Genomic DNA, 45,875 nt, shown 5'->3' with positions numbered 1-45,875 from the left:
TCGCTGCCGCACTGCTTGCCCGCCTTGAACGGTGCCCGTGCTGCGGTCGGAAAACCGAGTAGTTGTTAACACAGTAGTACTAGGGCTGGCTGCTTGCTCCCTGGGTCATTCAGTAGCCCAGCCATCGGCCGCGCCCTCGAAGGAGTTCTCGATGAAGATTCGTTTGACCGTCGATGGCCAAAGCGCCACCGCCACGCTGTACGACAACGCCACGGCGCGCGATTTCGCGGCGCTACTTCCGCTGTCTCTCACGATGGAGGACTACGCCACCATCGAGCGCGGGTCCAACCTGCCGCGCAAGCTGTCTACGCAGGGTGCGCCGGACGGCATGGCGCCTGTGGCCGGTGAACTGGCCCACTACGCGCCCTGGGGAAACCTGGCGATTTTTATCCAAGGCCGCACCTACTCGCGAAGCCTTCTGCCGCTGGGCAAAGTGAACGAGGGCTTATCCGTTCTGGCCAAGCCCGGGCCGTACAAGGTGCGGATCGAGCGCGTCGAGGACTGAACCTCAGATCGCACACCGGCAAATACAGCAGCAACTGGAGACCTTGGCGTCTCTCGGTCTCCTTCGGCGACTGACACCCCATCGCCATACCGCGTCCGCTCTGACTGCCAGGCACAGCATTGCTCGTCCATATCAAGACATAACCGAATATTCCATGACCGCCCAAGTATCCGCCGACTCCATAGGCAACACTGACACTCCGCGTGAAACCAGGGAGCCATCCGCCTCCTGGAGCGGCGTTTTCGCTATGTCGATCTGCGCGTTCGCGCTGGTCGCTTCGGAGTTCATGCCCGTCAGCTTACTCACGCCGATGGCCGCCGACTTGCATATCACCGAAGGCATGGCGGGGCAAGGCATCGCCATCTCAGGCGCGTTTGCCGTGGTGACGAGCCTGTTCATCGCGGCGCTGGCCGGCAGCCTGAATCGCAAGACGCTCCTGCTGGCGCTGACAGCGGCGATGGGCCTGTCCGGCGCCATCGTCGCGCTGGCGCCGAACTACTTCACCTATCTGCTGGGCCGGGCGCTGATTGGCGTGGTCATCGGCGGCTTCTGGTCCATGTCGGCGGCCACGGCCATCCGGCTGGTGCCGACGCCTCAGGTGCCACGCGCCCTGGCTATCCTAAATGGTGGTAATGCGCTGGCCACGGTGGTGGCTGCGCCGCTGGGCGCCTACCTCGGTGCCGTCATCGGCTGGCGCGGCGCCTTCCTGTGCCTGGTGCCGGTGGCACTGATCACGCTGGTCTGGCAGTGGCGCACGCTGCCTTCCATGCAGGCCCCGGCACGCACGACAGGCGCTGGCAATGCCCTCCGGATCTTCGCGCTGTTCAAGCGTCGCGGTGTCGCCTTGGGCATGGCGGCCAGCAGCCTGTTCTTCATGGGGCAGTTCGCACTGTTCACCTACGTGCGGCCGTTCCTGGAGACGGTGACGCGGGTGCAGGTGCCCACGCTCTCGCTCATCCTGCTGGCGATTGGCGCCGCGGGCTTCATTGGCACCATGCTCATTGGCAAGGCGCTTGAGCGGGGCTTCTACCAGACGCTGATTGCCATCCCGCTGGTGATGGCCGTCATCGCCACAGCCTTGATCGCCTTCGGCGGCTGGATGGCAGTAGTCGTCGCCCTGCTGGCGCTGTGGGGCCTGACGGGTACCGCCGCGCCTGTGGGCTGGTGGGCATGGGTGGCCCGGACTTTCCCGCATGACGCCGAGGCCGGCGGCGGCCTGCTGGTGGCGGTCGTGCAAATGGCCATCGCGCTGGGCGCCACTGTGGGGGGGCTGCTGTTCGACCACAGCGGCTACCAAAGCACGTTCGTGGCGAGCGCGGCACTGCTATTGGTGGCAGCCACCCTGACCGTTCTGACGGCGCGCATGGGAGAGACGCAAGCCTAAAACAATCGCTCACCACGTCACCAAAGAAGTGATATGGCCGGAGAAGACGTTCTGTCTTGCATCTATCGGAGCGACGGAGCGGATGCCATTGTGAACAGGAGCCAGCACACGAGCTGAGGCGCTCCCATCGTTTGCGCACGATGCGGAGCAGTCAATCGAATTGCTGAGTCGTCGCGACGTTGGAGGCCGCTCCGTCCGTCTTCGCATGTGAAGCGGTCGCTTCCGGTTCGGCGCGCAATGTCGCAAGCTGGCCAATCTCAGCCGTCCGCTCGCGTTGAGATCCACCTTGCGCCCGTCCTTCGGACCGCCATGTAAGGCCCATTCTTTTGCCAGCCGGGCATACATAAAAATGGAGCCTCGCGGGCTCCATTCGTTCACCAGGTCGGTACGCCTTACACCGCGGCGTCCTTCAGTTTCTTCAGCGGGCGGACCTTCACCTTGACGGTGGCGGGCTTTGCTGCGAACCACTGATCTTCGCCGGTGAAAGGGTTCTTGCCGAAGCGCTTCTTGGTCGCCGCTACTTGCAGGGCAGTGACCTTGAGCAGGCCAGGGAGCGTGAACTCGCCCGCACCCTTCTTGTGCACCGCGCTCAGGACCGTGTTTTCCAGATGTGCCAGCACGGTCTTGACGGTCTTGGCGTCCAGCTCGGTCTGGGCGACCAGGTGGGCCAGCAAGCTCGCCTTGGTGAAGGTTTCCTTCAGCGGCTTCGCCACCGGTGCAGCCGCAGCGGCCTTCTTTGCCGGTGCTACTGCCTTCTTGGCCGGCGCTGCCTTCGTGGCGGCAGGCTTGGCCGCGGACTTTACGACAGCTTTTGCTTTGGTTGCCATGGATTCTTCTGTGGTCTGGTTAATTGGTGATATGTCGCCGTAGAGGCGTCCGCGAGAATAGCAAACTCTATGCGGTATGTGGGACTTGGGGACACCAACACTTACAACTGAGCATCAATGGTGGCTCTGATCCGGTCGCAGGTTCGCGTGCTGGCCAGCCCAAGCAGCTTGCTGACTTCATCGCGGTTGCGCCCGGCAAGTAGCAGCCGGCGGCAGTAGGTGTTGCGCAGCACCCGCGGGCTCATGTCTTGCGCTTCGAAGTCGATCGCGAGGAGCGCCGCTCGCACGATCTTGCCAAGGCTCATATCCGTGATCGGCTCGCCGCTGGCCTGGAGTGAGAACACGAGGTCGCCAATGACCGGAGGGGTCCGCCGGCGAACGCACCACTCGGTCAGGATTGGCACCGCGAACGCGGCGAGGGGGATCGTGCGTGTATCACGCGCGCCGTGGGCTGGCACGCGCAGGTAGGGCGGGGCAGCATCGGGCTGCAGGTCCTCCCGGCGGGCCGTGCGGCCTTCCAATGCCGTGACGCCGGTGCCGAGGAAGAGCGCCACGATGGCGCGGTTGCGCAAGGCCGCCTGATCATCCCCAGCGTGCGGCTGCACCCAAGCCTGCAGGCGGGCGTCCGCGTCCTCTGGCAGGTAGATGGGATCCGGCTCGGCCTTCGGCCACTGACCGTCGCGGACCAATTGACCGGCTGGATTGCTCTTGCGCACGCCGATGGCAACCAAGTGGCGACACAACCGGTCCAGCAGTTTCAGATAGCGCATGCGCGTGGCGGTACTGTAGCCGCGCGCGTCGGGCGCCTGCCAGAAGGTATCGATATGGTCTGGACCGAAGGTGGCCACGGTGGTGTCGGCGTCGAGCAGATGACGCCGAAAGTGCTCGAACATGGCCTGATGCTGGATGATCGAGCGGGCCGCGAAAGGGCGCCGGTCCGCGCCGGCTGCCTCGCGGCGCTGCCAATCGGCGTAGGCGAGGGTGGGATTGGTGAGCCAGAGACTGTCGACGGGTGTCATGACTGCATTTATATACTGAATTCCGCTCTCCCCGCACCCCTACCGCCTCTTCGAGGCGGACATAGCCTTCAGGTTAGCGGGGTGAAACCAGGCGGACAGATGCTCGCCGCCGTGTGGCTCTGGAGAGAAGGTCGTCACCACGCTCATGCGCGATGCGGATTGCGCTTGAGGCGGGCATAGCGCGGATAGCGGGCGTCGAGCATCTCTTCTATCACCTGCTGGCGGTCGCCGTCCTCAGGGTCGGGGGGGCACTCCAGCAGGTTTGTGTCTGCACAGAAACGCATGATTTCCAACAGCAACGCTTCGCGCCGCGGCGGTGGGAAATGCAGGCGTCTGGCTTTGGTCCAGTAGCGGTAGCCGGCATGGGTGAGGGCAAGCAGGGCGTCGGGCGTGCCATCGAGGTTGGCAGCGAGGGCCTTGGCTTCCAACTGCAGGGTGATGGTGATAGTCATTGGTTCGGCTGGAGATTCGTCAGAGCGATCCAACGGGAAACGATGTGCGCGCGGTTTCCCGTTCCCTCCTCGACGTCGGCTTCGGCGGTCATGCCGCTGGGTCCTTGGAAAATGCTCCGGATGGTTGCCCAACGGGGCGCAATCCCGGGCAGGTGTCGGTAGGCGTGCATGACGCGCTCGCCCACCGTGAATGGCCCAGCGCGGCGGAAGTAGGACACGCCGTTGGGAAAGCGCCCGATCTCTTCGGAGGGGTCATTGCTTAGGCCGTCCAGATACTGGCCGAGCTGGGAGCGCTGCATCCCGATGCCGCCGCTGGTCTCCACGATCGCCGGGGTAGCACCAGCACCAACCTTGCGGGCCCACCGCTCCACGGCCGCGCATCACCCGACGGTAGTGCATGCCGCCGGCGAGGAAGACCGGGCCGACCTGGTCGGGCCACGCCGCACCGGCCATCGCCGTCGACAGGCCCGAGAGCATGGTCTCCGCGCGATCCGCGGTCATACGGGCATCGTAGGGGGCAATCTCCGCGTCCGGCTGGATAAAGCCATGCTGCGCCGAGAGGATGATGACCTGGGGCTGCGCATCGGCTCGCACGTGCGCGCGAAACGTTTCATACATGACGCCGCGATACAGATCCATGGCGGGGGCAGGGCGGTTGAGCTTCGTGGCCGAGCAGGCCATCAGCACCAATGGGCGAGCCGGCGATCGTGCGACGGTTGCGCGAGCGATTTCATCAAAGAGGCTGAGTTGCGTGGGGTGGGCCTGCATCGGAAGCACGGGGGTGATGGGTCATACTTCCAATCTACAGGGCCAGGCATGAAGTCAAGGCCGGACAGCAGGGCGGGCCGTCAAATGTCCCGTCCGGCGCGCTTGGCGTTGCGCGCCCCGACAAGCGAGGCCTCGCTGCGCGTTGCCAACTCGGGGATTGGCACCTGCATCATGTTTCGTGCGGCCTCGCGTATCGCGCTGGTGAGGCACTCACGTCTGCCAGCCAGGTCAACATTCCCATGGTTCCGGATCAAGCGGGTCGCGTTGAAACGCCAAGCGGGAAGCCGTGCGGTGGCTCCGGCCTCGGGTGCCCGCGCTGATGCCGACGGTGGCGTGGCACACGCGGTCCATTCCCAGCTGTACCGTATCGTAGTGAATCACCAGGACCGTCCCGGCGGCACTGAAGAAGCGCTCGAACTCCGTCGAGATCAAATCCTGCACGATGGCGCCGGGGTCACCCACCGGCTCGTCCCCGTAGGCGAGGACGCCGAGAGCCGACGCGGGCGAGGCGGAAAAGGTGAGGGCGGCGCCGATCGCGGCGATGGTGCTACGCATGTCTTTCTCCTGACAGATGACGGTCCTTCGGCTTCCAAGCCGGAACCTTGAGTGTTTCTGTCAGGATGCCCTCCCGCCATCGAAGTCAAGAGGCGGCGGCAGGCGCTAGACGGGGATCAACTCCCCTGCACCGGTTTGCGGCTGCGGGCGGGTCTCTGCGCGGCACTACCGGCGCCGTGGGCGTCCAGTTCCGTATGGCCCTGGGTCTCGGCCTGCCTTGCGGCCTCGGCCTGTTTTTCCCGCCATGCTTTCAGTTCTGCCTGAGCGCCGGCTGCAACGCCGACGGCCTCGGTCAGCCTCTCTCGCGTGGATTGATGCGCGGCCTGCGCTTCCGCCAATTCCACGCGGACCCGACCTTCCCGTTGCTCCGCGTTGGCCAGCCGTGCCTCGGCTTGTGCCTGGGCCGCTTCGGCGGCGCCCCGCCGTGCCTCGGCGACGGCTGCCATCTTGTCGGCTTCCGTGCGTGCCGTTTGCTCGGCGGCCAGCTGAGCCCGAAGCTGTACCAACTCTTCTTCGAGGCGCGGCACCGCTTCCAACCTGAGTTCGGCCTGAGCCAACATACGCCGTACCACAGCGGCATCGTCGCGCTCGCGCTCGGCATCTTGGGTCAGTCGTTCGATCTCGGCGGATTGACCAGCGGATTTGCCAGCAAGCGTGTCCCGCTCGGTGGTGATCTGGAGCAATTGCTCTGCGAGCGCGTCTCGTTCTGCCTCCAGCGCTTCGCCGTTGGCGCTGTACACGGAAAGCTCGTGCATCGCCTGCGCCAACGCCGCATCCGCTTCGGAGGCAGCCTCCTCGGCGACTTTGGAAAGCTCTGAGCCCAGCGCAGAAAGCAGCCGCGTATTTGGCTCGGATAGCTTGCGGGGCACGGGTTTCTGGCGGCCTTGCCAGATCGTCCAGTGCCGGTGAATCGTATTCATACTGCCGCTGCCGATACGCTCCCGGACGGCCGCCAACGTGGCTTTGCGTCCCTCCGCAAGCAGCGCATCGGCTGCAGCTGCGACAACTTCATAGGCAATGCCAATCCGCGCCATATCGTATCCTCCGGCTTCTGTATCATATCGTATGCTATATCAATACGATATGAAAGCCGTTTGTCGCTACGGCCGAACGGAGAAGAACACGCGTTGTTTGCGCTCCCATCGACGAAGACGCTTTGGGGCCAATGAGCTGGCGCGCATTTCCGACCAGGAACTATCGGCTGTCATCCACGCCTTGGATAAGGCCCCAAGGCGCCGCACGGAGTCGAGGTTCCCTGCCGCGGTGTACCTTGCTATTTCCCCACGCCATAGATCCGGAAGCCCGCGCTCTACCATCATTGCATCGACATAGGCGCAGGCGAGGCGGATTTTCTCGGCACACGCATCACTCCGACGACGCCGTCTCAGCCAGAACGCGACCGCATGCCGCCTGCTCCTAAAATCATCGGCCTGGACGATGCCGCCCGTCCCGTAGTTGGCTTCGTTGACGAGGCCTCTTAGCAGCGTAAATCGGACCGATATTGGGGTGCTATCGAGCCACTCAAGAAGAACGCTGGCTGGCGTCTTGGGATAAATGTATCGCATCGACTCGGGGGCTCTATGAAACATTGGGCCCATATACAACGGCACATCGTTGGTGACCTTTAAGGGATCGACAGTTGCGAGAGAAGAAGTCCTCGCCGGGGATTGGACGCCCGATCTGGAATAGGTGGTCCTGGGGGACCGACCAGTGCGACCGCCATCATCCGGCTTCTTAGCACATACCTATGAGATTGCCGCCCTGCGGAGCCAATGCCAAGGACCGCGCGCGGCGAGCGCATCGGCGCGCGCTCGGTGCCCCGCCCCTCCCACACGTGCTGCGCGGTGCTGGTGGGCTGGACTGCCCTGACGAGAAGCGCGAATTTGCTGGACTGCTCCTCATCGGGTGCAAACTGGCTCTTCCCGACCCATCTCGGCCATTGGCAAATGGATAGGTGAAGGGCAGAGTCTGACTGCGACGGATACGGCCACCGTCGGCAGCTCCCGACCCCTTGCAGGCCACGTTTGTCGTCGGTGAACGAACTCGGCGCCTGGCTTGGCCTGACGCCGCTCCCAGCAAGCTCAGGATGGCGAGACCGGGCTCGGGCGTACCAGCCTGCGGGGCCAGGTCTACCTGCGCCCGCTGCTTGTTCAAGGTGCCCGAAGTACGCTCCAGTCTGCGCTACGCACGGAACTGCACATTCCTGTACGCGAACCCGGCCGCGCAGTCGGCTATTCTCACGCCTTCGGTCTCCCAAGACTCGTAAGCGTTGCTTTGCAGCCCGAAGCACCAGTTCGTCCGCCGCATTCTTAGATGGCCGCGGGCGGTCTCCCGTTGGGGATTTGAGTGCCGGGCAAATGAGCAGCGACTGGCAACGCTTGACACCGTTTCATGCTGGCTATAATGGATCATCGCCCTCCGCAAGGAGGGCCTGTGAGCCGAGGCAGGAGAAGTACCATGGCTTATGACTTGGAAGGCCAGCTCTTGGAAGTCTGCACATGCAAGATTCTGTGCCCGTGCTGGGTCGGCGAGCCACCTGACGGGAACGGAACCTGCCAGTCGATCAACTCGTGGCACGTCGACAAGGGAAGCATCGACGGGGTCGACGTCAGCAACTTGACGATCGCTGGTGTCAATCACATACCGGGGCCCGTCCTCGAAGGCGGCTGGAAGGTCATCTACTTCGTGGATGAGCGGGCGACTCCAGACCAGCACGACGCGATGGTCAGCGTGTGGACGGGGAAACTCGGCGGCCCCGTGAAGGACCTTGTCAGCCTGTACGCTGCCATTCTCGCGGTCGAGAAAGCCCCGATCCTGTTTCAGGTTACGCAAGGGAAGGGCACGCTTCGCATCGGCAACGACTTTTCGGCGGAGATGGTGCCTTTCCTGGGTGCGACAGGTGGGTTAACAACGCTTCACGATACGGCGTTCTCGACCATCCCGGGCGCGCCCGCGTACGTCAGCAAGGCCTTGTACTACAAGGCCACCGAACCGCGCCTGGGCATCGCCGTCGATCTTCAGGGTCACAACGCAATCCAAGGTAAATTTCACTTCAAGGGCTAGCGCCTGAACGCTCACATGTGGCCTGCTCAACGCGATCGGCTGCTCGCGTTTGTCCTGCTGTCTACTAGCGCACTTGCTTGGTTCGCCCTTTGGTACTGGGGACAGTCGCCCTACGTTCACTACGTCCATCACGCCCACCTGCGAGTCTCTTGTGGCGAGAGTAGTGCCCTGTATTACGGGATGATTTTTGTTGCCGGCTGGACGGTGATGACCGTCGCGATGATGCTGCCCACCAGCGTCCCGCTGATCAGCCTCTTCTCCACAGTCGCTCGCTCGCAGCCGGACTGGCCAAGACTTGTGGCGCTCGTAGTTGCAGGTTACCTGCTTACATGGGTCGCAGTCGGCATAGTCGCCTACGGCGGAGCCTTGCTGTTGCGCGAGGTGCTTGCAAGAAGCGCTTGGCTAATAGCCAACGCTTGGGTGCTAGGCGCGGTCACCTTGCTCGTGGCTGGCGCCTATCAATTTAGCTTGCTGAAGTACCGTTGCCTGGACAAATGCCGCTCTCCGTTTGCGTTTGTAGTGGCGCATTGGACAGGTGAGGATCGCCCGCGTCAGGCACTCTGGCTCGGAGTGCACCATGGCTTCTATTGCATTGGCTGTTGCTGGGCATTCATGATGCTGATGTTTTCGTTGGGCGCCGGCAATCTCGGCTGGATGCTCTTCCTCGGCGTACTAATGGCTATTGAGAAGAATTTTTCCTGGGGTCGGCATCTCGCCAAACCATTCGGCACAGCGCTCCTGTCAGCCGGGCTGATCGTGGTAGTCGAGTCGGTGATGTCGCGTCTCTGACGGCCGTTTGAAAGACCCAAGCGCAGACTCCCTACGGCCTTTATTTGCCTTCGCCGTCAACGACTGGCAGCTATAGGGGTTAGCCCGCGAGCGTCTGTAACTGGCCGAGGCGAGACCTCGGCCCGGTCGGCTCTTGCCGACCCTTCCCTGCCGTTCGACCTCGCGCGACCCCGGGGTCAGCTTCCAGGTGATAACTGCCACTCGGCAGGCCTTGCTGGCTGGCCCCCATCGGTCGAAGCAGACGTATATCCGGCTTCTATTTTTAGATTGGTCTCTTTACGATGGAGAATCTACTGATGCAGTCCTTTCCATATCCTAAAACCTCAGACCTCATGTGGGGCGTTTCAATGGAGAAGCGAACCATCGAAACTGGTGGAATATCGAAGATCATCGGAATGTCTACGTAGTGAGGCTTGATTCCGGTGATGTTTGACAGCCTCTCAACATTTGTGCAGCCCTGCCAACTGCTGCTGAGTTGCTGTGCACCGCGGTTGAACTCCGCTCCCAGAAACCTGATTTCAAGAATGAACGGCTTTTCAGGAGCATCGACAAGCCGGTTGTAACTCCAATTCAACATTGGTGGGTACTGATTCTTCGGAACAAGGATCTTGTGGTCGATCGGCAGATTCCGCGCTATGTCCTCAAGCGTGAGATAGCGGTCAGTTTGCCCAAGACGAAGGAAGCCCAGTCCAACCTTGTCGGCGGCGCTCAGATCCGGCTCCTCCGCACGATTTTCCTGGGGGCTCGTGCAGCCCCCAGCCAGCCAGACCGAAAACAGCAAAAGCAAGGTGACAACGGGGGCTTGCATGCTAGCAATGACTTGGAGGCGCTCACTCGCGCGTGAGTAAATTGAGGCGTTGGCTGGACAGATAGAGATAGGCCGATGCTGGATAGGGAATCCAGTTCACGAGCCGGATCAGCAGATCCCAGATCGATGGCGGATGTGCCAATGAGGCAATCGCGGGAGGAAGAAGTAGTGTTGCAGCAATCGATCCCCCATAGAGCAGAAGAAATCGCCGCCGTTCGTTAGACGTCATCAGGCGTCGGTGTCTCCTGGCAAACCAGAGGCTCACAATGCTGCTAACGAGGAATGCTACCGCAACGGAGAGCTCCACACCGCCGATATTGAGAGCCTTTCGGGCGATGCCATTAAACAGGAGAACGCCCAGAAAGGCTATGGCCGCATACTGCCATGTCGGGACGACTTTGATCTCGTTCTGCAAGGGTACGCTCCTGGAGATGCTTTTGCACGGCAGTTCGTCCAGCGCCTGCAAATTACCATTGGCAGAACTCAGCGTGTTGTCCACGAAGAGGGGTATGTTGTGGTGGACCAACGGCGCATTGATATACGATTCTCTCCACTGATTGCGATTTGCGGCGCGCGAATGACCGCTGTCTGGTGTGTAAGCGACGCTACATCGTCTGCACTGACATGCGGGCCGAAGACCGCTCATGGCCGGCAAGCGACTTCGGGATAGGGCGGTTGAGCGTTCGCTCTTGGCAATGCTTCCTGACTGCTTTAGTATTTTTCGTTGCGTTGCAACATTTATCTGCCGGTCACAGTATGGCCGCCCGCTGCCACGGGGTCCATCACGAGCGACAGCAGGGGAATACCTACGATGGCGAAGCCCCCGCCAAAGGTGCCCTTCATGAAGCAGATCAGTAAGACACCCGCGAATGTAGCGAGGATGGTGGTGGCGTTCAATTCAATGTTGCCAACCTCCTTTCGCCCCAATTGCGGCTAGAGCGACCTTGCAGAAGAGCGACGCCACCCATGGTCCTTGCGGTGGCTTGTGTGAGGTACGTATGAATTGCTGCAGACCCAACCAGGTTTCCAACTTCGCTCAGCGCCCCGGGCGCTGAGTGCTCAGGCCGGCCAGGAGCTCAGCGGTCTGCTGGTAGCACCTACGCCCATGATGTCCGGATCGACATCAACCACAGAGATATGGCATCCGGCTACCCCACCGAAGGAGGGGTACATCTTCCGCCGATTTGGGTCGTCAACTAGAGGACGATATTTGGAGAAAAGTGCGTCGGTACTCTTTCGATGTGCGGCACTAGCCAGACTTGATGCGCGTGCCGGGGAAAGCCACGTACTCGTTGCATGACTAAACTCCTGGGAGTCCCCAGGCGTTGCCTGACCTCGTATTGAGCTGATCCTTTGGCATGAAACCCTTCTTATCCCCGCTGCATGCCCCCCCTGTCGCCGCGTATCTAAAGCGCCTAACCCTCCTCACTGGCTTCCTGTTCGTTCTCTACGGGATACTGTGGTTTAAGGACATCAGAGTAGATATTGGGCTCGCCAATTACGTGCCATTGCACCTTGCGATGGAAACCGCAGCCATTGTTGCGGCGACGCTAGTCTTCGGTATTGCCTGGAATGCCCACGCGGAGTCCCGTCCGGGTAGCGTCATATTTCTTGGCGTGGTGCTGCTAGGTTCGGCGCTATTAGACTTCGCGCATATGCTGGGGTCCGGCGGCATGCCGGATTTCGTGACCCCTGAAAGCCCACAGAAAGCCATCACATTCTGGTTCGCCGCACGATTTCTGGTAGCAATCGGATTGCTCATCGTTGCTTTCCGCCCTTGGCAGCCGGTTCTGAGTCGGCGCGGGCGCTATCTCGCTCTCGCGCTGGTTCTGGCTTACGTTGCGGCGATCTACATCAGTGAGCTTTTCTTCCCGGAGGCTGTGCCGCATTTCTTCATCCGGGGGAGCGGCATGACTCCGCTTAAGATCTGGATAGAATATTCGCTGGTTCTGATGTACAGCATTGCTGCTGTTGCCCTCTATCGCAAGGCTCGCCTGGAAGCCGGTTTCAATCGGGCTGACTTGTTCGCCGCTGCTTCCATCACGTGCCTGTCAGAATTGTGCGCCACGCTTTACGGATCAGTCGGCGATACATTCAATATTGCCGCCCATGTGTTCAAGATCCTTTCTTTTTCGCTGATCTTTCGTGCCGTATTCATCGATAGCGTGCGCCAGCCGTTCCGCGACCTCAATGCGGCGCTGCTGAAGGAAAGACAATATGCGGCCGAACAGCATTCACTGGTGCGGACTCTGGACATGCTGGAGGAGGGCGTGGTGGAGCTTAGTCCGGGTGGAGTCCTTACCCATGCCAACACGGGGTGGTGGAGGCTGGCCGATACGCTTTCTGCCAACGACTCTCTGGATGAATCGATCCAGCCCCAGGACCGTCCTGCGTTTCTGAAATGCCTTGAGCATCTGCAATCCGGGCAAAAGGATGAATTCCACGGACGCTTCCGCTTCATCGCAGACGCCGGCCACGAACGCTGGATGGACTGCCGTTTTCTTGCGGAGCGAAACGACTGGGGGCAGATCCTCGGTATCCGAGGCGTTTTGCGCGACATCACCAAGACGTATCTTCAGGAGCGCCACATTGCCCATATGGCGCACCACGATGCACTTACCGGGCTACCCAACCGGATATTGCTGGAAGACCGCATCAGCAAGGCCATCCAATCCGCCAAGCGTCACAACGAGATCGTCGCAGTTTGCTTTGTCGATCTGGATCATTTCAAGAATATCAATGATGCTTATGGGCATAAGACGGGCGATGGCCTACTACGCGAAGTTTCCAGCGCGCTGGCGAGTTGTCTGGCGGAAGGAGACACGGTGGCGCGCTGGGGCGGTGATGAATTTGTCGTCCTGTTCCCGTGCGTTGCTGACCTCTACGCCGCGCGGGAGGCGGCACGCCGGCTGGTCAGCGTCATGGGTCAGTCCTTCAAGTCGAACGGGCAATGTGTCAATGCGACATTCAGTGTGGGGGTTTCCCTTTACCCCATCGACGCAGACAACGTTGATGCGTTGCTGACTCATGCCGATCGGGCGATGTTTTACGCTAAGTCTCAGGGGTGCAACAACTTCCAGCTCTTTTCTGACATGACCGAAAGAGGGCTTGGGAAGAAGGAGCTTTACATCCAGGCTCGTCTGGCCCAGGCCATCCGAGACGAACGCATTATGGTCTGGTTCCAGCCTCAAGTGAACACTCGCAGCGTGGCCTCCGGCGAACACCATCATCTGAAAGGAGTGGAAGCCCTGGCACGCTGGAAAGACGACGACTTCGGCTGGATCCCTCCTAGCAGCTTCGTTCCGATGGCTGAGAACCTTGGCCTGATCGGTGAACTTGGCCGCCTGGTGCGAAGGAAAGCGCTCGCCCAGTTCCGGCAATGGATGGCAGACCGTCCCGGCCTGCATCTGTCCCTGAATATTTCCAAACGTCAGTTGGTTGGGCCGGATTTCTGCAGCTCAATGCTCGAAGACTGCGTGACGTTCGGGGTTCCGACCAACAGGCTGGTCCTAGAAGTCACTGAATCGATCGCATTGATGGAAGTGGAGGGCGCCGACGACCAACTACACCGACTCGTCGGCGCCGGCTTCACGCTTTCCATCGACGATTTCGGAACTGGCTACGCCTCCCTATCGCAATTGCATGCACTGCCCGTCGGAGAACTGAAGATCGACATATCTTTCGTGCGGCGCGCTCATACGCCGGATGGGTTGCGGATACTGCAGGCCATTGTGCAACTGGCCAAGGCCTTGTCTTTCCGCACGGTAGCGGAAGGCGTCGAGGATGAAGCGACAAGCGTCTTGCTTAACGAGTTGAATGTCGACATTCAGCAAGGCTACTACTTTGGCCGCCCCTGCGCGGGCGAGGAGTTTGCGGAGCGCTTTTTCTTTGTGGCAAGCTCCGACCCTGTCCTAAATCGACCGCCTGTCAAGGACGAACGCTAGAAACTCCCCGCCGCCTCGATATTCGTCGCCTGAGCGAAATCCGTAACTCAGGCTAACGGGTTTTTTTGGGGTTCATCGCCGATCTGCAAAGTGACTGAGGGTCGCAGAACGACCTGTTTGGGCCATTCGCTTGATTGCGGCGAATGCCCGGTTCGGCTGGGATTGCAGTCTTTCGCTATCCCGGCTCATCTGCATGCATGTGCGCGATGGCGCGATACCGCCGAAGGTGATGGCCGACCGCCGAGGGGCCGACCAGCTTTTAGCTGGCCAACCCGTACTTAGAAGACTCAAGAGCATGCGTGATAAAGTGCCTGATGGACTACAAGTACGAGGCTAAGAGATGGCGGAGAAATCTACCGAAAAACTGCCAAAGGTGATACGCCTGCGCGATCTGGCATGGCTGTTGAATGACATCAATTCTGATCTGGTCGCAGCCGTAGCAGTTTATCAAACTATCTTTCGCGATATAGACGACCATCAAGCCAGACGCATGTATGGTGAGACCAGGCTGTGTCTTAATGCGATAATAATTAATTTATGTCGACTGATTGACGCGACGCGAGTGTACGGGCGGGAAATTAAAGAAAATATTACAGAAGATGTGCGCGGCCGCCTGAATGCTATCACGAGGCGTCTGGATGATGGAAACTATTATCGATATAGAAGCGCCTATTTAGCCCATCCTATTTCAAGAGATACAGGACGTCCTCTCCTGCTAGTAGAGGCGAAATCGGCCTTAAAGATTATCTTGGGAAACGAATCTGAGTCGCCGCGAAAGATGATGGATTTGTATTGCGACTGGATTCATAAACCTGGAACAGACTGCGTCGCCGATACGCTCTATCGGTGCATTCGAGAGATTGAGAGCCAGACAGGCCCATTGGGGCACCGGGGCGAACATACGTAAATCGTAAATCTCCGGCGCCCCGCTGGTTGCACTAGCGACGATCGTGTCCGATTTTGCGGCGGCCGCTCAGGTTACCTGGCCTACTGGTTTGACCATTGAGCACGATCGCCCCGACTCAGCTCCGAACTTCCGTAGTCGACCCATATTTGCCCTTCAGTCGGAGAAAATCGACGTCAGCTTCGAGCGTATAGCGGCCGTTCTCCCATCACGTCGGTCTGCGCGGACAAGGTCTACGTCGGCGTGAGGAAAGGCTCTATCCTCGCTCACACAGCCATAAACCCGCCTTCACAGAACCAGTTGCTCTCGGCGAACGCTTCGAATGCAGAAACACGCCAACCATTGACACGCACGGCGCGCGCACTCTCCGCTCGGGCGAGCAACTCGCTGCGAACGGTCGCAGCACCGCCTGCGTCATCGATTATTTGAAGCTGATGTCTGATGTTCAGCAACTCGTCAGCACCTTGTGCAGCGTACAGCCCGCCGAGCCCAAGCGTTTCAAAATGGAGGAGCATCCGAGCTGCAAGCACTTCATCCCAATGATCTGGCGGCTCCACGAAGAACCTCAGGGAAGCTGGTGCGGTTGTCTGCACGGAAGCGAACAGCCAGCGATCGCCATCAATGTCGTCAAAGTAAGGATGCAGCGTCTCCTCGTTCGCGCTCGTAGGCAGGTTCGCCAGCTTGGCCTTATTGCAGTCCTTGCACGACGGCACCAGGTTCAGCGGGGTAACCGCTAACACAGGATAGTGCGCCTTGGGCAAATGGTGGTCGAGCGTGGATGCATCCCGCTGGGCGCATAATGGGCACTTTCCGGCGGGGGCTAGGCTCATTAGAGCGTCGTAGACGGGTCGTCCGGGCGCGGTCTTCGAAACCATTCGCTGGGTGTAAACAGTCTCCATTTCGGAAGTCGTGACCACGCCGCCGATGACGGCCTCGCGCACAAATTCGTGCAGCCGTATCTGGGCTGCAAGATCCTGGAATGTGTCGGATGCCTGGGTGACGTTCGTTGATATCAACGCCAATCTCGCCCTGAGCTCGGGATTACGCACGCGGCTGATGCACAGCGCGAAGACATCGCCAGCGGCCAGTTCCGGAGGTTCTAAACATGACGACATAAGTATTGCAGCATGTATGATTGCGTGGTTACTCTAATGGAGAGGCAGTTCAGGCACCTAACGGTTGCGCCGACAGCCGAAATCTAGTGCGGTGTCTCGTCGTCGAGCTATTATTATCGAGACCGCATTCCGAATCGCCTCGATGAAGCAGATCAGGGCTAAACTTGCCGATTGTTGGATTTGCTCAAGCAATTGAGTAGCGGGACTGGTCGAGAGCAGGAGTTGCAGGTTATCCGCCTGCCTCAGGCAGGGAGGAGTCTTGATTGACGGAAGGTGAGCGATGACGATTAAGAACACCGAAGGCCACTATGGAGTTATAGCGATCCTGTTCCACTGGTCGATGGCTCTTCTCGTTATTGGACTTGCGGCATTGGGCCTCTACATGGTCACGCTTCCGGATGTCGGCTTCAATACGAAAAAAATCGTGCTGATTCTCTACCATAAAGAGTTCGGACTGTCGGCATTTGTTTTACTCGTCGCTCGATTGGGCTGGCGTGTCACGCAAGTACTTCCGCAACTGGTGGCACATTTACCGGATTGGCAAAAAATAGCCGCACGATTTGTCCATCTTTGCTTCTATGCCATGCTGAGCGCCCTGCCGATCAGCGGCTGGATCATGTCATCCGCGGCTGGCATTCCGGTATCGTTCTTTGGCCTATTCACCCTGCCTGATCTCGTAGGTAGTGATGACTATCTGTTTCATCGATTCATCGACATACACAAATGGCTGGGCTACGTTCTCATCCTCTTCATATTCGTTCATGTGGGCGCAGCACTAAGGCACCATTTAGTATTCAAGGACGATACCTTACGCAGAATGTTGCCTTAGTGTGCCTTCTCGACCGTAAATTTGGCGAGTTCGCGCAAGACGTACACCATCGCCTCATTGGCCGCCACGACTCCTGCGTAGGGGCTCCGGTCCCGCAACGGTTCCTGCACCGACAGCTCCTTGGTCGCTATAACCTGGGCCGTTACCTCCCGACTCAGGTAGAAGCGCATAGTGAGCCGCAGTATCGCGGGGTTCGAGCTGAAGTCCTGCTTAAGTTCTAAGATCTCGGTGCGAAGGGCGTAAGTGTGACTTCCGAAATGTGGGGGCGCCAAAATCTCGCTGAAATAGTGAGTGCGTCGAAGTGTCTCGACGATCAAAGGTTGAATCATCTGTGAAGGTGTTTCCGCCCATTCATTCTGACTGAAATACGCGATCTGATAAGCCTGGCTTGTATAGGTCATCTGTGTTGTGGCATAGATCGGATCGGTCTCCGGGACCAGAACCAACAAGGTTGCGGAGTGTGCCTGCGCGATGGGGAGATCGAGCGGAATTCTGTCCAGCACATATTTTTTTGTATCAATCTTAACGGGCGAGAGCAAGGCGCAGCCCGCGCACAAGACCACGCATAGTGCGACAAAGCTCGCCCTGCCCATATAGGCTTTCATTTCTTTTCCCCCGGTCCCGATGGTGGCGGCGCAGTGCCGCGAATCAAGCTTGACGGGTCTCGATTGATTTTGGTAGATAGGTCCGTGAGAGAAGTGGACAAATTATCAAGGTTGGACAGAGCCTTGTACGCTTCTGGCAAAATTTGCGTCTGGAGCGCCCGCACGGTGTCATGACTCGATTGCAGGAGCGACTCAAGGCGTTGACTGGCGCGTTCGGTATTAGCAACAATAGCGTTCAGTTTCTCGGTATTTTTTGCCAGTGCATTGGTGGCTAGCTGCAAGCTGTCGGCAGATTGCTTCAGTGAGGCCACGGTCTTGGTGTCGAGTATTGTTACCATCAGGTCGGTAAGGACCTGAAAGTTGTCCTTAACCTGATTTAGCGTTGTGTCAAGCGTCATGACTTTCGACGGTGCCGTCGGGATGATCGGATAGGGCGCACCCGGCCGTGTGGTCAGTGGCCGTGAATCGCTTCCGACGTCTTCGAGAGCAATGTAGGCGTAGCCGGTGAATCCTCGTGTCGCGAGTCCTCGGGAGGTTATTGTCGCGACACTGGCCGAAGTAACCGGCGCACCCTTGTCGATCCTCACGACGATGCTCACTGAACGCGGATTGACCAACCTGATGCTTTTCACCTTTCCCACATCGACGCCGTGGAATTCGACCGGGGCATCGGCAATGAGACCGGATACGGACTCTTGGGTATCGATCTGGTAGGTTGCGTACTGACTTACGGAGAAGAAATACCACGCTGAGCCAGCGGAAATCGCAATAAGCAAGAACACCACAAACATGAACCTTGCCTTCGTGTTGATGCCGTTTTCCATCGCGCATCACCTCCAAGGGATGAGGGTCGGCAGAGGTTCGTGCGGAATCATCCTCCTAGGGTATCTATCTGAACGCATACGAGTCGGTTAGTTAGACCACACACGGTCCAACCAACGCGGGCTTCAAAGCTGGGACGAGACTTGCTTCGCGATGTGGCCAGCAGCAGAACATCAACCAGCATCCAGCACAGTACATCTAGCACCCCGGTACTGTCCGAATGATCGGGCCAACTTGCATGATTCTCATAGGTGCCGCTGGTCCCGCATGTTCTGATCCCGCACGTGGTCCGGGAGCTAGGCCCGGAGGCAACCCCGAAAGTAGCCACGGAGGTGGTCCCCGAGGTGAGCGCAGTGGAGGACACGGCGGTGGCGTTCCCGGTCAGTAGCGCTACCCCCTCATTGTTCCAATCTCACCACTGCGTCAGCCATCCCGCCTCCGACCATCACGGGCTCGCCGCCACGCCCTTAATGATATCTATTGCGCACATTAGGCGCTGCTATACCCTTCAGTGGTGATGCATACCGCCTCCGCCGTGGAAGCCGCCGTCGGAACCGCCATGCGGACCATCGTGAAAACCCCCGTGGGGCCTGTCATGGAAGTCATGAAATCCATCATGGTGCCCGTCATGGAAGTCGCGGTGGGGACCGCCATGGAAACCGCCGTGAAAGCCGTCTCCCATGCCCGATCGGCGGAAGAACATATGGTGCATGCGGTGGAAATGATGAAAGCGGTCGATAAAGATGAAATCCGCGCCCAAGCCAACCCCGACCGGCGCCCAGTACCAGGGGTCAACGTAGTAGGAGCCCGGCGCCGGGTAGGTCACCGGCCCGCGGTCTGCGCCCTCCACGATCTGCCAGGTGCCATCTGGCTGCAGGCAGGCCAGGCCCACCACCTGCTGCAGTACGCCCCTGATCTCGGCCTGCCCTACCACCTCCTGGCACGGTACACCGTCGGTATCCCAAGCGCCTGCCGCCGCCATCTGGGCGGCTGCGGGCACGCACAAGCCGAGGCCGGCGAGCAGCGCCGCCACGGCTCCAAGAGCCTTGCCCATGATTTCATCCGAAGTTCGAATGCCCGACGTCACGACGCGGCCTAGGTGACTGCCCGCCCGCATCCCGCAGCACATCGGTTTGCCTGCCTGCTCCGGCCGCGGCGCGTGCCGCATGCGCGGTCATGCATGATGTATACGGATGACGGCGCGGTTTTATTCCATGCCGGGGCGCGTATCATGCAAGGCGCGTCGCAAGGCCGCCTCGCCCTCGAACAGCCCCTGGAACGGCCGCTACCGCCAGGCCTCCGGATAGCCGCCGAGACTGTTGCGCAAATACGTATGCCGGCCCGCCTGCCGCAACGGGCCGACCGAGTCGAGATCGGGTGTGACCGAGGTGATGCGTACGGTGAGCCGCCCCGGCTGGGGTTCTGGCACATCAGTTGCGCCGCCGGCCCGCGCTCGCCCTGCAGCAGGCGCGCGCCCGTTAGGGTTTCCCGAGCACGCGACAGGCGCAGCATGACGATGCTGCCGACCGGCGCCCGCATTACCGCCGCGGCCTACTGGTAGCTCCGGTCTCAGGCCGACCAGCAGCTGCACCTCGCGCTGCTCGGCCGGCGGGGCTGCAGAGCGGGCGCTCCACATCGCGCGGCAGGCCATTCGATCTCACTGGCGAGCGCTTCCTGCAGCTCCCACAGCAGGTCGTCTTCGTCGACGGCAATCTCGCCGCGCCAACGCACCTGGTCGATATACCGGTGGCGCAGCACCATCAGTAACCAGGCACGCACATTGCCGCGCGCAGCCGGTTAGCCTGGCCGATGGCATGCTCCACAGTGTCAGCGCACGCGCGTAACGGCGCAGCTGCGGCAGCCTGACAGCGATGTCATCGCCGACGTTCACCTGTGTCATTTGCGACAGGCTCAATGCAATTGGCTTGTCACTGGCATCGCGGGCATTGCCGGCTAACTGCGCGCTCGCTTTGTCGCTCGCGCAGGCTGGTTGGCAACAGCGCCGACAATGTAATGTGGACCCAGCCTTACCCCGCGGTAGCGCAGGTTCGCCCCTGGCTTTTCGAGTCCCCAAATCCTTGTCGAGATGTGCTTTACGCGGGAATTCGTCTCTACTAAGGGTGCGCTAAGTTTCCACTGGCACGCTGCGCGCCGGTGTATCAGCGGAGCCGAATGGATGGAGCCAACAGCGGAGTGAATCGGTCACTCCTGTGGATGTTATCCGTTTCGATTTGCGGCCCGATTCTGGTCATCGGGCTGCTGGCAGCGGCGGCGTCGTTCTGGTTCGCTTTTGAGGAGGCGCGCGACCTACAGGACGGCGAACTTCGGGAAATTGCTTGGCTGATTTCTTCTGGTGATGCCAGATTCATGGCCGTCTCACAGCTATGAATTCAACACCGCACTATTCTACCGAACGGTTATTGCGACAGAACGGGGGATATGGGGAATCTGCTATCACAGTGCCGCTGGCCGGTGCGACGCCAGGTCGGAGAGCGCCGATGTAGCTTGCGGCTTTCCGACCTTCTCGTTTGTATCCGGACATATTTTGCCGGGCGCGCAACAGCGATGGGCGGCGTAGCACCGCCCCTGGCCTGCTGGGTGTTATGAGCTTGCTGCGGGACTGTCAGTGGCCCTGCGCCTCAGCCTTGGTCGGCGAGACCACGGCGAGCCTCGCATGGAGACAACGAGTCTCCGCCGGGGGACTTTCTTGTGATAGCGGATTCCCCGTATTTTGGCATACCCTCTATATCTCGGCATGCCCCTTCAAGTAGTGAGGAATGATGAGCAAAATTGAAGCTTTCAACCGTGCCCTCTTTTTGCAGATCAATGGTGGCGACGCCACACCAACCTGGCTGATCCATGTCGCCATCGACATCGCTGACGACCTGATCTATCTGATTCCGTTGCTCCTGCTCGGCATGTGGTTGTGGGGCGACAGCACGCGCCGCAGTCAGGCGATCAAGGCATCCCTGGTTACCCTGTTGGCGCTTGGCGCCAATCAAGTGATCGGCTTGGTCTGGATGCACCCACGTCCGTTTATGCTGGGTCTTGGCCACGCCTGGATGTATCATTCGGCCGAGTCATCTTTCCCCAGCGATCACATGACCGTGTTTGCGGGCATCGGCCTGACCTTGCTGTTCGGTGGTGCGTTCCGACTGGCCGCCACCGTCCTAACGACAGGCTTTGTCGTTGCCTGGGCGCGAGTGTTCCTCGGGGTCCATTTCCCGCTGGACATGGTGGGAGCCGTCGCAGTAGCCGGTGTAGCCTATGGCGTTATCGCGCCACTTTGGCGAATGGCTGGCAACACGCTTACCGACCTTGCTGAGCGGCTGTACCGCGCGGTCTTGGCGCGACCCATCGCTTCTGGATGGGTTCGGCGCTAGCCGCGCGATGTCACGCATTGCTGAAAATGGTTGGCATGAATAAACTGTTTGGCGAGAAGAACGTACACGTTGCCTTTGAGATCAGCCTTGTGCTCAAAGGCGCGTTTGCACTGGCGGAAATCGCCGCCGGCATGTTCGCCTACGTCGTTACCACGCAGTTCTTGATCGACCTGGTGCACGCGATCACCCGGACGGAATTGACGGAGGACCCGCGCGACCTCGTTGCCAGCTATCTGCTCCATGCCGCGCAAGATCTGTCCGTGAGCAGCCAACACTTCACCGCCTTCTATTTACTCAGCCACGGCCTCATCAAGCTCTGGCTCATCATTGGCCTGTGGCGGAGGAAGCTGGCGTACTATCCGGCTGCCATCGTGTTGTTCAGCTTGTTTATCCTCTATCAAGGGTATCGATATAGTTTTACGCATTCCCTGCCGTTGCTGCTCATCTCTGCATTGGATGTGGTCGTCATTGGGTTGACGTGGTTCGAGTACCAGCATTTGCGACGCTTCTTGTCCAATAGACGGACGTAGCTTGCGGCCGACCATGACCAAGGAAATCTTCGACGTGCGGCCAGCGTGTTGGCGGACATTGCCCCCAGCGGCGCCATGACGGTGCAGAAGGCGTCGACCACTGACTGCGGCATTCCTCCCCCATGCGTCAGGCCGACGCTCGGCAGAGTGAGGCCGGCATCCAGACGGCTGATGTTAGAATTCGCCCCATGCTGAAATTCTTCCGGACCACGACCTACCTGCTGCTATTGAGCCTGGTGCTCAATGTAGTGGAGTGGCCGTTCGTCGACGAGATTTTGGCTGAGCAGACCCAGGCAGTCCAGCAAACACAGCCCGCTGCCACCGCCCAGGCGTCCACCACGCCGGACGGCGATGCGGTGCGCAGCTCTGCGCCCCCTACCGTGAAGTATTCCGCCGCCAGCGTCTATCACACGCTGATGGATCTGCTCGATACCGCGCCGTCGCTATCGTTCGCCGCGGCGAAAACGTCCAACGCATTCCCCACTTCCATCAAACAGCGCTTCGCGTCGCGCAGCCCGCCGGCGATCGATCGCCCGCCCTCCTTCTCTCTGTCCTGATCGTATCCAGTACCCAAGCCAGCGCTTGGGATGGTTTCTATTGCTCTGACAGAGACTCAGTATGGTTTCCCTGTTGTTGCCTAGTATCGCCCGAACGCGGCGATACCGGCTCTCGTCGGCGTCCGGCACGCCGGCGCTGCTCGCACTCCTGATCACGGCCTTCGCCGGGCCAGCCCACGCCGATCCGCTTTCGTTGGGCGAGGCGCTCTCTCTCGCCGAACAGCGCGGCAGCGTGCTGCAGGCCAAGCAGGCCGCCTGGAAGTCGTGCAGACCGGGATTGGGGGAAAAACGGCGGACGTGGTGCTGGACGGCGGCAAGCGCTTTGACATATGTGTCTGGTTCCAGCCGCAGTATCGCAATAGCGTGGAAACCATTGGCAACCTCCCTCTCCTGGCGAAGCAAGGCGCACTCCTGCCGCTATCGCGGGTGGCCAAGGTCGAGACCAGCGAAGGCTACGCCTTCATCCGGCATGATGAGCTGCTGCGCAATGCCGTGATTCAGATGGACGTGCGCGGGCGCGACGTCAACGGCTTCGTGCAGGACGCCCAAGCGGTCATCCAGCGCGAGGTGAAGCTGCCGACCGGCTACCGCCTGCAATGGGGAGGCGCGTTCGAGAACCAGCAACGCGCGATGGCGCGCCTGGCCGTGATCGTGCCGCTCACGATCGGGATCATCTTTGTGCTGCTCTACACGACTTTCAATTCCGCCGCGCTCGCCGGCATCATTCTGGCCAACGTCCCGTTTGCGATGATGGGAGGACTGATCTCGCTGTTCCTCAGACGTCAGTACCTCTCGGTCCCTTCGGCAATCGGCTTCATCGCCGTGTTCGGCGTCGCCATGCTCAACGGCATCGTACTGGTGAGCTTCCTGAATGAACAGCTTGCCCAGGGCAAGCCCCTCCGAGAGGCGGTTCGTGGCGGCGCGCTGCTGCGCCTGCGGCCCGTGTTGATGACCGCTTCGGTGACGATTCTTGGCCTGCTGCCAATGCTGGTCTCGCAAGGGGTTGGCGCGGAAGTGCAGCGTCCCTTGGCCACCGTGGTGGTCGGCGGCTTGCTTACCTCCACCGCGCTCACCCTCTTGCTGATCCCCATGCTATTTGAATGGCTCATGCTGCGCCGCGGCAGGAGCCTCAACCAGGCAACAAAGGAGTCACTGTGACCTCTTCCATTCGCACACTGAGCCAGATTCCGTCGGGCATTTGGATGTTGGGCTTTGTCAGCCTGCTGATGGACATCTCGTCGGAGATCATTCACAGCTTGCTGCCGGTCTTCATGGTGACGACGCTTGGCGCCAGCGCCTTCTACGTTGGACTCATCGAAGGTGTCGCGGAGGCAACCGCGTGGTGGTCAAGGTGTTTTCCGGCACGTTGAGCGACTACCTTGGCAAGCGCAAAGGGCTGGCCGTCGCCGGATACGCGCTCGGAGCCCTGTCCAAGCCCCTGTTTGCGCTGGCCCCCGGGGTGGGCGCCGTGCTGGCGGCGCGTCTCACGGACCGGATTGGCAAAGGCGTGCGCGGGGCGCCCCGCGACGCGCTGGTGGCCGACATCGCGCCGCCGCATCTCCGGGGCGCCGCGTTCGGGCTGCGGCAATCGCTGGACACCGTGGGAGCATTTCTGGGGCCTGTGATCGCCATCGGCCTGATGTATCTCTGGGCCAACGACTTCCGGGCCGTCTTCTGGGTCGCGGTCATCCCCGGCGTACTCTCGGTCTTGCTGCTCATGGTCGGCGTGCGGGAGCCGGAGCCCCAGGGCGGCGTCAGGCGCACCAACCCCATCAAGTGGGCGAACCTGGTTCGGCTGGGGCGCCCGTACTGGCAGGTGGTCGCGATCGGGGCCATCTTTACGCTAGCGCGCTTCAGCGAGGCCTTTCTCGTGCTGCGCGCCCAGCAGGTCGGCTTGCCGCTCTACTTGGCGCCAGTGGTGCTGGTGGCGATGAACCTCTATTCGCTGTCGGCGTATCCGTTCGGGAAACTGTCCGATGGTCTGAGTCACACGAAGCTCCTGGCCTGGGGGCTGGTCGTGCTAGTGCTCGCCGATCTCGTGCTAGCCTTGGGCACCCATTGGGCGGTCACCCTGGCGGGTGTGGCGCTATGGGGCCTGCACATGGGCATGACGCAAGGCCTACTTGCCACAATGGTGGCGGACACCGCGCCCAATGACCTGCGCGGGACGGCGTTTGGCTTTTTCAATCTGGCAAGCGGGCTGGCGCTGCTCGTCGCCAGCGTGCTGGCAGGCCTGCTGTGGGACCGGCTGGGCGCAGCCTTCACGTTCTATGCGGGCGCGGCTTTCTGCGCCGCCACTATTGCGCTGATTCTGCTCGTCGCGCGCAACCGGCGGCTGCGACCAATTTGAGCAATGACCGTGGTTCGCGAGACAGCGTATCCGCGCTTCATACCGGAACTCAGTGAGCGAGAACTGGCCGAGATCTATACGCCCACGGCGAGCGGGCTGATTTTCGTCCGGCGCAATGCCCGCTCGGACGCCGCCCGCTTGACTTTTCTGGTACTGGTCAAGACCACGCAGAGATAGGGCTATTTTGTCAGGATGGCGGACGTGCCGGCCGCCATCGTCTCGCGCCTGGGTGAGTCGCTCGGAGGGCGTCCAATCGCTCAACAAGCGCTGCACCGAATCGAATACGGAGCGGTCACATGAGTCTCTGGTCGCAGTGGTCCGACTTGGGATGTCGGAGCCCGTAGGTATCGTGGCGGGTGTTACCGTCAGAGCCTGCATGGTGTGCGTCCGGTCGATCATCCTCCGCGTGATGGCGTTGAACGCTGGGACGGATGATTCTGACCTCTTCAGTTGTTTGATTTCACCATAGCCGACGGAAAGATCGACATTCCATTTCTCCACAATTGGGTGGCATAGCTTGCGTCTAGGCTCGGACCGCAATTCATTCCATTACTCGCCGGCCCGCTGGGTCGCTCCACGCGAATACCCCTGCCGCTCGATGCGGCTCTCCCGGACAGGATCGAGCCGATGGCGCCATTTGACCAAGTCGATGGTTGATCGGGTGGAGCAACGCTTCGAACTTAATCGTGGTTGGTAGGTGGGCGACACCGTCTTGCGTTTCTAATACGCCACTTCAACACTACCAAGGACGGACAGGTTTGGGGAATTTTGCCGTGTCCCTGTATCTGGTAAAGATCCCTTTCAGGTCATGCACTAGTGGACGTATATTTTAGATTACGGCGCAGACCCGTCATCTGTGGCGTATAAGTGCTGCGAGGGTCATTGAACGAACGGTGAGGCCAGACGCATGTACGCGTATGAAAACCCTAGGGAAAATCATCTCTTGTCCGTTCTGCCCGAAGCGGAGTGGGCTCGCCTAACTTCACTACTGGTCGCGGTAGATTTGCCGCTAGGCCGTGTTATTTACGAGTCTGGAGACCGCCTCGATCACGTGTACTTCCCGACCACGTCGATCATTTCTCTTCTCTACGTAATGGAGGACGGCTCGTCAGCCGAGATTGCGATTGTGGGTAACGAAGGCATCGTGGGGGTTGCCCTTTTCATGGGAGGGGAAACCACACCGAGCCGTGCGATCGTGCAAAGCGCTGGCCGTGCCTATAAGCTGAGCAGCGCCCAAATGAAGGAGGAATTCAGTCGAGGTGGCCCGATGCAGCGATTGCTGCTCCGCTATACGCAGTCACTGATCACGCAAATGGCGCAGACCGCTGTCTGCAATCGGCATCATTCAATCGACCAGCAACTTTGCCGCTGGCTGTTGCTGAGCATGGATCGCTTGCCGTCCAACGAACTGTGGATGACACAGGAGTTAATCGCTAACATGCTGGGCGTCCGAAGATCTGGTGTAACAGAGGCGGCGCTGAAACTGCAGAGCGCAGGCCTGATTCGCTACCACCATGGGCATATCGAGGTACTCGACCGGCCTGGGCTGGAGGAGCGCGTGTGCGAATGCTATGCCGTCGTGAAGCAAGAATGCGATCGGCTATTGCCCGACCTACGAGCGATGTGAGCGTGTCAGGTCAGGACGTGTGAACCGCTTATGGATCCCAATAGAAAAAATGCGACTGGCTGACTATATTCTGCACGACGTGGAGTCCATCCTGGCGCAGTGGGAGGCGTTTGCGGGTACGCAATTGCCGGCTTCGGCTAGTATGACCCCGCTGGCATTGCGCGACCACGCCGAGCAAATTCTGCGGGCAGTCGCAAAGGACTTGTCTACCTTCCAGACCAAGATTGCCCAGGCAGAAAAGTCGAGGGGGCTGGCCCCCCAACTGCTCGACGCTACGGAAACGGCCGCACAGACGCATGCCCACCTTCGTTTGCGAAGCGGTTTCGACATCAACCAACTGGCCGCTGAGTACCGGGCTCTGCGTGCAAGCGTTCTTCGTCTATGGATAGACGATTGTCACCCTGACGCGCCTGATCTCGATGACGTCATCCGGTTCAATGAGGCCATCGATCAGGCTCTGGCAGAGTCGATCGGTCTTTTCACTGCCCAAGTGGACCAGGCTCGCAACCTGTTTCTTGGAATGCTGGGCCACGACATGCGAAGCCCCCTGCATATCATCCAGTTGACGGCGGCATATCTTGGGAGTGTGGACGCTGAGGAGAACGTATCCGGTGCCGCTCAGCGGCTGGTCAAGAGCGGTGCTCGCCTGAAGGCGCTCCTGGACGATTTACTTGATTTCAATCGAACCACGCTGGGTCTACGTATCAATCTCGGCTCGGACAAAGTCGACTTGGCGAATTTGTTTGCAGAAGAATTAGCTCAGTTACGCTCTGCGCATCCGGGCCACGGCATCAATCTGGAGGTGAAGGGCGACACGAAGGGTGTTTGGGATGGTCGACGTCTGCAGCAGTTGCTCGGCAATCTGGTTGTGAATGCAATCAAGTACGGAGCACCGGACGAACCTGTGCGAGTAGTTGTGGCCGGCGATGAGAGGGAGGTTCGTTTCGAGGTCAGGAATAGTGGGCGCGCCATCGAGCAATCGACCCTGGCGCAGCTCTTTGACCCTCTAAAGCGGGCCCCCGAGCATGAGAGCAGCCAAACCGCCGATGGCAGCCTTGGACTAGGCCTGTACATCGCGCGCGAGATTGCCCGAGCTCATGGTGGCGAGATAACAGCACTGTCCGACCAGACAGTAACCGTGTTTGCTGTCCGCTTGCCTCGCTGCCTTGACGGTGCGCCGAGCACGTTGAGCCATTGATAGATCGGGGTGCCTAGAGTGTTGAAAGCAGTCGCGCCCTTCCTCGTCGGGCGGCTTGCCGCGGATCTTGGCTTCGATCGCGTATAGCTCGCCAATCCGGCGCAGCGCTTCCGTGCTCACGTCGTGCTTGCCGAAGCCCGAGATGGTGACCATGACGATGGGTGAACTGGACCGGTTCAAGATGATTCAAGCTGTCGTTGAGCACAGTCTGATGGCGCGCGGGCAACGTCATTTTCGAGTGGGTGTATGGCTCGTTCACGTCGTAAATTCCACGACCTGTTTGTTACTCGGATATCAAATCATGAAACTCGCTGGAGAAGGCTGAACGGTGAGTACACCAGTGGGATTGATGGCGGGCAATGTTGCCGAATCGGAAAGTTATAAATCGAGATATGTATTTCCGATAAAAATGCGATAGCATGATCTCTAGTATTTGAAGTTCTGTCGCCCAGATTGCGCCCCCGCGCTGACCGTCCGGTTCTCCCTCCGGCCGGTCTTTTTTTTGCTCGACCGGAAGCTGACCGCGCCGGCACCCTCACCCTAGTTGACTTGGTGAATCCTAGCACGAGCAATGAACACCCATCTTCCTCAACGGCGCCATGATACGCGCCAGCGTCGCTGTACCCTCACAGCGAGCCTTCCAGGCGATCAACGTACTCCTGGGCCCACCGGATGGCCTGCATCTGGGCGTCCCCATATCTCGCGTTGTGCCCAAGCACGTCGGACTCCTCAATCACGCGGTCACCCGTACTCACCCGGCCCAGAGATGCGAACATTCCGCCTCCTAACGGCTTTGCAAAACCCTCAATTACGTATCCTCGGTACTTTTCGATGGACATGATGATGAGAATCTCTCCTAGCGAAGCAGGAATGCGCTACGTCTCAATTTCAACGGGCGCTTAATAAAGCCTAGCACGAAACGTCATGCTTCGTGGGCGCGACTTTGCTTCGCTATGGTGATAGAACTAAGGAGGACAGGGGCACAAGGGAGTCCACTACCGAGCCAAATTGCGACGCCACCAATTCAACGGGCGGACAGGCCGTCGATGTGGTTGTCAATTGCCTGCGCAGTGAAGGTCACCAATCCTGCCACACCATCAACGGGAGCGTTTGCGTGTGTCCTTCAGTCGGGAGGCGTACCCTATGCTCGGTAACGTGAAAGCCGCGGGTGAGGTCGCCCGCAACACCCGAGGTCATTTCAAAGCCGAGATATAAGTCCGTGCCGTTGCTCTGCCATCGGTCGCCTCCCGATCCCTTGGAAAGGGATGGCGTTGCGAACCACAACGCCATCCGTCCTGGCCGGGTAGCTATCTGGTTCTGTCAGTGCCTCCTCGTCCAGTTCGCCAGACGCGATCTTCCGCTCCACTTCGGCCCATTGTTCCTGAAGGTAGGCTGTTCGGCTACGATCAATCTGGCGTTGGTCCGATCCATGGGCTTGCGCACCCGCCGATCCAAATCAGAGATCTGAAGAGTTGCACCAACGCCAATCGCGTTGGCGAGCACCAGCAAGCAAGCGGGAACGCCGCTCTAGATGCGCAGCGATGCTATTGCCAGTTTGGTTTCGATAGCGGCCCGTGCCAGAGCAGCCGCTTCGTCAGTCGCTTCTTCAGCGCTCCGGACTAGCTTGTGCTTTTGGCCGTCACACAAGATTCTGCATGAGAGGACCGTCTCTGCGCTCTCATCCAATGGAAAGGCGTGATAGGCAGCGATCCATAGGCCCGTAAAACTGGACTCGGCAAAGGCAGTCACTTCGAAGCCGCGATACTCAAAGAATTTGGCAGACATGTTTGGGGATTGCTTTATTTGGCGCGATCGTAGCACGGACCAGATGGCAAATGCCCCGGTCAGGTTCCTCGGCGCCGCTCGTCATACTGTATATAGGTAAGGGGTATCCACTTAGCTCCAGGACCTCGAGCATCCGGTGCATCCTTCGGCACTTACTATGTCGCGGCAATTGCCAGGGTTTTCCTCAAGATGTTTGCTGCACTGGAGAGCTTTCGTGAGCAGGCTCAATCGGCAAAAGCTCCGCGCATCCTCGAAGGAAGCGCGTTTCAAAGCACGATGGCAAGGTAGGTCTCATCGACCTCGACCACGCCCCTGTGACGATCCCGGCCGGACCATCACTCGGCGAAAGCGGTGCAGCATGGTCCAGACTGTCTGGTAGCCACCTAGGCCGGGCGCACGCTGCAGTCCCAATGCGCTGACGCCTTGCTTCTGGTTGGTCAGATACCACGCCGCAGCCAGCCAGACGCGCAGTGGGGTCCGCGTCGTCTCGAAAATGGTGCCGGCCGTCACCGTGCTTTGGTGCTGGCAGTCCCTGCACATTAACCGGGTGCGCAGGCGCGGAAAGCCTCGGCGAGGCTGCTGCAGCTCGGGCAGATGAACCCGCTGCCCCAGCGAAGCCGCTCCAGATAGGCTAGGCAAGCCAATCGCGGCAAATACGGGCGCGGCACCAACGCGTTTTTTTGTTAACTCTCCACGCCGGGACCCTCATGTGCACCACTTTTCATGACTCGGATCGCCGGGCTGCGGCGGCAGACATTAAGCGCTGCAAGCGGGCATCATGCCTAACCTGAACCCGGATCCGTACCCGACAGCGCGCGCCGCACGTTCTTTAAGATCGTCAGTCTGGGGGACTGCGTTGCCCTTAAGCCGGCTACTAAGACGGGCGCCGAGCGGGTAGAGATCAGACCAGGGCGGGAGGGGGCATCCGGGCTTAGCTTTTGGGACCGCATTGCATCAACTCAGGCTCCGGGCCTAGGCCAATTGGCTAATTGCTTAGCCACGCCGTCATGAGGCAATCTCACTACGTGTGGAGGGCCTTTAGCATGGAAAATGACCCGATCAAGGTTGTTGTGCATTGGGAGAGCCCAGACTTCTGGGAGGCGGTAGCGGCGTTCGACTCGCACAGGATTGCCTATGTTGTCCAGACGATGGAAGGCATGTATAACGCGAAGCTGTTCCGTTTCCCGATCATGCGACTCCGCCTCACTATCTGCATCCAAGGTACCGGACCCCGCGCTGGCTTCGCGAGAACCCCCAGCTCACGCTGGATATCCTATCGCAAAAGAGCCTAAGGCCACCGAGAACGTTCCTGTCGCCGAAGCGAGGTCGCCCATGATGCCCGCCGACCCGGTCTGAACACGCGGTGCGTCGCCGAGTCCCTCCGCCTTGCCTCCTGCGTATATGCTTTGCCTACGCAGCAGGGAAAGCTATCGGTGAGTCGCTTCGTTGCATCCCCCGCCCGAACATGACAGCCTTAGGTGGGAAACATGCGTGGAGGCGCAGATATGGCAAGACGTATCCCTACCAAGTGTCAGGACGCGATTCACGGTGATAGCCGGGATCACCGCCACAATCGGCAGGCGGATCGATCGCCTCGTCGCAAAAAATGCGATTGATCACCTTGGCGCTTCAGCTCTGCATCCTATGGTCGGCGGCCGATGCAGCCGCCGTTCCTGCCGCGTCATCCGAGAGCAGCGTGCACCCCTCCGCCTGCAAGTTGTTTGTCGACGTCATCCGCGAGAGCTTGCGATCGGAGCTTGAGGTTGCGTGCGTCTCGACTTCATCGTCCCGGTGTGAGGACAAGAACATTGTGGTGAGATCGATACTGATTTACATAGACACCGAACCAACGCACGGCGAGGACGAGTGCACTACCGCGATTGGCGTGTTTGATCGGCTGCGCCAATTGCCCTCACAAGACCACTAACTGGCAACCTAGAGGTTGACTGAAGTTGGCCGATGCGTCACGCCTCGCGGCAGAAGCGGCCACGAGGTCGCAATGGAAGTCACCGCGCGTCTCTGGGGGCTCAGTCCCGCTCGAAACATCCTGCTCAAGCGCAACACTAGTCATCCATTTTTCCATTTGGCTTATGTCTTTGCGCTCGCTTCACTCGTACCATGACGAGGGAATTCCGACTCCCTACGCGCGCATCCATATATGGTTGATGGTACAACGCATCTGCACCGTTGGCCTGCTCACGGCACAGGACCGAGCCCTGCGCAACCACCGCCGACGGCAGCTTCGGCGCGTCAGGCATGTGTATCGCGTCAGGTGCCCAATGCCAAAGCCTTCTCCGACCCACTCGCCCAGTGCGTTCGACTCGTGATGAGCAAGTTGACCTCCACTCCGGGGTCCGACTCGCCATGAGGCCCTGAAAAAGCAGACCTGCGGGCTGCGCGCAATGGGTCAGAATCGGGCGCGGCGGTCATAGCTCGATGACCACCTTCCAGAAGCGCACAGCTTAGAGCATTTCCTTGCTCGCTGCCTCCAACGAGGGAAGAGAAAGGCCCCGCCGGCACCGGGAGGAGCGGCGAGGCGAATGAAAGGTTGAGAGGAACCTTCCAGTGGGACTTCTAGGATGCATTCGGCTCGGCGTCGCGAATGTCTCCTAACGCACCAAGCGAAAGCCCGTTGTTCGGCGTATTCGTCGTCTGCCTATACTGAAAGTACGGCCTCTCCCAAGGGGGCCGTGTAATAGAACGACCCGCGCAACGTGACAAGCTAACGGCGTGGCCGCCACTGCCCTCTCGCTAGCCGAGGGTACAGCAATGGTCCTCGAGGAGCGCAAGAGGCCGGCGGATGGAAGGTGGGTATTGAATATCTCCCCGAGCGGCTTGCTCCTCGGCCGGCGAGCGGGCCCAGAGGGCCGCCGCCGGACGCTTTTCGCCGTCCGGCCCGCCCTGCCGGGCGCCCCTCAATCGGAAGACAGCAATTTATCGATTCCCGCACGCCCGAACGCCGTGGCTTCGTCGGGGGTCGGCGGCCTCTGTGGGGAAGTGCGCTGCGCGAGCGGATGGAGGTTTCCGGTCGCACACGACCCTTCCCGCGATATGACGCTTTGCGCCCAGTGTTGTGCGCCTCGTACACCCCCGCCCAGGATCCTATGACGCTATGCTGCGTGTAGCCTTCAAATGCGTCCGCCCATTCGAAATCCTCTCGGGGCGCCGGGTATGGAACTTGCGCTCGGCAGGATAAGGGGCGAGACATGAGAGTATTGATTGCGGACGACGATCCGACAGCGCGCGAAGCACTCGGCGCGTTAGTGGAGTGTTGGGGGAACGAAGTATTCTTCTGCGCTGACGGGGCAGAGGCTATAGCTGCGGCTTCATGGTTCTCGCCCAACATAATAATTCTCGACCTGGAGATGCCCATCATGGACGGCATCTCAGCGGCTCGACAGCTGAGAGAGCTTTATCCAGCTGCGACATGGTGCCTCATAGCGTACACCGGTCGAGGATCAAATGCGCAGCGCGAAGCTACACGCGCGGCGGGCTTTACCGAGCATTTCTGCAAACCAAGCGACTTGGGAAAGCTCGAGCGTATCCTCGATACACGGTACGTACCCCGGCAGGGTGTCTTAGGAGCCCCTTGAGCTGCGGTTAGCCACGCATGCAAGTCTGGGACGAGGTCGCTCGAACACCAATAGCCCCCTGCGAGCGACGAAGCAAGAAAGGGCGATAAAAGCGAGAAGGCTGTGGCGATCTAGTTCACGTCCGGCCGCCGTCGCAAAGCATACAACCTAGATTGAGGTTTGACGAACTGGGGCGCCATTAATTTGACGGTGTGGCCCATGCCTTGCAGCTTTCGAGCCCAGTAGTGGGCGCTGCCGCCCACCTCCATGCCAATGAGCGCAGGCGGAAGGGATGTAGCGCCAACACTGCTTGCTGTTCGATGTTAGTGATGGGCACAAAGCGCAAATTTCGCCTTCCGACCGCCTCGCAAATTGCTTCGGCATCGGCAGCGTCATTCTTATCGGTTTTCACATAAGGATACCAATGGTTGTAGCCTTCATGATGGATGCTCACTTCTATGAAGTGGTGACACGCAACTCCAGTTTGGCACACCGGTGCCGTTCAAGATGGGAGCGTCCATCCCATTGCTCTTGGCTGGGACGGACATTCGACTTGAAGAGTCCGGATGCCCCGAAGTCAACGTGGCTGATTTGTTCGGTTAGGGCTGGAAAAAAAGGCGCGTCGCCCTATGGCGACGCGAAATGAATTGGAGTCAGCTACAGTGACTCACCGGGCCTTGGGATACCCTACGTAGTAAATTCCGATGACGTTTCCGCCTGGATCTCGGATCGGTTCGTACCCCGTGATATAAGGCTTTCCGAGAATATCGGCGTCACCAAAGTACGCACCACCGTCGCGGATGGCCGCAATAGCCTTGCCCTTGGGGTCGAGTACAGTGCCGATTGCCCGAGATCCATCATCTTTCTGGACGTTCGTTGCGACGCGCACGAAGTCATCACCGCTTTTCACAAATAATGTCGCAGTGCCCCCCATCTCTTTCTTGACTTCGTCGACCACGACAAAGTTGTTGTTCATTTTGGTCGTGCCAAAATACAAACTCGGCACGGGCTTTCCTGCCACAGCATCTTCTCCTTTGATCCCCGGTGTGCCTAACTGGGCCGTCTTTGCCTTCAGTGTTGCCATGGCCTGCTTCACGTTTTCCGGCGTCTGAGCAAGACTCATTGTTGGGGCAAAAGACGTTGAAAGCGCAAACATCGATAGAACCATCCATCGCCCTACGATGTTTCTATGGACTGACTTTGCCATCGTGCCACTCTCCTATCGTCGTTGCCGACGAGGCGGGGCGACAACACTCCCCGGGACGAAACATCTTGTCCATTCGTCCGCTTGGAGTATAGGTAGGACCAACCTTGCCGATGGATAGAATGCTGCGACAGACGCCCCGAAATCAGCGCACTCGTCACACTGGCATGGTCTGTCCGCGCACTTGTCGGCGCGGGGCCCTCCACGCATTCATTCGCCGGCGACGCTCGTGCCAATTTGCCTAGTAGCCAGGCGGACCACTGGGGCGGGGTGGCCATAGGCTACAACCTGGGCCGGCGCATGGCCGACGATCCCGGTCGTCTCAACGGACTAGGCAACATCAATTTCGCGGTTGAGATCAAGCTTTTTGGGGGGGGTACGTGGTGTCGGCGTCACTCCCCTTGGTGGTACGCATCGATGTGCGGCTCAGCCTGGGCGGCACCGACGGCTGGCTCGGCGATATCGGCGCCTACCTGCCGCTGCCCCGCAGCTCGGAGCGCTTTTTCTGGTTTGCCGGCCCTACCGTCACCTTCGGTGATGCGCGCTACATGAGGATGGTTCTGATGGTTCGGCGTCACCTCGGCTCAGGCGACGCGCTCGGGCTATTCGCAATACAAGGCCGATGCGGGCCGACCACCGTATTGGTAGCCTTCTGCGTGATCGGACTGTGCGCCGCCGAGCCCGCGATTTGGCCGACCGCAACGTCGCCGGTGACGAACCAATGCTCGCGAAAGAACCAAATCGCGGAGATGCCCGATCTTTCGCTGCACTACCAATACTGATGTGCCCTCGGCACCCTCGCTGCACCACTACACTACCGCGACGAGCCGCCAGCCAGCATCGTGAGCCACGCCGGCACCGACGCGGAGTGAGCAACCTGACTTCCAGGGCCGCTACGGTGCGTTCCGCTGGCCAACAATTTCACGCACTTCGTCATGCATCTGCACCAACGTCTTGCGGATCTTGCCCAGCGCCCGGACATCCTTACTTCATGATCCCGTGGGCGGTCGAACAGCACGCAGACGTCAGACATCGCCAGTGGTGTGTGAAAACGGTAAGGCGCTGGCTAACTCGAAACGCACCGCGCGTGGGCAGATGGCCGCAGGTGGAGCCCTGAGCTTAAAAGTCCAGAGTTGCGCGAGTTCCGGTAATCCGAAGGAGACCCGATCCGGTGTCCATCGGAGTGCAACGACATGCTGGGAGGCGATTCCCCGGACCACTAGCGTGGGGTGTACAAAGTTGAGCTCCATCTCGATGCTTTCGCAAGGGAAACTGGCGTCGTCGTGACGGCCGCCGACATAAGTCGCTTCCAGCAGTAAGGATCCGGTGACGGTAGTGAACATTGGCTGTCAGTCCAATAAAACGCCTCGGCCGTGCCGTGAATGATTCGCGCGTTATTCACCCCCCATGCGCTTGGCCTGCATGGCTCGCAGCGGCTTACACATACTACTCTCCCGCATTGGCGTGCTTATCGTAACCGGCATCTAGCGGACGGCGACCTCGACGACAGCCTGTCGTGGTTGACTAGCGTACAGATCGAAAGTACTGCAAGAAAATCAGCACGCGCCCCAAGCCCCGCCAGTTCCAGAGATTTTGCCTGCCGCCAGGGACGGCAGATTGCCCGTTCTGACTTGCGGAATTCGGCTAGGCCACCGGAGTAGAGCTTCTCCCACGCATTTCCATTGTCAGCCCCTCATCCACTAGTTCATTCTTTAGGGTAGCGGCTGACTTTGCAATAAGAGAAGGTGTGAGACCGGCGCGTCGGCGCACTAATCCATCTGGCTAGTGGCTCGGTGCGTGATTGTGTGTATGATTTTTTCCGGGGACTGATTCACCACGATTCACGCAGCTGCGCGGTGAGAGGGAAGGTCCCGACCGATACACCAGACTTTACGGCGTCAAGACACGTGTGGCCCGTCCGGATCTCACGGAGTTTTGGCAGAGTAAGCAGGGTTCCCATTCGAGGAGGCACGATGCATTGGATCGCGACTTTCAATGCCGGTCATGACCTTGCGAAGGGCGCCACTTGCATACCCGGGAATACATCGGAAACCAATTCCGGACCCGGCCGGACAGTCATCCTGTTCCGGATTGTGGTCAACGGGCGCGGCACCTACTACGGTTATTTCCGGCACGCCTGCGATGCCATTGCGGATGCGCTGGACCACGGCGCGTTCAGCGTCGCGGTGATCAGGGCCTAGCCAGGCGAGGCGGCACGCCAACCGCCTGCCCGCGCGACAGACTGCGCGGCCTTGAATGACTCGATGAGAATCACCTTTCCACTCTTGCGCCCATGGCATTTCACCTGACTCACCGATAGGGCGAGATGGAAACGGGCGAGCCCGACTCTGATTTCCTCGCATTGCTTGGCGAGTCGGATGATCGGCCAGAAGACACTGAGAGCCACTCAAAAGACAACTATCGCGTGTCAGAAGCACTGCCTATCCTGTTATATGCAGGTGCATTGGGCGATTGGATCCGCGCTCAGCGGCACGACCGGCACGGCGAAGGGACAGGAGGAGAGTATGGATTACTACGTCTTTAAGTCGCCTCAAGATAACCATGCGGCGGTTGCGCGTATGGGTGAGGGCGGCACTGCAGGCTGGCCCGCTATTTATGGCCCTGCTACCTTTCAGCAATGTTGGGACTGGATTCGCGCAAACTGTGCTGGCGGTCCCACCTACATATGTCCATAGCGGGCGAGCGCCTGATTGCGATCTGGATATAGGCGATTCGGTCATTCGTTCATGGATGTTTTAGTCGTGTGGGTCACCGAATCTAATCCAAGGGAAGGTAGTCACGTTGATCGCGTCAACGGCCCGCACGGCACGTGAGCCTGCTCTGGTCACTTGGTTGAAGGCCGACTCGACGAAGCCCTATGCAATGGACTCCCCATGGCGATAGCGGTCACCGTATTTCACGATGAATCCGGTTGTTGTCCAGATACGCCATGAACTCCTCGATCTGTCAAGGAGCTTTCGCCCTGGAGCATGGCTCCGCGCCTCTGGAGCGGGCTGGCAACGCCAACACACGGGGCAATGTCCGGGTCACACGCGCAAAGTGGTCCGTGATGAGGAGCGCGATGCGCACGGCGAAGGCCGGCATCGCTGGAACCCGGACTGCTGACGCCGGCCGAGCGCTACGGCTTCACGCCCAAGGTATGCCGTCCCATGCATGCACCAACATCAGAGGGATCCCCGGGGGGGGCGAAGCCGCGGAGAGCCCCAGGAGGCACTTCACCCCCACGGGCTCGCGCCGGGCCCACCTCGCGTGCCGCTCGGCCAACGGTGCGACCCCGCCCCCTTGATATACCGCGTCCATCGACCGCAATCCTTGTGAAGCTTGGGTTGACGCCCACGCAATCTCGCGCAAAAATACGGCATCGGCGCCGTATTTTTGCAAGGAGGCATCATGGCTAAAATGAGCATCCAAGAGCGCATCGAACGCACCCTTAACACTTCGAACGCCAAGGTCTTCGTCCGCAAGGAGTTCGACAAGTTCGGCAGCTATGACCAGGTGGGGCGCGTGCTGCGCTCGATAATGGCCAAGGGGCTGCTGGTGAAGGCCGGCTATGGCATCTACGTCAGGGCCAAAAAATCGAGCGTGACGGGCAACACCGTGCCCGTGATTCCGCTCGAGCAAATCGGGCGCGAGGCGCTGGGCAAGCTCGGCGTCTGGGCCGAGGCTGGCGCTTCGGCTCGGGCCTACATGGACGGGCGCACGACCCAGATACCGATGGCGGCCGTGCTCAACGTGGGCCGCTCGCGCGTGTCTCGCAAGATCGGCTTCGGCGGCAAAACCATTCGGTATGAGCGATAAATGAGGCGTCTCACGGACAGTGACATCGAGCGAATCAACGACTTTTCGGTGGAAGCGGCGATGTCGCTCCCGGCTTACGCTCTAGAGAAGGATCACCACGTCTTGGAAGCCATCCGACTGACCGCGGACGCGCCGCCGGACCCATACTTTCGCTTGGTGTTCTGCGGGGGCACGTGCCTCTCGAAGGCCTACGGGGCGCTCGCTCGGATGTCCGAAGACGTCGACTTCAAGGTCGTGCCGGCCCCGGCGACGCTTCAACTGACCAACACTAAGCGGCGCGAGGCGCTGAGCGCCTTCGGCAAGTCGATCGTCGAGACCTTAGAGCAAGGCGGCTTTGGCGAGGGCGCCATCGCTCGCACCGCCCAGGACGCCAACGCCTACACGCGGCTTGACGTCACCTACGAGTCCGCGTTTGAAAAGCCCCAGTCGCTGCGCAATCACCTGCTCATCGAACTCACTCAACTACACGCCACTGGCGGCCGCCACGGCGTCGATGCCCATCGGGCTGCTGCTCGACAAGCTCGCCACCGGCGACTACGCGAACCCCTTCCCCGTCGAATGCATCTCGCTTGCCGAGGCGCTCGCCGAGAAGCTCATCTCGTTTCCGAGGCGCCTAGCCGTCCACCGAGCCCGTCGCGGCGAGGATCCGGGCACACTGCTCGACGAGAAAGTGTGGGATCTGGCTTTGGTGCGCCACCTCTACGACGTGCACGCGCTCGCCACAACGCGCCCCGACTTGCTCGCAGACGCGGATGCGCTCGGTTGTCTGGTCGGTTCCGTCATCGCCAAGGATCAAGCGGACTTCCTGAATCAACACCCGCGGTTCGCCGCCGACCCGCGCAAGGAAATTGTCTCCGTCCTGACGTTCGCCAAGGAGAGCCGTGAGCTTGACGCCCAATACGCGGCCTTCGTGCAAGACATGGTCTATTCGCCGGCCGAGAGCAACCCGACCTACGCCCAAGCTCTGAAAGCGTTCGAGGGGGTCCTGAGCCAAGCGTTTGCGGCCATTGACGAGCAGGCGGCGCGCTCGACGGCCACCGCCGAGCGCCCCACTCCTTCTGGCCCCTCGCTTTGAGGCGCCACTGCTAGCTTTGCTGCGCCCACGGCCCCGCTGAGGCAATCTGGAAGCGACCACGGCCGCCCGTTGACGCTCTTCGCGTTCAGCCTTCATCTTCTTCTCCAGCAGTTCCAGCGGTCCACCGATCGGACCGACAGGGCGCGAAGGCGCGAAGGCATTTGGGCAGCGGCTACTGAGGGGCCGGGTAGGATATGTGACCCTCTAGCCAACTATCCAGCCATGCCTGATTTTTCGTCCTTGGAAGACCAAATTCGAGAGTGCTTTGGGCGCGTTGTCTATACGCACAAGACCCACGAGAAAATGGCGGACAACTGTGCGCGAACGCTCTGGCGCTTCAAGGTTGCCCAAATCGCAGTGTCCGCGCTCACTGCATGCGGGGCTCTTTCTCGTGTTTGTGGACACGCTGTGGCTAAAGGTTGCGACGGCTTCATCAGACTCTGCATATCCGGCTACATGAAGGGATTCGATCCAGGCGGGACCGCGCAGAAGCACCGCGACACTGCGGCAAATTTATGGGTGATACGGGAATCCTATTTGTCTCTTCTTACTGACCTCAGGATGCAAGCAATCAGGAGCGAGGAAGCGATCAAGCAACGAGATGAGCTGCAGCGGAAATTGGCAGCCATATACGCGGGGGGCCACGCACACGAATGCAAAGGCATACTCGCAAGCTCAAAACGCGCTCAAAAAAACGAAGATTACACATTCTCCGACGCGGAGATTGATAAATTCGTACCCTCATCCCTGAGAAAGACCAAATAACAATATCCCTCGCCACAAATCCAGCGCACGATGGCGCATCCTAATTGCCCTCGACTTGATGGCATAGATCTTGATATGATCTTCCAGTTGCCCTATGCCGAGTACACAAAATATAATGAATACCAAGAGTCAGCACTACTTGGGGTAATCGTCCTTTTCGTGCATGTATGGACCCGACGCCTTTTTGCAAGCTTCTTGTTCGTGATGTCGAAACGGTCTGCATGCATGTATTCGGCTTGCACTTGGACGATAGCCGAAGCTTCGCCAAGGAAACCTTCTCTCAGGTCGATGCCAATGTCTGGTCAATGCTATGGCAATGGGCGGTAAGAAGGCACCCCAATAAAGGAGCCAAATGGGTCAAAGAGAAATACTTCAAGACCCGAGGCACCCGGAACTGGGTATTTACCGCCACAGAAGAAAAGAGGATGGAACGGAACAAGAGCTTACCCTGTTGCAAGAGTCGGACACGCCAATACAGCGGCATGTCAAGATCAAAGCCAACGCGAATCCGCACGACCCAAAATGGGAGCAGCACTTCGAGTCCCGGTGGGGCAAGAAAATGCTGAACTCGTCAAGAGGCCGGGCGAAGCTTTACCGCGTCTGGCTCAGGCAAGATCGCCTGTGTCCTGCCTGTCAGGAACCTATCACAAAGGGCACCCCTTGGGACGTCCGCCACATTGTGAAAAGAACTAGGAACCGTGCATGCTTCTTTCGACGCACACGGCTCAAGCCTCTACGAAGGCACCTTTCGGTACCCGGTTTCAAACTGTATGGCGTACTACCGATTTCTGCGGCAATTGAGATGGTGTAGTTCGAGATTGCTCGCTGAGTCCGAGCCGCCTTCGGGCCGGGCGCGGGTAACTGCGTCTGGCTACCCGGAGTGCGAATGGGACAACGAGTCGGAGGCGTGGGTGGACGAAGAATTTGAGTTGCTGAATCTTAGGCGATCCCAGGCGGGACCGGCTGGCGAAGGTCCGCACGTCGGCCCGAGGCTCGCGGGCCCACATCCATGTACGTTCCCAATGGGGCTGCATCACATCCGTCCATTCGGTTACACCAGGAAGTGGCTGGAGAGGCTTGCCGGGCCGAACTCGCTGCAGCACGGTCAGTGAGGAGACGTGATGCGAACTGTGCTCTTCGCATCGAATCGGTGCTGCGCGGGGCAACGCGGCGGTGAGAATAGTTGCAGAGGCCTGGAATAAATTAGCGGCACGGTACGTTTACCACCCTACGGTTACATCTACCTTTCGTCACCAGGAAGCACGGCGGCCATTGCATGGTTGTTGCTGCCGAGATGCACGCTTGTCCAGGAATATCCTGCATAGGTGCTATTGCAGATTCGTTGTACCCTGCGATGCAACCAACGACGGTGTTTCCGAAATTAACTCCTTTGAGGAGGTAGAAGATGAAGAATTTTCGCACCACCTTATCTCGAGTTTGCGACCCCGTAGTACTTGCACTCGTCTTCGCTACCGCATCAGCCGTGTATGCCGAAGACCACTTCTACCAACAGCACATCCACTGCAATTCCGCGTTGCCTCGCACATTGTTGCAACTTGTTACCCCACTTTCTTAGTCCCTCAACGAAACTTGTTTCTAGAAATAATGCCGCATCCTCTCCATGGAGGTCGAGATGGGAAACATGAGCGAGCAGTCGAATGGTGGTCTCTCCATTCCATTCGTTTGGCTTCCATTCGTTTGGCGCCACCGCTGCTGGCGCCACAGCCGTCGTCAACCTGAGCTAAATGTCCGTGATTGCGAGACTCCTACCTAACGCTCACAGCAACCGCGCATTCCTTGTACTAATCTGAAGAGCCGGCCAGCGCAACAGGCAGCAAGATGTAGAAATGCTTTGCGGGGATTCCACCTTGGCACGTAGCCTACGCATCAGGGCAAACACCCGCAAATAGCGCCGTAACGAAATTGATGGAGGGAACCACGATGAATACAACGGAATCCCAGCGCCGCGTGCCGGCGATCCGCGTCTTATGGCTGGCAGCCGTTGCCGGCGTCACGGCAATCCTTGTCGCCTGCGGCGGTGGCGGTGGCGATGGAGCCGCTACCGTGACGCCGGCAAGCACCGGCACAACCTTCAGCGCGCCGATCTCGGGATTTGGCAGCGTGATCCTGAATGGCGTGCGCATCGACGACAGCGCTGCCACCGTCACGCTCGATGATGACAATGCCAATGGCAAGGATGCCGACCTGAAACTAGGCATGGTGATCGAAGTCGAAGGCGAGCGCGATAACGGCGCCAAGACGGGTAAGGCGAGCAGCATCGCCGGTCGTAGCTTTGTGCAGGGCCCGATTTCCGCGATCAATGTGGCCGGCAATCAGTTGACCGTCCTGGGCGTGGTGGTGACGGTGACACCGGGTACCGTCTTCGATGGCGCCAATGTGAGTGGCCTTGGTTCGCTGGCGCTCAACGGTACCGTGGAAATCCACGGGATTCCCAACGCTACGGGCAGCACTCTGAAGGCAACCCGCGTCGAGCGAATCCCCGCTACCAGCGAGGTGCGCCTGACCGGTACCGTCCAGGGCGCTGCCGCAGGCACCTTTACCCTCAACGGCATCACCGTGCAAGACCCGTCTGTCAGCCTGGTGAATCTGCCAAACGGCGTCACCAACGGCATGCTGGTCCGTGTCAAGGGCACCCTGACGAATCCCACCACAATCGTTGCCAGCAAAGTGCGTCAGGTGAGGCTGACACCGGTCCTCACAGAGGGGCGGCGCCTTGAATTGGAGGGTGTCGTCACTAAGCTCACCTCGGCTACCGATTTCGAGGTCAACGGCGTGAAGGTCTCGGTGCCCGCCACTGCCGCCACGCAAGGCACGCCGGTATTGGGCGCCCGCGTGGAAGTGGAAGGCACGGTGGTCAACGGCACGCTGGTTGCCTCCAAGGTCGAGGTCAAGAACGAGGCTCAGGAGCAAGACGACGCTCACGAGCTACATGGCCCGATCGCCAGCCTCGACAAGACCCAGCAAACCTTCACGCTGCGCAACGGTACCATTGTCGTGAAGTGGGATAGCAATACGGTCTTCGACAACGGAAGCCTGCCGCGTCGCGCCGACGACCTCGTGCTTGGCCTGAAGGTCCAGGTGAAGGGCAAGGTGACGGGTAACGTGGTGCTCGCCACCCGCATCGAGCTGGACAAATAAGCCCGGCCAGGGAGCGCTTGTAAGACCAACAAAGGCTTTCATGACCGGAACTTCTCCTCCGAACTTTACTTATCGGGATTCGACATGACCATTGCCTAAATTCGCATTCCTTTGCGACCAATGGCGCGCGCGAGTCGCGCCTATCGCCCATGGTGCCTGAGGTCACCTCTGGCTACTGTGAGTGTAGCGCGCTGCATAAGCGGCATGCATTGCGCCTTTTGGACTATTCGCTTAATGCTAGGCCTAGGCTAGTTCTCTATTGGTCATTACGAGTTCGAGGAGGGCAAGAATGTTAAATCAAGCGAGAGTTTCCATCCTCGCCGCGCCCACTTGAAGGGCCTGTGTAAGCGTGTAGTCTGGTAAAAATCGCCCATAGCGCGTGGGATGATAGGCCGCGACAAAGTGTTAGCCTCGCAATTGGATAAACTATGACATACAGAGAGTTCATAGAGAAAGCGCTTAGGGGCCGATCCGTGAACCGGGCGGCACACGACATGGGCATCCCGCAGACACTTTTGAATAAGTACAAACTAGGATTGAACCTGCCGGGTTTCATGAACGCGCTGATCCTGGCGAACGAGGCATGCGTATCGGAAGACGAAGCGCTGCGCATGCTGGCAAGGGAAGAGGCCATGCGCAAAGGCCTGTTCGATCAGGCAAAGCAGGCTTTTTCGCCCACTGCCAACGCCCACGACCGTCGGCATCAATGGAAGCTTGATGCTGGGTTAGTCGGCGCCGCGGAAGATGCCAGCGATAACGTGAACCCCATTGTTGTCGAATCCTCTGGCTAATGGGCTATCAAGCGATCGCCATCGCCCCTGAGGTCGCCGTCCACCGCCAGCGGACCGTGCGCGGTGAGCGGGCCGCGATAGGTGGCACGCAGTCAGGAGCGCTTTCTAAGGCGGTGGCATCCATGGATACACGGTCGGATGCCTTCAGGCTTGCCACATAGATCACATCACAGGATGTGTGTACGCGCCACCTTCGTTCGTCGGCAAGGCTTTTCAAAACAATCGTGGACAACATACGCGCCTTTTTCGCGAGGGCATCCTCGTAACCAGACGAACGAGCTTTCCTCCGGCTGGCCGATCAACGCGGGCTTTGCGGATGTCGCCGATGCCCGGCGTAAACGGCACGAGCGCCAGCACGTACAGCAGGAAGAGCGCCGGCAATGCGGCGGGCGTCAGCGCGATGCCGCGTCGCGTCGGGTGGCGAAGGCGGCGCAGCGCGCTGTTGAAAACGAGTCTGGTTATCGTGCTGCCGGCGGCGGCCAGCGGTTGGACACGGGCGAGCCACCGTGCGCAATGCTCACAAAACAACGATGCATATCGGCCAGGGCTGCGGCGCGCGACATTAACAGAAGATTACATTTGTTTCGTGTGGGCAACGTTCGCTATGGCCGATGAAGTGACGATCGCCAACCTCGAACTGGATGACCACCAGCCACCCCTCACCGGCCGTTCGGCGAGCGCAGGCTGGATGGCGGTTCATCGGCCAAAGCGGACCTCCCGGCATTGGCTGTCGGGTCTCCAGTCTCCCCCTCAGCGGCGGGGGCAAGGACGCGATCGCATGCTGCGGTCTAGCTCATCATGACGATCCCGCCAAGGATGGCCAAGACATCCACGGAGACAATAACCAGGTATATCCATCCCTTTCGCGTGTGCGGCAGATCGCCGATGCCATTCGATCAAATGCCCGCGGCCACTCTTGCCCAGAAGCATTGTCTGGAAGAGCGGGTATGATGCACTTTGGCGGGACTTCTAGTGGAGGGGCGGATGGTGAAATCGAAGGTTAGGGCAACAGTAGTTTGCTCTCGCAGCGACCGTGTGCTGCTTGTCTCCAAGGACGGAAACAAAGTAAGCGTCAGCGGAACCCATCCGTAATGGACTTGACGGCTTCCTCTGTTCGTGAATGACAGCTACAGATCGACCACTTTACGCAGGAGCGCGAAGGAGACCCGCCAGTGGCCTTCGTCGGGATTGCACTGTACGGACGCGGTCTTCTGGTTGACACGCACGACGGTGCCGATGCGCTCGTGCAGGTGCTGGTCGGTAAAGGCCACCGTGTCACCGACCATGAAGTCAGCACGCTGCGCACGCGGCGGTGGCGGTGGGTCGTGCGGTGGCGATTGGGCCGCAGCGGTGGCATCGGCGATGACCGCGGCATAGGGCAAGGCCCATCGCCGGCGCGTAGCGATATCTTCGACCACGGCCTGGGTCTGGCGGAGTTCAAGGATGCGACCCTGCCGCACCGGCTGGGTTAGATCGTCGGCCACGTAACTGACGGTCATGCCGATATGCAGGTGCCGGCGGCTCTCCAGGATCCGCATCGGATCGTCGAGCATCCGACCGATGGTCAGATACAAGCGGTACAGGTCGGCGCTCGGGGGCGAGGCGCAATGCGTCAAGAATGTCCATGACGCACAGTTTGCCGGTTAGCGTGGCAGCGGTAGCAGTTCGTGG

Annotated in this window: 43 protein-coding genes and 7 pseudogenes; 26 read left to right on the top strand and 24 right to left on the bottom strand. The window is 59.7% G+C overall.

All coding sequences use genetic code 11. The features are described from left to right. Positions 1-151 precede the first annotated feature (151 nt). Complete coding sequence (locus tag ACGLHR_RS29885; protein ID WP_400098121.1) at positions 152-505, top strand: cyclophilin-like fold protein; 354 nt, start codon at positions 152-154, stop codon at positions 503-505. Between the two features lie 154 nt (positions 506-659). Further along, complete coding sequence (locus ACGLHR_RS29880; RefSeq protein WP_400098119.1) at positions 660-1,889, top strand: MFS transporter; 1,230 nt, start codon at positions 660-662, stop codon at positions 1,887-1,889. 392 nt (positions 1,890-2,281) lie between these two features. Here the strand turns inward: ACGLHR_RS29880 and ACGLHR_RS29875 are convergent, their stop codons facing one another. The 7 genes from ACGLHR_RS29875 to ACGLHR_RS29845 form a co-directional block, all read right to left on the bottom strand. After that, positions 2,282-2,716, bottom strand: a complete 435-nt coding sequence (locus ACGLHR_RS29875; protein WP_400098118.1) for an HU family DNA-binding protein — start codon at positions 2,714-2,716, stop codon at positions 2,282-2,284. Between the two features lie 101 nt (positions 2,717-2,817). After that, positions 2,818-3,735 carry a tyrosine-type recombinase/integrase gene (locus ACGLHR_RS29870; protein ID WP_400098116.1) on the bottom strand — a complete coding sequence of 306 codons (918 nt, stop codon included), beginning with the start codon at positions 3,733-3,735 and terminating at the stop codon, positions 2,818-2,820. Between the two features lie 143 nt (positions 3,736-3,878). Further along, a complete protein-coding gene (locus ACGLHR_RS29865; protein ID WP_400098114.1) occupies positions 3,879-4,187 on the bottom strand; it encodes a hypothetical protein in 309 nt (102 codons plus the stop codon). After that, the gene (locus tag ACGLHR_RS29860) at positions 4,184-4,510 is read right to left on the bottom strand and encodes a hypothetical protein (RefSeq protein ID WP_400098129.1); all 327 of its coding nucleotides are present in this window, start codon (positions 4,508-4,510) and stop codon (positions 4,184-4,186) included. The genes ACGLHR_RS29865 and ACGLHR_RS29860 overlap by 4 nt, the downstream gene beginning before the upstream one ends. Next, positions 4,440-4,826, bottom strand: coding sequence for a DUF6884 domain-containing protein (locus ACGLHR_RS29855; RefSeq protein WP_400098127.1), 387 nt, complete (start codon positions 4,824-4,826; stop codon positions 4,440-4,442). Before ACGLHR_RS29855 ends, ACGLHR_RS29860 begins: the two co-directional genes overlap by 71 nt. Before the next feature lie 357 nt (positions 4,827-5,183). Next, positions 5,184-5,510 carry a hypothetical protein gene (locus ACGLHR_RS29850; RefSeq protein ID WP_400098112.1) on the bottom strand — a complete coding sequence of 109 codons (327 nt, stop codon included), beginning with the start codon at positions 5,508-5,510 and terminating at the stop codon, positions 5,184-5,186. 116 nt (positions 5,511-5,626) lie between these two features. Then, positions 5,627-6,544: a hypothetical protein gene (locus tag ACGLHR_RS29845; protein WP_400098110.1), complete on the bottom strand. Its 918-nt coding sequence runs from the start codon at positions 6,542-6,544 to the stop codon at positions 5,627-5,629. A gap of 1,423 nt (positions 6,545-7,967) precedes the next feature. Between ACGLHR_RS29845 and ACGLHR_RS29840 the strand changes: the two genes are divergently transcribed. Then, positions 7,968-8,573 (top strand): DUF1326 domain-containing protein, encoded by a 606-nt coding sequence (locus tag ACGLHR_RS29840; RefSeq protein ID WP_400098108.1) that lies wholly within the window; start codon positions 7,968-7,970, stop codon positions 8,571-8,573. A gap of 180 nt (positions 8,574-8,753) precedes the next feature. After that, positions 8,754-9,362 (top strand): DUF2182 domain-containing protein, encoded by a 609-nt coding sequence (locus tag ACGLHR_RS29835; protein WP_400098106.1) that lies wholly within the window; start codon positions 8,754-8,756, stop codon positions 9,360-9,362. A gap of 262 nt (positions 9,363-9,624) precedes the next feature. Here the strand turns inward: ACGLHR_RS29835 and ACGLHR_RS29830 are convergent, their stop codons facing one another. The 3 genes from ACGLHR_RS29830 to ACGLHR_RS29820 form a co-directional block, all read right to left on the bottom strand. Then, positions 9,625-10,170, bottom strand: coding sequence for a hypothetical protein (locus tag ACGLHR_RS29830; protein WP_400098105.1), 546 nt, complete (start codon positions 10,168-10,170; stop codon positions 9,625-9,627). Between the two features lie 22 nt (positions 10,171-10,192). After that, positions 10,193-10,669: a hypothetical protein gene (locus tag ACGLHR_RS29825; RefSeq protein ID WP_400098103.1), complete on the bottom strand. Its 477-nt coding sequence runs from the start codon at positions 10,667-10,669 to the stop codon at positions 10,193-10,195. Between the two features lie 239 nt (positions 10,670-10,908). Continuing rightward, the gene (locus tag ACGLHR_RS29820; protein WP_400098101.1) at positions 10,909-11,067 is read right to left on the bottom strand and encodes a hypothetical protein; all 159 of its coding nucleotides are present in this window, start codon (positions 11,065-11,067) and stop codon (positions 10,909-10,911) included. 461 nt (positions 11,068-11,528) lie between these two features. On the opposite strand from ACGLHR_RS29820, the gene ACGLHR_RS29815 reads away from it, so the two are divergent. Both ACGLHR_RS29815 and ACGLHR_RS29810 read left to right on the top strand, forming a co-directional pair. Further along, positions 11,529-14,114, top strand: coding sequence for an EAL domain-containing protein (locus tag ACGLHR_RS29815; protein ID WP_400098099.1), 2,586 nt, complete (start codon positions 11,529-11,531; stop codon positions 14,112-14,114). Positions 14,115-14,454: 340 nt separating this feature from the next. After that, positions 14,455-15,021, top strand: a complete 567-nt coding sequence (locus ACGLHR_RS29810; RefSeq protein ID WP_400098097.1) for a hypothetical protein — start codon at positions 14,455-14,457, stop codon at positions 15,019-15,021. 263 nt (positions 15,022-15,284) lie between these two features. Here the strand turns inward: ACGLHR_RS29810 and ACGLHR_RS29805 are convergent, their stop codons facing one another. Next, a complete protein-coding gene (locus ACGLHR_RS29805; protein WP_400098095.1) occupies positions 15,285-16,133 on the bottom strand; it encodes an HNH endonuclease in 849 nt (282 codons plus the stop codon). A 280-nt stretch (positions 16,134-16,413) separates the two neighbouring features. On the opposite strand from ACGLHR_RS29805, the gene ACGLHR_RS29800 reads away from it, so the two are divergent. Beyond that, positions 16,414-16,962, top strand: coding sequence for a cytochrome b (locus tag ACGLHR_RS29800; RefSeq protein ID WP_400098093.1), 549 nt, complete (start codon positions 16,414-16,416; stop codon positions 16,960-16,962). On the opposite strand, the gene ACGLHR_RS29795 is transcribed toward ACGLHR_RS29800, so the two are convergent. The 3 genes from ACGLHR_RS29795 to ACGLHR_RS29785 all read right to left on the bottom strand — a co-directional run bounded on the left by ACGLHR_RS29795 (position 16,959) and on the right by ACGLHR_RS29785 (position 19,443). Continuing rightward, positions 16,959-17,567 carry an ABC-type transport auxiliary lipoprotein family protein gene (locus tag ACGLHR_RS29795; protein WP_400098092.1) on the bottom strand — a complete coding sequence of 203 codons (609 nt, stop codon included), beginning with the start codon at positions 17,565-17,567 and terminating at the stop codon, positions 16,959-16,961. The two genes, ACGLHR_RS29800 and ACGLHR_RS29795, sit on opposite strands and share 4 nt — an antisense overlap. Next, positions 17,564-18,391, bottom strand: a complete 828-nt coding sequence (locus ACGLHR_RS29790; RefSeq protein ID WP_400098090.1) for an MlaD family protein — start codon at positions 18,389-18,391, stop codon at positions 17,564-17,566. The genes ACGLHR_RS29795 and ACGLHR_RS29790 overlap by 4 nt, the downstream gene beginning before the upstream one ends. Before the next feature lie 506 nt (positions 18,392-18,897). Further along, a complete protein-coding gene (locus ACGLHR_RS29785) occupies positions 18,898-19,443 on the bottom strand; it encodes a hypothetical protein (protein WP_400098088.1) in 546 nt (181 codons plus the stop codon). A 1,118-nt stretch (positions 19,444-20,561) separates the two neighbouring features. On the opposite strand from ACGLHR_RS29785, the gene ACGLHR_RS29780 reads away from it, so the two are divergent. The 9 genes and pseudogenes from ACGLHR_RS29780 (at position 20,562) to ACGLHR_RS29740 (ending at position 28,034) form a co-directional block, all read left to right on the top strand. Next, positions 20,562-20,777, top strand: coding sequence for a hypothetical protein (locus ACGLHR_RS29780; RefSeq protein WP_400098086.1), 216 nt, complete (start codon positions 20,562-20,564; stop codon positions 20,775-20,777). 392 nt (positions 20,778-21,169) lie between these two features. Then, a complete protein-coding gene (locus ACGLHR_RS29775; RefSeq protein WP_400098125.1) occupies positions 21,170-21,772 on the top strand; it encodes a phosphatase PAP2 family protein in 603 nt (200 codons plus the stop codon). 35 nt (positions 21,773-21,807) lie between these two features. Further along, positions 21,808-22,302 carry a DUF2127 domain-containing protein gene (locus ACGLHR_RS29770; protein WP_400098084.1) on the top strand — a complete coding sequence of 165 codons (495 nt, stop codon included), beginning with the start codon at positions 21,808-21,810 and terminating at the stop codon, positions 22,300-22,302. Positions 22,303-22,490: 188 nt separating this feature from the next. Further along, positions 22,491-22,859, top strand: a complete 369-nt coding sequence (locus tag ACGLHR_RS29765; RefSeq protein ID WP_400098082.1) for a hypothetical protein — start codon at positions 22,491-22,493, stop codon at positions 22,857-22,859. Positions 22,860-23,123: 264 nt separating this feature from the next. Beyond that, positions 23,124-24,017 (top strand): efflux RND transporter permease subunit, encoded by an 894-nt coding sequence (locus tag ACGLHR_RS29760; RefSeq protein WP_400098080.1) that lies wholly within the window; start codon positions 23,124-23,126, stop codon positions 24,015-24,017. Between the two features lie 44 nt (positions 24,018-24,061). Next, positions 24,062-25,209: pseudogene (locus tag ACGLHR_RS29755) on the top strand (MFS transporter). A 3-nt stretch (positions 25,210-25,212) separates the two neighbouring features. Continuing rightward, a complete protein-coding gene (locus ACGLHR_RS29750) occupies positions 25,213-25,386 on the top strand; it encodes a hypothetical protein (RefSeq protein WP_400098078.1) in 174 nt (57 codons plus the stop codon). Positions 25,387-26,116: 730 nt separating this feature from the next. Continuing rightward, a complete protein-coding gene (locus tag ACGLHR_RS29745; protein WP_400098076.1) occupies positions 26,117-26,836 on the top strand; it encodes a Crp/Fnr family transcriptional regulator in 720 nt (239 codons plus the stop codon). 49 nt (positions 26,837-26,885) lie between these two features. Next, on the top strand, positions 26,886-28,034 hold the full coding sequence (locus ACGLHR_RS29740) for an ATP-binding protein (RefSeq protein WP_400098074.1): 1,149 nt from the start codon (positions 26,886-26,888) through the stop codon (positions 28,032-28,034). Positions 28,035-28,660: 626 nt separating this feature from the next. Here the strand turns inward: ACGLHR_RS29740 and ACGLHR_RS29735 are convergent. From ACGLHR_RS29735 to ACGLHR_RS29725, 3 genes and pseudogenes are all read right to left on the bottom strand, one after another. Further along, entirely contained in the window at positions 28,661-28,810 is a 150-nt protein-coding gene (locus ACGLHR_RS29735) for a hypothetical protein (protein ID WP_400098073.1), read from the bottom strand. Between the two features lie 751 nt (positions 28,811-29,561). Then, positions 29,562-29,819, bottom strand: coding sequence for a hypothetical protein (locus ACGLHR_RS29730; protein ID WP_400098071.1), 258 nt, complete (start codon positions 29,817-29,819; stop codon positions 29,562-29,564). Between the two features lie 275 nt (positions 29,820-30,094). Then, positions 30,095-30,490: pseudogene (locus ACGLHR_RS29725) on the bottom strand (transposase); the annotation flags it as partial. A gap of 2,535 nt (positions 30,491-33,025) precedes the next feature. Between ACGLHR_RS29725 and ACGLHR_RS29720 the strand changes: the two are divergent. Then, positions 33,026-33,412, top strand: a complete 387-nt coding sequence (locus tag ACGLHR_RS29720; protein ID WP_400098069.1) for a response regulator — start codon at positions 33,026-33,028, stop codon at positions 33,410-33,412. A 155-nt stretch (positions 33,413-33,567) separates the two neighbouring features. Here the strand turns inward: ACGLHR_RS29720 and ACGLHR_RS29715 are convergent. From ACGLHR_RS29715 to ACGLHR_RS29705, 3 genes and pseudogenes are all read right to left on the bottom strand, one after another. Beyond that, positions 33,568-33,684 (bottom strand): annotated as a pseudogene (locus ACGLHR_RS29715) (IS110 family transposase); the annotation flags it as partial. Further along, positions 33,642-33,809: pseudogene (locus tag ACGLHR_RS29710) on the bottom strand (IS110 family transposase); the annotation flags it as partial. The pseudogenes ACGLHR_RS29715 and ACGLHR_RS29710, both read right to left, overlap by 43 nt. 249 nt (positions 33,810-34,058) lie before the next feature. Further along, a complete protein-coding gene (locus ACGLHR_RS29705; RefSeq protein WP_400098067.1) occupies positions 34,059-34,598 on the bottom strand; it encodes a Cache 3/Cache 2 fusion domain-containing protein in 540 nt (179 codons plus the stop codon). 267 nt (positions 34,599-34,865) lie between these two features. Here ACGLHR_RS29705 and ACGLHR_RS29700 point away from each other — a divergent pair. Next, a pseudogene (locus ACGLHR_RS29700) lies at positions 34,866-35,225 on the top strand (MipA/OmpV family protein); the annotation flags it as partial. Here ACGLHR_RS29700 and ACGLHR_RS29695 read toward each other — a convergent pair. Together ACGLHR_RS29695 and ACGLHR_RS29690 are read right to left on the bottom strand one after the other, a co-directional pair. Next, the gene (locus ACGLHR_RS29695) at positions 35,170-35,337 is read right to left on the bottom strand and encodes a MipA/OmpV family protein (protein ID WP_400098123.1); all 168 of its coding nucleotides are present in this window, start codon (positions 35,335-35,337) and stop codon (positions 35,170-35,172) included. The pseudogene ACGLHR_RS29700 and the gene ACGLHR_RS29695 sit on opposite strands and share 56 nt — an antisense overlap. Before the next feature lie 283 nt (positions 35,338-35,620). Next, positions 35,621-35,938 (bottom strand): hypothetical protein, encoded by a 318-nt coding sequence (locus ACGLHR_RS29690; protein WP_400098065.1) that lies wholly within the window; start codon positions 35,936-35,938, stop codon positions 35,621-35,623. Between the two features lie 630 nt (positions 35,939-36,568). Between ACGLHR_RS29690 and ACGLHR_RS29685 the strand changes: the two genes are divergently transcribed. The 8 genes and pseudogenes from ACGLHR_RS29685 to ACGLHR_RS29650 all read left to right on the top strand — a co-directional run bounded on the left by ACGLHR_RS29685 (position 36,569) and on the right by ACGLHR_RS29650 (position 44,204). Beyond that, positions 36,569-36,796, top strand: coding sequence for a hypothetical protein (locus ACGLHR_RS29685; protein WP_400098063.1), 228 nt, complete (start codon positions 36,569-36,571; stop codon positions 36,794-36,796). 1,210 nt (positions 36,797-38,006) lie between these two features. After that, positions 38,007-38,414, top strand: a complete 408-nt coding sequence (locus tag ACGLHR_RS29680; RefSeq protein WP_400098061.1) for a DUF6088 family protein — start codon at positions 38,007-38,009, stop codon at positions 38,412-38,414. Then, positions 38,415-38,813: pseudogene (locus ACGLHR_RS29675) on the top strand (nucleotidyl transferase AbiEii/AbiGii toxin family protein); the annotation flags it as partial. Positions 38,814-38,826: 13 nt separating this feature from the next. Beyond that, positions 38,827-39,489: a nucleotidyl transferase AbiEii/AbiGii toxin family protein gene (locus tag ACGLHR_RS29670; protein ID WP_400098059.1), complete on the top strand. Its 663-nt coding sequence runs from the start codon at positions 38,827-38,829 to the stop codon at positions 39,487-39,489. Positions 39,490-39,711: 222 nt separating this feature from the next. Continuing rightward, a complete protein-coding gene (locus ACGLHR_RS29665) occupies positions 39,712-40,254 on the top strand; it encodes an SLATT domain-containing protein (RefSeq protein WP_400098057.1) in 543 nt (180 codons plus the stop codon). A gap of 167 nt (positions 40,255-40,421) precedes the next feature. Continuing rightward, the gene (locus tag ACGLHR_RS29660) at positions 40,422-40,820 is read left to right on the top strand and encodes a group II intron maturase-specific domain-containing protein (RefSeq protein WP_400098055.1); all 399 of its coding nucleotides are present in this window, start codon (positions 40,422-40,424) and stop codon (positions 40,818-40,820) included. Positions 40,821-42,195: 1,375 nt separating this feature from the next. After that, entirely contained in the window at positions 42,196-43,413 is a 1,218-nt protein-coding gene (locus tag ACGLHR_RS29655) for a DUF5666 domain-containing protein (protein ID WP_400098054.1), read from the top strand. Positions 43,414-43,907: 494 nt separating this feature from the next. Then, a complete protein-coding gene (locus ACGLHR_RS29650; RefSeq protein WP_400098052.1) occupies positions 43,908-44,204 on the top strand; it encodes a hypothetical protein in 297 nt (98 codons plus the stop codon). A 288-nt stretch (positions 44,205-44,492) separates the two neighbouring features. Here ACGLHR_RS29650 and ACGLHR_RS29645 read toward each other — a convergent pair. Beyond that, a pseudogene (locus ACGLHR_RS29645) lies at positions 44,493-44,732 on the bottom strand (penicillin-binding protein); the annotation flags it as partial. 599 nt (positions 44,733-45,331) lie between these two features. Next, a complete protein-coding gene (locus ACGLHR_RS29640; protein WP_400098050.1) occupies positions 45,332-45,778 on the bottom strand; it encodes a hypothetical protein in 447 nt (148 codons plus the stop codon). Between the last annotated feature and the right edge of the window lie 97 nt (positions 45,779-45,875).

The organism is Cupriavidus sp. CuC1, from assembly GCF_044627735.1.
Lineage (GTDB): Bacteria > Pseudomonadota > Gammaproteobacteria > Burkholderiales > Burkholderiaceae > Cupriavidus > Cupriavidus ulmosensis.
Note: the sequence above shows the minus strand (reverse complement) of the source record. Positions and strands in the feature narration are given on the sequence as shown.

Bases quoted from the DNA above. Each gene is read 5' to 3' on its own strand.
- ACGLHR_RS29835 (WP_400098106.1), top strand. From the start codon at position 8,754: ATGATTTTTGTTGCCGGCTGGACGGTGATGACCGTCGCGATGATGCTG.
- ACGLHR_RS29750 (WP_400098078.1), top strand. From the start codon at position 25,213: ATGACCGTGGTTCGCGAGACAGCGTATCCGCGCTTCATACCGGAACTC.
- ACGLHR_RS29770 (WP_400098084.1), top strand. From the start codon at position 21,808: ATGAATAAACTGTTTGGCGAGAAGAACGTACACGTTGCCTTTGAGATC.
- ACGLHR_RS29765 (WP_400098082.1), top strand. From the start codon at position 22,491: ATGCTGAAATTCTTCCGGACCACGACCTACCTGCTGCTATTGAGCCTG.
- ACGLHR_RS29810 (WP_400098097.1), top strand. From the start codon at position 14,455: ATGGCGGAGAAATCTACCGAAAAACTGCCAAAGGTGATACGCCTGCGC.
- ACGLHR_RS29875 (WP_400098118.1), bottom strand. From the start codon at position 2,716: ATGGCAACCAAAGCAAAAGCTGTCGTAAAGTCCGCGGCCAAGCCTGCC.
- ACGLHR_RS29790 (WP_400098090.1), bottom strand. From the start codon at position 18,391: ATGGAAAACGGCATCAACACGAAGGCAAGGTTCATGTTTGTGGTGTTC.
- ACGLHR_RS29780 (WP_400098086.1), top strand. From the start codon at position 20,562: ATGGATGGAGCCAACAGCGGAGTGAATCGGTCACTCCTGTGGATGTTA.
- ACGLHR_RS29785 (WP_400098088.1), bottom strand. From the start codon at position 19,443: ATGGGCAAGGCTCTTGGAGCCGTGGCGGCGCTGCTCGCCGGCCTCGGC.
- ACGLHR_RS29800 (WP_400098093.1), top strand. From the start codon at position 16,414: ATGACGATTAAGAACACCGAAGGCCACTATGGAGTTATAGCGATCCTG.
- ACGLHR_RS29740 (WP_400098074.1), top strand. From the start codon at position 26,886: ATGCGACTGGCTGACTATATTCTGCACGACGTGGAGTCCATCCTGGCG.
- ACGLHR_RS29650 (WP_400098052.1), top strand. From the start codon at position 43,908: ATGGGCATCCCGCAGACACTTTTGAATAAGTACAAACTAGGATTGAAC.
- ACGLHR_RS29855 (WP_400098127.1), bottom strand. From the start codon at position 4,826: ATGGATCTGTATCGCGGCGTCATGTATGAAACGTTTCGCGCGCACGTG.
- ACGLHR_RS29870 (WP_400098116.1), bottom strand. From the start codon at position 3,735: ATGACACCCGTCGACAGTCTCTGGCTCACCAATCCCACCCTCGCCTAC.
- ACGLHR_RS29815 (WP_400098099.1), top strand. From the start codon at position 11,529: ATGAAACCCTTCTTATCCCCGCTGCATGCCCCCCCTGTCGCCGCGTAT.
- ACGLHR_RS29865 (WP_400098114.1), bottom strand. From the start codon at position 4,187: ATGACTATCACCATCACCCTGCAGTTGGAAGCCAAGGCCCTCGCTGCC.
- ACGLHR_RS29730 (WP_400098071.1), bottom strand. From the start codon at position 29,819: ATGTCTGCCAAATTCTTTGAGTATCGCGGCTTCGAAGTGACTGCCTTT.
- ACGLHR_RS29805 (WP_400098095.1), bottom strand. From the start codon at position 16,133: ATGTCGTCATGTTTAGAACCTCCGGAACTGGCCGCTGGCGATGTCTTC.
- ACGLHR_RS29830 (WP_400098105.1), bottom strand. From the start codon at position 10,170: ATGCAAGCCCCCGTTGTCACCTTGCTTTTGCTGTTTTCGGTCTGGCTG.
- ACGLHR_RS29795 (WP_400098092.1), bottom strand. From the start codon at position 17,567: ATGAAAGCCTATATGGGCAGGGCGAGCTTTGTCGCACTATGCGTGGTC.
- ACGLHR_RS29880 (WP_400098119.1), top strand. From the start codon at position 660: ATGACCGCCCAAGTATCCGCCGACTCCATAGGCAACACTGACACTCCG.
- ACGLHR_RS29735 (WP_400098073.1), bottom strand. From the start codon at position 28,810: ATGTTCGCATCTCTGGGCCGGGTGAGTACGGGTGACCGCGTGATTGAG.
- ACGLHR_RS29665 (WP_400098057.1), top strand. From the start codon at position 39,712: ATGCCTGATTTTTCGTCCTTGGAAGACCAAATTCGAGAGTGCTTTGGG.
- ACGLHR_RS29885 (WP_400098121.1), top strand. From the start codon at position 152: ATGAAGATTCGTTTGACCGTCGATGGCCAAAGCGCCACCGCCACGCTG.
- ACGLHR_RS29745 (WP_400098076.1), top strand. From the start codon at position 26,117: ATGTACGCGTATGAAAACCCTAGGGAAAATCATCTCTTGTCCGTTCTG.
- ACGLHR_RS29775 (WP_400098125.1), top strand. From the start codon at position 21,170: ATGAGCAAAATTGAAGCTTTCAACCGTGCCCTCTTTTTGCAGATCAAT.
- ACGLHR_RS29850 (WP_400098112.1), bottom strand. From the start codon at position 5,510: ATGCGTAGCACCATCGCCGCGATCGGCGCCGCCCTCACCTTTTCCGCC.
- ACGLHR_RS29720 (WP_400098069.1), top strand. From the start codon at position 33,026: ATGAGAGTATTGATTGCGGACGACGATCCGACAGCGCGCGAAGCACTC.
- ACGLHR_RS29845 (WP_400098110.1), bottom strand. From the start codon at position 6,544: ATGGCGCGGATTGGCATTGCCTATGAAGTTGTCGCAGCTGCAGCCGAT.
- ACGLHR_RS29680 (WP_400098061.1), top strand. From the start codon at position 38,007: ATGGCTAAAATGAGCATCCAAGAGCGCATCGAACGCACCCTTAACACT.
- ACGLHR_RS29685 (WP_400098063.1), top strand. From the start codon at position 36,569: ATGCATTGGATCGCGACTTTCAATGCCGGTCATGACCTTGCGAAGGGC.
- ACGLHR_RS29840 (WP_400098108.1), top strand. From the start codon at position 7,968: ATGGCTTATGACTTGGAAGGCCAGCTCTTGGAAGTCTGCACATGCAAG.
- ACGLHR_RS29660 (WP_400098055.1), top strand. From the start codon at position 40,422: ATGGACCCGACGCCTTTTTGCAAGCTTCTTGTTCGTGATGTCGAAACG.
- ACGLHR_RS29705 (WP_400098067.1), bottom strand. From the start codon at position 34,598: ATGGCAAAGTCAGTCCATAGAAACATCGTAGGGCGATGGATGGTTCTA.
- ACGLHR_RS29655 (WP_400098054.1), top strand. From the start codon at position 42,196: ATGAATACAACGGAATCCCAGCGCCGCGTGCCGGCGATCCGCGTCTTA.
- ACGLHR_RS29690 (WP_400098065.1), bottom strand. From the start codon at position 35,938: ATGTTCACTACCGTCACCGGATCCTTACTGCTGGAAGCGACTTATGTC.